Annotated in this window: 48 protein-coding genes and 1 pseudogene; 32 read left to right on the top strand and 17 right to left on the bottom strand. The window is 59.3% G+C overall.

The genetic code is table 11. From position 1 onward, the window contains the following. Positions 1-419 precede the first annotated feature (419 nt). From AC1DV6_RS05980 to AC1DV6_RS05965, 4 genes are all read left to right on the top strand, one after another. Entirely contained in the window at positions 420-1,277 is an 858-nt protein-coding gene (locus AC1DV6_RS05980; protein WP_477976088.1) for a tyrosine-type recombinase/integrase, read from the top strand. A 415-nt stretch (positions 1,278-1,692) separates the two neighbouring features. Next, positions 1,693-3,336, top strand: coding sequence for a site-specific integrase (locus tag AC1DV6_RS05975; protein ID WP_477976086.1), 1,644 nt, complete (start codon positions 1,693-1,695; stop codon positions 3,334-3,336). Continuing rightward, positions 3,324-5,108, top strand: coding sequence for a hypothetical protein (locus AC1DV6_RS05970; protein WP_477976084.1), 1,785 nt, complete (start codon positions 3,324-3,326; stop codon positions 5,106-5,108). The genes AC1DV6_RS05975 and AC1DV6_RS05970 overlap by 13 nt, the downstream gene beginning before the upstream one ends. Before the next feature lie 16 nt (positions 5,109-5,124). Continuing rightward, positions 5,125-5,559, top strand: coding sequence for a hypothetical protein (locus AC1DV6_RS05965; protein WP_477976082.1), 435 nt, complete (start codon positions 5,125-5,127; stop codon positions 5,557-5,559). 93 nt (positions 5,560-5,652) lie between these two features. Here the strand turns inward: AC1DV6_RS05965 and dprA are convergent. Continuing rightward, a pseudogene (gene dprA, locus AC1DV6_RS05960) lies at positions 5,653-6,444 on the bottom strand (DNA-processing protein DprA); the annotation flags it as partial. 37 nt (positions 6,445-6,481) lie between these two features. Continuing rightward, positions 6,482-7,717 carry a LysM peptidoglycan-binding domain-containing protein gene (locus AC1DV6_RS05955; RefSeq protein WP_477976080.1) on the bottom strand — a complete coding sequence of 412 codons (1,236 nt, stop codon included), beginning with the start codon at positions 7,715-7,717 and terminating at the stop codon, positions 6,482-6,484. A gap of 183 nt (positions 7,718-7,900) precedes the next feature. Between AC1DV6_RS05955 and def the strand changes: the two genes are divergently transcribed. The 5 genes from def (at position 7,901) to AC1DV6_RS05930 (ending at position 11,751) form a co-directional block, all read left to right on the top strand. Continuing rightward, positions 7,901-8,410 (top strand): peptide deformylase, encoded by a 510-nt coding sequence (gene def / locus AC1DV6_RS05950; RefSeq protein ID WP_477976078.1) that lies wholly within the window; start codon positions 7,901-7,903, stop codon positions 8,408-8,410. Positions 8,411-8,434: 24 nt separating this feature from the next. Next, on the top strand, positions 8,435-9,388 hold the full coding sequence (fmt, locus tag AC1DV6_RS05945; RefSeq protein ID WP_477976076.1) for a methionyl-tRNA formyltransferase: 954 nt from the start codon (positions 8,435-8,437) through the stop codon (positions 9,386-9,388). Further along, complete coding sequence (locus AC1DV6_RS05940; RefSeq protein WP_477976073.1) at positions 9,388-10,131, top strand: AzlC family ABC transporter permease; 744 nt, start codon at positions 9,388-9,390, stop codon at positions 10,129-10,131. Before fmt ends, AC1DV6_RS05940 begins: the two co-directional genes overlap by 1 nt. After that, entirely contained in the window at positions 10,128-10,475 is a 348-nt protein-coding gene (locus AC1DV6_RS05935) for an AzlD domain-containing protein (protein WP_477976071.1), read from the top strand. Before AC1DV6_RS05940 ends, AC1DV6_RS05935 begins: the two co-directional genes overlap by 4 nt. An 88-nt stretch (positions 10,476-10,563) precedes the next feature. After that, complete coding sequence (locus tag AC1DV6_RS05930; protein ID WP_477976069.1) at positions 10,564-11,751, top strand: phosphoglycerate kinase; 1,188 nt, start codon at positions 10,564-10,566, stop codon at positions 11,749-11,751. A gap of 2 nt (positions 11,752-11,753) precedes the next feature. Here AC1DV6_RS05930 and AC1DV6_RS05925 read toward each other — a convergent pair whose 3' ends face one another. After that, positions 11,754-12,716, bottom strand: a complete 963-nt coding sequence (locus AC1DV6_RS05925; RefSeq protein ID WP_477976067.1) for a diguanylate cyclase — start codon at positions 12,714-12,716, stop codon at positions 11,754-11,756. A gap of 3 nt (positions 12,717-12,719) precedes the next feature. Further along, a complete protein-coding gene (locus AC1DV6_RS05920; RefSeq protein ID WP_477976065.1) occupies positions 12,720-17,606 on the bottom strand; it encodes a PAS domain S-box protein in 4,887 nt (1,628 codons plus the stop codon). Between the two features lie 169 nt (positions 17,607-17,775). Between AC1DV6_RS05920 and pyk the strand changes: the two genes are divergently transcribed. From pyk to AC1DV6_RS05905, 3 genes are all read left to right on the top strand, one after another. Further along, on the top strand, positions 17,776-19,212 hold the full coding sequence (gene pyk / locus AC1DV6_RS05915) for a pyruvate kinase (protein ID WP_477976063.1): 1,437 nt from the start codon (positions 17,776-17,778) through the stop codon (positions 19,210-19,212). Positions 19,213-19,582: 370 nt separating this feature from the next. Beyond that, positions 19,583-20,647, top strand: a complete 1,065-nt coding sequence (gene fba, locus AC1DV6_RS05910) for a class II fructose-bisphosphate aldolase (protein ID WP_477976061.1) — start codon at positions 19,583-19,585, stop codon at positions 20,645-20,647. Positions 20,648-20,721: 74 nt separating this feature from the next. Then, positions 20,722-21,624: a phosphoribosylaminoimidazolesuccinocarboxamide synthase gene (locus AC1DV6_RS05905; RefSeq protein ID WP_477976059.1), complete on the top strand. Its 903-nt coding sequence runs from the start codon at positions 20,722-20,724 to the stop codon at positions 21,622-21,624. On the opposite strand, the gene AC1DV6_RS05900 is transcribed toward AC1DV6_RS05905, so the two are convergent. Together AC1DV6_RS05900 and AC1DV6_RS05895 are read right to left on the bottom strand one after the other, a co-directional pair. Further along, entirely contained in the window at positions 21,621-22,289 is a 669-nt protein-coding gene (locus AC1DV6_RS05900; protein ID WP_477976057.1) for an OmpW/AlkL family protein, read from the bottom strand. The genes AC1DV6_RS05905 and AC1DV6_RS05900 overlap by 4 nt on opposite strands. A 27-nt stretch (positions 22,290-22,316) precedes the next feature. Further along, positions 22,317-23,465: an SGNH/GDSL hydrolase family protein gene (locus AC1DV6_RS05895; protein WP_477976055.1), complete on the bottom strand. Its 1,149-nt coding sequence runs from the start codon at positions 23,463-23,465 to the stop codon at positions 22,317-22,319. A gap of 176 nt (positions 23,466-23,641) precedes the next feature. On the opposite strand from AC1DV6_RS05895, the gene copM reads away from it, so the two are divergent. Both copM and AC1DV6_RS05885 read left to right on the top strand, forming a co-directional pair. Next, positions 23,642-24,010 carry a CopM family metallochaperone gene (gene copM / locus AC1DV6_RS05890; RefSeq protein WP_477976053.1) on the top strand — a complete coding sequence of 123 codons (369 nt, stop codon included), beginning with the start codon at positions 23,642-23,644 and terminating at the stop codon, positions 24,008-24,010. Positions 24,011-24,276: 266 nt separating this feature from the next. Continuing rightward, complete coding sequence (locus AC1DV6_RS05885; protein ID WP_477976051.1) at positions 24,277-24,666, top strand: hypothetical protein; 390 nt, start codon at positions 24,277-24,279, stop codon at positions 24,664-24,666. A gap of 34 nt (positions 24,667-24,700) precedes the next feature. Here AC1DV6_RS05885 and trxA read toward each other — a convergent pair whose 3' ends face one another. Then, entirely contained in the window at positions 24,701-25,657 is a 957-nt protein-coding gene (gene trxA / locus AC1DV6_RS05880; protein ID WP_477976049.1) for a thioredoxin, read from the bottom strand. A gap of 77 nt (positions 25,658-25,734) precedes the next feature. Here trxA and purE point away from each other — a divergent pair, with 77 nt between their 5' ends. The 3 genes from purE (at position 25,735) to AC1DV6_RS05865 (ending at position 28,522) form a co-directional block, all read left to right on the top strand. Next, positions 25,735-26,238: a 5-(carboxyamino)imidazole ribonucleotide mutase gene (purE, locus tag AC1DV6_RS05875; RefSeq protein WP_477976047.1), complete on the top strand. Its 504-nt coding sequence runs from the start codon at positions 25,735-25,737 to the stop codon at positions 26,236-26,238. Positions 26,239-26,300: 62 nt separating this feature from the next. Beyond that, positions 26,301-27,449 (top strand): 5-(carboxyamino)imidazole ribonucleotide synthase, encoded by a 1,149-nt coding sequence (locus AC1DV6_RS05870; RefSeq protein WP_477976983.1) that lies wholly within the window; start codon positions 26,301-26,303, stop codon positions 27,447-27,449. A 14-nt stretch (positions 27,450-27,463) separates the two neighbouring features. Beyond that, the gene (locus tag AC1DV6_RS05865; RefSeq protein WP_477976045.1) at positions 27,464-28,522 is read left to right on the top strand and encodes an L-threonylcarbamoyladenylate synthase; all 1,059 of its coding nucleotides are present in this window, start codon (positions 27,464-27,466) and stop codon (positions 28,520-28,522) included. Between the two features lie 18 nt (positions 28,523-28,540). On the opposite strand, the gene AC1DV6_RS05860 is transcribed toward AC1DV6_RS05865, so the two are convergent. Continuing rightward, the gene (locus AC1DV6_RS05860; protein WP_477976043.1) at positions 28,541-28,918 is read right to left on the bottom strand and encodes a DUF4406 domain-containing protein; all 378 of its coding nucleotides are present in this window, start codon (positions 28,916-28,918) and stop codon (positions 28,541-28,543) included. A 77-nt stretch (positions 28,919-28,995) separates the two neighbouring features. Here AC1DV6_RS05860 and AC1DV6_RS05855 point away from each other — a divergent pair, with 77 nt between their 5' ends. Beyond that, on the top strand, positions 28,996-29,550 hold the full coding sequence (locus AC1DV6_RS05855; protein WP_477976041.1) for a peroxiredoxin: 555 nt from the start codon (positions 28,996-28,998) through the stop codon (positions 29,548-29,550). Positions 29,551-29,557: 7 nt separating this feature from the next. Here the strand turns inward: AC1DV6_RS05855 and AC1DV6_RS05850 are convergent, their stop codons facing one another. From AC1DV6_RS05850 to dacB, 3 genes are read right to left on the bottom strand one after another with little or no spacing between them, the layout of a single operon-like run. Next, a complete protein-coding gene (locus tag AC1DV6_RS05850) occupies positions 29,558-29,821 on the bottom strand; it encodes a SemiSWEET transporter (protein ID WP_477976039.1) in 264 nt (87 codons plus the stop codon). Position 29,822: 1 nt separating this feature from the next. Beyond that, the gene (locus tag AC1DV6_RS05845) at positions 29,823-30,992 is read right to left on the bottom strand and encodes a sensor domain-containing diguanylate cyclase (protein ID WP_477976037.1); all 1,170 of its coding nucleotides are present in this window, start codon (positions 30,990-30,992) and stop codon (positions 29,823-29,825) included. Positions 30,993-30,996: 4 nt separating this feature from the next. Continuing rightward, on the bottom strand, positions 30,997-32,409 hold the full coding sequence (gene dacB / locus AC1DV6_RS05840; protein WP_477976035.1) for a D-alanyl-D-alanine carboxypeptidase/D-alanyl-D-alanine endopeptidase: 1,413 nt from the start codon (positions 32,407-32,409) through the stop codon (positions 30,997-30,999). A 52-nt stretch (positions 32,410-32,461) separates the two neighbouring features. Here dacB and AC1DV6_RS05835 point away from each other — a divergent pair, with 52 nt between their 5' ends. The 4 genes from AC1DV6_RS05835 to AC1DV6_RS05820 are packed head-to-tail and all read left to right on the top strand — an operon-like array spanning position 32,462 to position 35,566. After that, entirely contained in the window at positions 32,462-33,517 is a 1,056-nt protein-coding gene (locus AC1DV6_RS05835) for a DMT family transporter (RefSeq protein WP_477976033.1), read from the top strand. 28 nt (positions 33,518-33,545) lie between these two features. Next, entirely contained in the window at positions 33,546-34,271 is a 726-nt protein-coding gene (gene tsaB, locus AC1DV6_RS05830; RefSeq protein ID WP_477976031.1) for a tRNA (adenosine(37)-N6)-threonylcarbamoyltransferase complex dimerization subunit type 1 TsaB, read from the top strand. Beyond that, positions 34,268-34,735, top strand: a complete 468-nt coding sequence (gene rimI, locus AC1DV6_RS05825) for a ribosomal protein S18-alanine N-acetyltransferase (RefSeq protein WP_477976029.1) — start codon at positions 34,268-34,270, stop codon at positions 34,733-34,735. The genes tsaB and rimI overlap by 4 nt, the downstream gene beginning before the upstream one ends. Positions 34,736-34,750: 15 nt before the next feature. Next, positions 34,751-35,566, top strand: coding sequence for a uracil-DNA glycosylase (locus AC1DV6_RS05820; protein ID WP_477976027.1), 816 nt, complete (start codon positions 34,751-34,753; stop codon positions 35,564-35,566). Here AC1DV6_RS05820 and AC1DV6_RS05815 read toward each other — a convergent pair. Both AC1DV6_RS05815 and AC1DV6_RS05810 read right to left on the bottom strand, forming a co-directional pair. After that, positions 35,563-36,516, bottom strand: a complete 954-nt coding sequence (locus AC1DV6_RS05815) for a PA2778 family cysteine peptidase (RefSeq protein ID WP_477976025.1) — start codon at positions 36,514-36,516, stop codon at positions 35,563-35,565. The genes AC1DV6_RS05820 and AC1DV6_RS05815 overlap by 4 nt on opposite strands. Then, positions 36,513-36,902, bottom strand: coding sequence for a PA2779 family protein (locus AC1DV6_RS05810; protein WP_477976023.1), 390 nt, complete (start codon positions 36,900-36,902; stop codon positions 36,513-36,515). The genes AC1DV6_RS05815 and AC1DV6_RS05810 overlap by 4 nt, the downstream gene beginning before the upstream one ends. 165 nt (positions 36,903-37,067) lie before the next feature. Here AC1DV6_RS05810 and pyrF point away from each other — a divergent pair, with 165 nt between their 5' ends. The 6 genes from pyrF to AC1DV6_RS05780 all read left to right on the top strand — a co-directional run bounded on the left by pyrF (position 37,068) and on the right by AC1DV6_RS05780 (position 43,278). Next, positions 37,068-37,919, top strand: a complete 852-nt coding sequence (pyrF, locus tag AC1DV6_RS05805; RefSeq protein WP_477976021.1) for an orotidine-5'-phosphate decarboxylase — start codon at positions 37,068-37,070, stop codon at positions 37,917-37,919. A gap of 97 nt (positions 37,920-38,016) precedes the next feature. Further along, positions 38,017-38,355 (top strand): hypothetical protein, encoded by a 339-nt coding sequence (locus AC1DV6_RS05800; protein WP_477976019.1) that lies wholly within the window; start codon positions 38,017-38,019, stop codon positions 38,353-38,355. 95 nt (positions 38,356-38,450) lie between these two features. Next, positions 38,451-39,167, top strand: coding sequence for a glutathione S-transferase family protein (locus tag AC1DV6_RS05795; RefSeq protein WP_477976017.1), 717 nt, complete (start codon positions 38,451-38,453; stop codon positions 39,165-39,167). Next, positions 39,164-39,784 (top strand): glutathione S-transferase family protein, encoded by a 621-nt coding sequence (locus AC1DV6_RS05790; RefSeq protein WP_477976015.1) that lies wholly within the window; start codon positions 39,164-39,166, stop codon positions 39,782-39,784. Before AC1DV6_RS05795 ends, AC1DV6_RS05790 begins: the two co-directional genes overlap by 4 nt. A 118-nt stretch (positions 39,785-39,902) precedes the next feature. Next, positions 39,903-41,783: a DUF1800 domain-containing protein gene (locus AC1DV6_RS05785; RefSeq protein WP_477976013.1), complete on the top strand. Its 1,881-nt coding sequence runs from the start codon at positions 39,903-39,905 to the stop codon at positions 41,781-41,783. Positions 41,784-41,793: 10 nt separating this feature from the next. Beyond that, the gene (locus tag AC1DV6_RS05780; protein WP_477976011.1) at positions 41,794-43,278 is read left to right on the top strand and encodes a DUF1501 domain-containing protein; all 1,485 of its coding nucleotides are present in this window, start codon (positions 41,794-41,796) and stop codon (positions 43,276-43,278) included. A gap of 61 nt (positions 43,279-43,339) precedes the next feature. Here the strand turns inward: AC1DV6_RS05780 and AC1DV6_RS05775 are convergent, their stop codons facing one another. Together AC1DV6_RS05775 and uvrA are read right to left on the bottom strand one after the other, a co-directional pair. Continuing rightward, positions 43,340-44,587, bottom strand: coding sequence for an EAL and HDOD domain-containing protein (locus AC1DV6_RS05775; protein WP_477976009.1), 1,248 nt, complete (start codon positions 44,585-44,587; stop codon positions 43,340-43,342). A 28-nt stretch (positions 44,588-44,615) separates the two neighbouring features. Further along, positions 44,616-47,666, bottom strand: coding sequence for an excinuclease ABC subunit UvrA (gene uvrA, locus AC1DV6_RS05770; RefSeq protein WP_477976007.1), 3,051 nt, complete (start codon positions 47,664-47,666; stop codon positions 44,616-44,618). A gap of 129 nt (positions 47,667-47,795) precedes the next feature. Between uvrA and ssb the strand changes: the two genes are divergently transcribed. Then, a complete protein-coding gene (ssb, locus tag AC1DV6_RS05765) occupies positions 47,796-48,305 on the top strand; it encodes a single-stranded DNA-binding protein (protein WP_477976005.1) in 510 nt (169 codons plus the stop codon). Between the two features lie 60 nt (positions 48,306-48,365). On the opposite strand, the gene AC1DV6_RS05760 is transcribed toward ssb, so the two are convergent. Next, positions 48,366-50,162 carry a TolC family outer membrane protein gene (locus tag AC1DV6_RS05760; RefSeq protein WP_477976003.1) on the bottom strand — a complete coding sequence of 599 codons (1,797 nt, stop codon included), beginning with the start codon at positions 50,160-50,162 and terminating at the stop codon, positions 48,366-48,368. A gap of 212 nt (positions 50,163-50,374) precedes the next feature. Between AC1DV6_RS05760 and AC1DV6_RS05755 the strand changes: the two genes are divergently transcribed. The 3 genes from AC1DV6_RS05755 (at position 50,375) to AC1DV6_RS05745 (ending at position 54,037) form a co-directional block, all read left to right on the top strand. Beyond that, the gene (locus tag AC1DV6_RS05755; protein ID WP_477976001.1) at positions 50,375-51,349 is read left to right on the top strand and encodes a TAXI family TRAP transporter solute-binding subunit; all 975 of its coding nucleotides are present in this window, start codon (positions 50,375-50,377) and stop codon (positions 51,347-51,349) included. Positions 51,350-51,460: 111 nt separating this feature from the next. After that, the gene (locus AC1DV6_RS05750) at positions 51,461-52,090 is read left to right on the top strand and encodes a transglutaminase-like cysteine peptidase (protein ID WP_477975999.1); all 630 of its coding nucleotides are present in this window, start codon (positions 51,461-51,463) and stop codon (positions 52,088-52,090) included. Between the two features lie 24 nt (positions 52,091-52,114). After that, a complete protein-coding gene (locus AC1DV6_RS05745) occupies positions 52,115-54,037 on the top strand; it encodes a bifunctional diguanylate cyclase/phosphodiesterase (protein ID WP_477975997.1) in 1,923 nt (640 codons plus the stop codon). 119 nt (positions 54,038-54,156) lie between these two features. On the opposite strand, the gene AC1DV6_RS05740 is transcribed toward AC1DV6_RS05745, so the two are convergent. Beyond that, positions 54,157-57,671 (bottom strand): beta strand repeat-containing protein (locus AC1DV6_RS05740; protein WP_477975995.1); only part of this gene is annotated, 3,515 nt, incomplete at its 5' end.

The following is a 57,671-nucleotide window of genomic DNA, read 5'->3' as shown; positions in this document are numbered from 1 at the left end:
CGGATGATTTCAAGGGGCGTCCATAACTGTTGTATTTAAGATATCCGATATCGGAAATTGGAATGACGTGTCAGAGCAGATGGAATTTCCGATATCGGGTATTTGGCAAACAAGCGCGTGAACTCGATGGTGCAAGACGATATCCACAAAGAAATCTTGCGCGAAACCGAGAGAAGTGACAAATTTGAGGCGTGGAAACAAATGCTCGAACCGTCGTTGTCGATTTCGCAAAGAGTCGTCTCAAAAGCTTGAGACATTTTGGGAAAATGCGTTTGATCGTTGATTGCCACGGAATTCCAGTAAGACCTGTAAACCAATACTTGCTCGATAGCTGCCTTGTCTGGAGCAGAAATTCAATAAGGACATACACATCTAGTCTCGTGAATTTAACTCGGTGGATGGAGAGGCAGTCATACGACATGTCACGGATCACTCAAGATCAACTCGCACAATATGCACATCACCTCGCGGCGCGAAGGAATCTCAAGCCAACCTCGAGCATCTCAGCACTTACAACCGCGCGCGCCTATTGCGACTGGATAGCGAAAAATGAACCTGGGCTTTCGGGGGCAAACCAGTCAACTCAAAAAGTTAGTGCGCTTCTCCGAAGCGCACTAACGAGATTGGGGATCCTCGACGCGCCAATAAATGTGCCCATCAAATTTGTCCAGAAAGCGGATGCACACAAATTCACCTGTGCAATCTCCTCCACAGAAATCTCTGGTGGCAACGGAAAACGCAATGAGCTCATTGCAAGGCTGATGTTTGAATCTGGGCTCAGAGTGTCGGAAGTCGCGCATTTTCAAATGGAAAGTCTTCCACTGAATGCCTACCATCCAACGAACTCGCTTGCTGCAATCGTTGGAAAGGGTCTAAAGCGCAGATTCATTTCCATCACCCCTGACACATTGCGAGAAATACTTACCTATGTAGATCTGGAGCGAGAACAAATTCTCGAAAAATATCGATCACGTAAATGCCCTAAGGAGGTCTTTATCGGCCGACACGGGGAAGGACTAACTGCTGGGTATATCCAGCAAGTGTTTAGAAAAGTTTCCGCGCGCATTGGAATGCGAGTGGTTCCGCACAGCCTTCGACATACATACGGAACGTATCACTATTTAGAGAATAGAGACTTGGTCAGACTTCAAAAATTGATGGGGCATTCGCACGCAAGAACGACAGTCGGATACGTAGGCATTGCGGTCCTTTCAGATCAGGCCGACAGCTACCACAATTTTCTTAGAGGTTTAGAGCCCGAAAGCTTGCATGAGTGAGGCCTTGGATTTTGCTTGGCTCGACCATCCTGACGCCGTGCCATTGCGATTCTCGCTTACTTGCAAGAACACCCATAAGACCTATACGTATGACTACACAGACTTCGACGAGCAATTCCTACCTATTGCACGTGCATTTGCATGGTCAATAGTAAGAAGGGCGCACGCTGTCGGTCACTTATCCAGAAGCGCAAGTGGGGCATCGCTACGAAAGCTTCAAATATTTGTGAACAGCATTGCCCGGCACTTCCGTCCAAGGAATGCATGTGACATATCGGCTAGCTTTCTGAGGGAGTACGCAGTTTGGTTGAAGGAAAAGTCTGGTCTTAGCTATCGAACAGCATCCACAACGTATCGTCACCTTGTCCCGCTACTTCAACAATGGACTGGTCAGGCATGGGCATCAAATGATCTGATGATTCCGCAATTCATGTTTCCCCACTCAAATGACCGCAATCCCCAAAGCCCGAAAAAAGGATATTCAAAAAAAGAATTGAAGGACATTGCAACTCACGTCATCGCGGACATTCAAGCGAGCAATCGCAAATTGAAGGCGACATATGTCCCACGATACTTAGGAAAACCACCGCCGCTTGAAGATGTCGCTCCGCAGAGAGCGGGCGGCAATCTAGCTGGATCCAAATTTGCGAACGCAGAAGTTCGACGATGGTGGTGGGAGAACAACTGCCAGTGCAAGCTGCTATCGATTGAAGAAATCAAGGGAAAGAAAGGCGCGTACTCTTTCCTATACGGCTACTGGAAATTCGATAAAACAAAACCAACAATTAAGGGTGCTGCGAAACGACTTCAAGCGTTCTACGACGAAATTGGAGCGGGAGCCGGGTACAAGCCGCGGTACATAGGTAAAGACTCCCCCATTAAATACACCACAAAATGGAAAAAACCAGAATATTTAATTTGGGTGTGGGAGAACGAGTGCGGATGCCAAGTACTTGCAGGTTCAGAACTACGCAAGACGCACAATAAACTCTTTGTTGCACTCCGTGAACACCACGATGGCTTTGGAAAGCTCTGGAAAATTCTCGGCATCCAGCGGCGGTTGACGATTCATGACTTGAGCCCATATTACGTTGGACTCCTTCTATCTACTGCGCTCAATCCTGTGGTCATTCAACGCTTGCAAATCGATTGCCTGGTAACTGATCCGTTGGGGGGAGAACGCGAATCCATTCTATGGACAAAGATTCGAGCTAACAAAGCTGGCTTGTCAATTCCTGCGAACGGGCGCACCTTGTTGGCGCCAGCGAATATCGTGCGTGACCTAATCGAAATTACAAAACCGCATCGCAGAGATGGAAACACAAATCTCTTTCTAACCAATGGCAGAAGTAGAAACTCTTTTGCCATTTTCCCAGGCACATTTGCTCGGGCAATCGCGAGATGGTTCAAGTCGAAGGGGCTAGTACGTCATGAAGGTGGCACAGCGGAGCTGCCGCTTCATGCCGCGCCTAACTTTCGCCCAGCGATTGCAAGCGACGAGTATGAACGGACTGGGTCACTTCAGTATGTCCAATCTCTGCTTGGTCACACACGCGCGGAGACCACGGTTGACTACGTTGGAAAGCTGCCAGTGGGGCGTCTTACATTTCACCGCGGCCTTCATATTGAAGCTGCATTCATCGGGGCTATAAGCGGGCAAGCAGCATCAAGAATGTATCTACGCGAGACGCGCGATGGAAAGACTGATCACGGGGAGGCGCTAGTAGAAACAACGAGTGCACATTGCCGAGACATCCGAAACTCCCCATTTCACGGCCAAATAAAGGGAAAGCCCTGTTCGCTGCAGGATGCTTGCTTGCACTGTGCAAATTTGGTGGTGACCACGAGCGATATCACAAGGCACTTCGCAAAGGTGAACTACTACTCAGAGAAGTTGAGATCCGGAGCGATTGCTGGTGCTGAATTCGAACAAATGGTCGGAGAGGCAATGTATATGTATGCAAAGCACATACTCCCGAAATATGACCAGAAGCTTGTCGAAAAGCTAACGCTGGAAGCTTCGAATAATCCGCCCGCGGAATACAGATGCGCGAAGTGAAACCAATAGACCTACCAAGAGCGCCGCCGCACGAGCAAGGCGGCGAAATCGTTACGGTGTCCGCGCTGATTTGGCGGCTCAATCAATTTCAAAGGCAAGGGGTGAGGGTGTCCAAGTCATCACTGTTTGGGGACGACGCATGGGACTTTTCAATGGAAAACCCCACTCGATGCAAGAGAGATGTATGTATCAATTTTTCCATTGAAGTTGAACCTAATGTTCGCCTAACCGACGGCAAATTCCCAGGGCTAGTGGACTCGTTGAAGTGTCTCGCGTATTCCCTGCTCTTTGACCCTCCAAGTTCGAAACTTGGCTTGGGCACCATAGTTAAAGGGCTGAACAGAGGTCACGGGATTGGCAATCTGTACTGGTATCTTGCATTTAACGGCTTTTCAAAGGTTGCCGACATCGACGAAGGGCAGTTTTCAGACATGCTCGACTTCTTTCGGAAGCTGCCAATAAAAGGCCATTCAAATCGACCGATATCCGACAGAACTTTGCGGGCAAGATTGCACGCTATCGAATGGCTTCGCATACAAAATACAAAGCTTGTTGATCGATTGAGCTTCCTCCCGTGGGCGCAGGATGGCGGCTTCGGGCGCTGGGTTCGCAAAAACGCAAAGGTAATAAAACCAAGGGGCGAACTCGCTACCCAACCTTGGTCAGATGAATTGTTGGGTGCGCTCGTACAACAGTCCATGATGGAGGTTGAACGTGCACCTGATCTACTCCGTCGTTACGCTGAAGGAGAATCGCCCCGGGTTTTAAAAGGCGGATATGACCGCCTTCGAAGTAGCGTCGCACTTTTGACTGGATGTTTCACCGGAATGCGTTGCAGTGAACTGCTATCGATTCCCGAGTCTGTGAAGGATTCTTGCAGCGAGCGTATTGAGCGATATCGCGACCACGAAATCCACGGCTATTTCGTCACAGCCACGTTGCGCAAGTGGCAACCCATTCCTAAGGGCGAAGAGTGGCAAACGATTCCAATGGTGCACCATGCGATTGGTAGCTTGGCTTCGATAAACGAGCAAGTTGCTAACAAGGAGTCTCCATTCCTGTTTCGAACAAACTTTTGTCAAAGGCCATCTGCTCAGGGTCGCATGCTAAGTTCTTCAACGTTCGTTGAGGGGCTCAATAAACTTGCAAAGTACTATCGAATTGACTTGTCGGAGGTCGGTGGACGTATAAAGGCAATGGAGATGCGAAGAACCTTTGCCCGAGTGACAACGCGAGGAGGCTTTGGACTACTGGAGTTGCAGTCCCAATTGAAGCACCGAGACCCAGCGCTGGCGATGCAGTATGGCGCACCTGGTATTCGGGAGTATTTGGCTGAGGAAAAGGAAAATTGGAGTCGTGATCAATACGTTGAGCTGCTAGAGAGCGGAGATACGCTAATTGGAGGAGGCGCGATAGAGTTTGACGAAGTGCGCAGGCGATATGTGGGGCTAACTCGAACTGAAAAAGATGTGTTTCTCAAAGCTCTGCCAAGGCGCGCGCTCATAGACCAAGTTGGCCTTGGCCTTTGCCTCTATCGCCCCGACCGAGCCCTGTGTGGAGGCGAAAAGGTCAGCTGTAGACCGGCCGAATGCGGGAACTCGATCCTAAAGGCCCAAGAGGCCGTCAAGACACTGCAATTCATGAGCGGTGAGAATGAGCGCCTCCTTAAGATTTTTGCCAAGCAGCCAGCAAAACGAGCACATTTAAAAACACAGCAACTGACTCTACGCAAGCTGCTCGATCAAGCAGCGGAGGATCCTCAATCAAATTGAGAAGTCCCCCAACTTTATGAATACAAATGGAAGATCGCTACCTCGAGGAAGCATTTCTGGCTTGCGGCAGCGCCAAGAAAGGGCTGTTTCTGAATCTCGCACAGCTCTAGAGTCTGCGTATAAAAAATTAGTCCACGAACGTGGAGATGAGATTTGGACAAAAATTGAGTTTTGTCGTCTTGCTGGTTTAAAAAGTACCGTGCCGCTTCATGCGGCTCGCAACTCCGACTTGCTCTCACTTTTTGAACAGCACAACCGGCTGACTGCTGCGCAACCAAAGGCAGTGGACTCAGCCTCGAACAAGGAAAGTGATCTTGAACGCGTCAGTTCGCTTGCCATCCTCTTAGAAGCAGAAGTGGCCGCCTTGCAAAAGCAAAATACAACACTCAAACGGAGATTGAAGACTCTGGAAATGCAGTTAACGGCAAAACGCATCGGGCTACATAAATAAGCCAATTCGCTGGGAGGCTTAATTTTTCCTAAGCCTGAGATCTCCGCCTATCAGACGGTAAACAGCATAGATAAGCATTTTTAGCAGTGATAATCCTTGTTCGCTGGCCAGTCGCGCTGTGATCAGCGAGCCTGATTTCAGCGCGGCTTCTACGACGAGCGTGCCGCGCGACAGGCCCGAGATGATGCGGTTGCGCTGTGGGAAATTGGGGGACAGCGGCGGTGTGCCCAACGGATATTCGCTAAGGATCAGGCCTTGCGCGCAGATGCGGTGGGCCAGCCTGCGGTGCTGTGCGGGGTACACACGGTCCAGCCCCGTGCCGACGACAGCAATAGTGGCCAATTGCCCTTCGGCCGCACCTTGCAGCGCGCCTTCGTGGGCTGCGCCATCCACGCCCAAGGCGAGTCCGGACACAATGGTCAGGCCGGCCTCGGCCAGTGCCTGGGCAAATTGTTGGGCGTTGGCCAAGCCTTGGGGCGTCGGGTTTCGACTGCCGACAATCGCCAGACCCTGTGTATGGAGGCGCTGCAATACATCGGTGCGCCAAACCGACTCGGCGCCCATGCCATAAAGCAGCAAGGGAGGGTCGTCCATTTCAAGCAAGCTGGCAGGGTATTGGCCGTCGCCTGGCGTCAGGATGCGCCGTTGAAGAAGGTCCGCTTGCAGCCAAGCCCAGGAAGCGTCCAGCAAGGCTGGCAGGGTTTCGGGGATGGTGGAAAGTGCTTCGGCCTGCTTGGTGCTGACGACTTGTTCCAGTGCTTGCGCAGATTGGGTGAACACCGCTTCGGGCAATCCGAACGCCACCAGCAACCTGCGTGCAGTCACATGGCCAATGCCGGGCGTCTGGTCCAGCCTGAGCCAGGCGGCAAGCTCCGTGCGCTCTATCATTCTGCCCGGGTGTTAGGCCGCAAGGCCAGAGACCTTAACGGCGTGGGCTGATCAGGCGGTCGCCCACCTGTACGCCGTCGGTGATTTCCATCACCAGCGCATACGACAGCCGATCAAACGTGCGGAACACCATCAGCAGGCCATTGCGCTCGTTCGGCAGCTTCATCAGGGGGCGTGACGGATCCTGTTTGTCGATGACGCGGGCGCCGTCTTTCTGGATAGCCATCACGTGGCCAGGCTCTATGCCGTCATTTTTCCCGCGGTTGATGGCTACCACTTGGTTTTGTCCGGCGTTAACGACTGCGCTGCCATACACCGACACAATCTGCGCCGTCATCTTGCTGTCGGGTGCGTGGGGCGTATAGGTCTGCATCTGACGAGGCGGCTCAGGCAGCAGTCGGTCACCTTCACGCATTTCCTCTTTGGCAGCCACGATGTCGATAGTTGCGGGAACAACGGCAGTCACCGTCTTGCCGCTGGATTCCTCGACTTCGGCAGTACCTTCGCTGCGAATCATTTTGGCTTTACCCACGTACATGGCTTCGTAGCCCAGTACTTCGCCGGTCACCGGATCTTTCAGCGGGGTAGCGGTACGGAATACGCGGTACATTTTTTCGCGTGCCTGGTCATCCAGCATGGGTGAGCCGCTTGGGCCACGGGCATAGGCGCGGTCACCCCGGGTGAGCAACACGCGGCCCTGCTGCGTTGCAACGATGCGCGCGGCATTTTTGAATTCGCCCTCATCGACGATCACTGGTTCAGCCAAAAAGGCCTCAATCATGCTGGAACGCAAGGTCGGTAACGCGGCGTCGCCCAGTGATTCATAGCGGGTGCGGGGAGAGACACGCACGGTGCCTCCCGGCTCATCGGATCCAGCACCACCAGCGCCTTCCACACGCAGGGTGGCAAGGCCATTCTTGCGTTCCAGGATGAGCACCTGGCCGGGGTAGATCATGTGCGGGTTCTTGATCTCATTGAGATTCATGCCCCACAGCTCAGGCCAGCGCCATGGGCTTTTCAGGTACATCCTGGAAATGGCCCACAGGGTGTCGCCCTTTTTGATGGTGTAACGGTCGGGCGCATTGGCTGCAATCTCGCTCAATGGCACGCCTTTTTGCGCAACTTCATTGGCAACCGCACGGTTTTCAGCAGTGATGGGGAAGTTCTGCGCCCAAGCAGGAGCCACCAGCAGTGTGCCTGCCAGTGCGCTCAGGGTGGCTAAGGCCACGTGGGTTCTTGCCATGAGATGTGTCTTCATATCGTGCCGCATTGCTAAGGAAACTTGATAAGTTACGCGCGATTCTGCGCTCAAGCCCTTGATTCGGCAACGTTTTTACCATTCAAGGCGTGCGAGAAGTGCGAAAAGTGGCGAAAATACCGACATCGTTAAAACTTGTACATGCCCCGACGCTGGCCAGAAGCCCGCGGGGCCTGTATTGCTTCCCCCGTTCTCATGGCTCTACTTCCGATTCTTTGCTATCCCAATCCGCGCCTGCACAAGGTGGCCAAACCGGTCACCGAGGTTGACGCACGCATCCAGACCTTGGCCAATGACATGCTGGAAACCATGTACGAGGCCAAGGGAATTGGTCTGGCCGCCACGCAAGTGGACGTGCACGAGCGCCTCATCGTCATCGATGTGTCCGAGGAGCGTGATGGGGCGCTGGTGCTGATCAACCCGGAACTGGTGTGGACCAGTCCGACCAAGCACCTTAACGAAGAAGGCTGTCTGTCGGTGCCTGGCATTTACGACGGCGTCGAGCGCTTTGACGCAGTGCATGTGTCTGCTCTGGATGAAAACGGCAAGAAGCGCACGGTGGAGGCCGACGGCCTGCTGGCCGTTTGCATCCAGCACGAGATGGACCACCTGATGGGCAAGGTATTTGTTGAATACCTGTCGCCGCTCAAGCGCAACCGCATCAAGACCAAGATGCTCAAGGCGCAGCGCGAGGAAGAGCGCTAGGCGCTTGTACCAGGGGTTTAGCGCTTGAAACTCATTTTTGCCGGTACGCCGGAATTTGCCCGGATTGCGCTGGAGAAGCTGCACGCCGTCGGCCATACGATTGCACTGGTACTGACGCAGCCGGACCGCCCTGCCGGACGCGGCATGAAGCTGCAAGCTTCAGCAGTCAAGCAATTTGCGTTGGCCCATGGCATTCCGGTCGCCCAACCACGCAGTTTGCGCCTGGATGGCAAATACCCCGAAGACGCTGCTGCTGCTGCACAGGCGATTGAAGGTGCCGATGCCGATTTGATGGTGGTCGCGGCTTACGGATTAATCCTGCCGCAGTGGGTGTTGGATGCGCCACATTTGGGGTGTCTGAATATCCACGGATCGCTCTTGCCGCGTTGGCGCGGCGCGGCGCCCATCCATCGCGCCATTGAGGCGGGCGACACCGAGACCGGGGTCACCATCATGCAAATGGACGCGGGACTGGACACGGGGGACATGCTGCTGGAAAGCCGCATTCCGATTGCGGCAGACGACACCACCGGCAGTCTGCACGACAAAGTCGCTGCGCTGGGCGCGGAGCTGATTGTCCAAGCCCTGGAAAGGGCTCAGGCAGGCCGTCTGCAACCTCAAAAGCAGCCAACAGAAGGGGTGACTTACGCCCACAAGATCGAAAAGCACGAAGCCGCTATCGACTGGCAGCAGGATGCGCAATCCATTGTGCGTCGCGTACGCGCGTTCAACCCGTTTCCGATCGCCACCACCACGCTGGATGGTGAAGTATTGAAAGTCTGGGGCGCCCACGCGGGTGCATCGGGCAGTGCTGCAGATTGCGGGCAAATACTGGCTGTAGCGCCCGAGTGCATTGCGGTAGCAGCTTTGAATTCGATAGTGAACCTGACAGAGTTGCAGCGCCCCGGCGGCAAGCGCCTGCCGGTGGCGGAGTTCCTGCGTGGCCATCCGCTGCAGCCGGGACAGGTGTTCGTCTGATGCGCAGTTGGCGGGACTGGTGGCAGCATCCGGAGTTCCGTCGCGGAATCCGTGAAATGGCTGCGGTGTCGCCTGGATTGGCGGCGTGGGGGCTGATGACCGGTGTGGCCATGGTCAATTCGGGCATGAGCGCGTTTGAGGCAGTGGCGATGAGCCTGCTGGTCTTTGCGGGCAGCTCGCAGCTGGCGGCCATGCCGCTGATTGCGGCCGGTGCGCCAGTGTGGGTGATTCTGGCCACAGCTTTTTGCGTCAATCTGCGTTTTGTGGTGTTCAGTGCCCATCTGCGCGCCTATTTGATGCATTTGCCGCTGCGTTGGCGGATCCTGAACGGCTACCTCACCACGGACATGAGTTACGTGCTGTTCACCAAAGCCTTCAAGCATCCAGCCACGGATGACGCGGGCCGCACTGCCGAGCTGGCCTACCTCAATGGCGGCAGCATGTTCAATTGGCTGAGCTGGCAGACCATGAGCCTGTTGGGCATCGCGCTGGCGCACTCCATTCCGGCGAGCTGGGGGCTGGGATTTGCGGGCATTCTGGCGCTGGTGGGTGTGGGCTGTTCATTGGCAACCAGCAACTTGCGCCGGGTGTCTGCGGGCATTGCGGCGATGGCGGCGGTCGCTGCATTCGCGCTGCCATTCAAGCTCAATATTGTGGTGGCGATTGCTGCGGCCGTGGCCCTGTGTCTGGTGCTGGAGCAGTTCAAATCGCCTCCGCCCACGAGTCCTGAGGCACAGCCATGAACCAGACCGACGGCTGGACCTTGGGGGTGATTGTCGGGCTGGCACTGGTGACCGTGCTCACGCGCTGCCTGTTCTTCCTCAGCAGCAAACCCTGGCATTTGCCGCACTGGGCGCAGCGCGGCCTCCAATACGCGCCGATTGCTGCGCTTTCCGCTGTGGTGTTGCCAGAAGTGGTGATGGCGCAAGGGCACCTCATTGCGACCTGGCAGGATGCACGGCTGTTTGCCTTCGTCTCTGGCGCTGGCTACTACTTCGCAACCAAGGGGCGTGGGCAGGCAGTGTTGGGCACTATCGTTGTGGGCATGCTCGTTTATCTGCCGCTGCACCTGGGACTTGGCTGGTAGCGCCATTCATGGCTCGGAACGACGCAGGTACGTAAGTGAAGGTGAACGGCGCTTCTACAATTCGCAGAGTTCCAAACAAGGGTGCCCCATGAACGTGATTCGTTTTTCTGATTTGTGCGCTGCTGGCAAAGTGAGCGGCAAACGTGTTTTCATCCGTGCTGATCTCAACGTTCCGCAGGACGATGCCGGCCGTATCACCGAGGACACCCGGGTTCGCGCCAGTGTGCCGTGCATCCAGATGGCGCTGGACGCAGGTGCTGCGGTGATGGTGACGTCCCACTTGGGCCGTCCTACCGAAGGCGCCTTCACACCTGCAGATTCGCTCGCACCTGTGGCCAAGCGCATGGGTGAGTTGATGGAGCGCGACATTCCCGTGCTGGCCAACTGGACCGAGGGCGTCGATGTGAAGCCCGGCCAGCTGGTCATGCTGGAAAACTGCCGCGTCAACAAAGGCGAAAAGAAAAACGACGAGGCTTTGGCCCGCAAGATGGCAGCGCTGTGCGACATCTTTGTGCACGACGCTTTTGGTACGGCACACCGTGCAGAAGCTTCCACCTACGGCATTGCCCAGTTCGCGCCTGTCGCCTGCGCGGGCCCATTGCTGGCCGCTGAAATGGACGCAATCTCCAAAGCCTTGCTAAGCCCCAAGCGCCCACTGGTAGCCATCGTTGCAGGCTCCAAAGTCTCCACCAAGCTCACCATTCTGAAGAGCCTGGCCGCCAATGTGGACCAATTGATCGTGGGTGGCGGTATCGCCAACACTTTCATGCTGGCCGCCGGCCTGAAGATTGGCAAAAGCCTGGCGGAGCCCGATTTGCTGGCGGAGGCCACGGCCGTGATCGAAGCCATGAAGGCGCGAGGTGCGGCAGTGCCGATTCCCACTGACGTCGTAACCGCGAAGACCTTCGCTGCGGACGCGCCTGCGACGATCAAAGCCGCGACCGAAGTGGCAGACGATGACCTGATTCTGGACATTGGTCCGCAAACCGCGCAGGTATTGGCTGATCAACTAAAGAAGGCTGGCACCATTGTCTGGAACGGCCCGGTCGGCGTGTTTGAATTTGCCGCTTTCGAGAATGGCACCAAGGTGATCGCGCAAGCGATTGCAGACAGCAGCGCATTCAGCATTGCCGGTGGCGGTGACACGCTGGCAGCGATTGCCAAATACGGTATTGAGGACAAAGTGGGTTACATCTCCACGGGCGGCGGCGCTTTTCTGGAGGTTCTGGAAGGAAAGACCTTGCCGGCGTTCGAGATTCTGGCGCGTCGCGCCTAAAGCTAGACGACCGACAGGGGTTCGCCGCAGATGCGGCCACGTCCGGTGTGCTTGGCTTGGTACAGCTGCTCGTCCGCGAGTTTGAGTAGCTGCAGCCCACCATCCTGATGGGGTGCAGTGCCACCGTTGGAGGTCACGCCTATGCTGATGGTGACTATCTTGGCAACGTCGGAGCTCTCATGCGCGATGCCCAGTTTGCGCACCTGTCCCTCCAGTTCGGCCGCCAGTACCATCGCATCGTCGAACGAGGTGTCCGGCAGGATGCAGGCAAACTCTTCCCCGCCATAGCGCGCCACCAGATCGGCGGGACGTTTGAGCGCGGATTTGAGTGTTGCCGCAATCATGCGCAGGCAGTCGTCGCCTGCCTGGTGACCATAGCGGTCATTGAAGTTTTTGAAGAAATCCACATCCAGCAACATGATCGACAGCGGAGAGCCGCTGCGCGCTGAGCGGGCCCACTCGGTGCTCAGTTGCTGGTCGAAATAGCGCCGGTTGAATACGCCAGTCAATCCATCCAGAAACACCAGTTTGCGCAACAGGTCAGACTGGAATTTCAGCGTGAGCTGTGTGTTTACGCGAGCGCGCACTACAGCCGGGTTGATCGGCTTGGCAATGAAATCCACTGCACCCAGACTCAGACCATGCGTTTCCTGGGCCGCATCGGTGTGGGCGGTTACAAAAATGATGGGGATATGGCGCGTGGATTCATGTGCCTTGAGCTGGCGGCAGACTTCGAAGCCGTCGATACCGGGCATTACCACGTCCAGCAGCACCAGATCTGGGGGGTTGTCCCGGCATATAGCCAGCGCCTGTTCGCCACTCGTCGCCATGAACACCTGGTAGTCCCCGGCAAATGCCTGGTACATGACCTGGATGTTGATGGGCTGGTCATCCACCACCAGCAACTTGGGTTTGCCATGGGTGCTGTCCAGCATGGCCGCCGCAGTGGAGTCAGGGGAAATCATCACTTAGCCGTAGGATTGGATCAAGGTGTCGCAGTGCGCGAGCGCCTGCGTAAAGTCGAGCGCCATCATCGCAGATTGCAGGGCAGCCCAGCTAGCGGTGTCCCCGTGCAACGGCTGGTGATGAAGCCGGGCAAAGACCTCCAGCGCATGCAGGTCCGAGTCGCGTAGCAGCAAGCGCAAGGTCCGCAGGCCCTCACGCAACCCGGGTTCGTCGGATGTTGTTGGGAACGGTGGTACGTCCGTTTGCGACTTCAGGACCAGCGAGGATTGCACCGCCCGCAACTCCGCCGCGGTGCTTTCAACCGCCTGCGCCACCAGCGATAGCAGGCCCGGATTGTCAGGCGCGGTTTTCAGGGTTTGCTCTGCCTCTTTGCAGACTTGCGCCAGATATTGCGCACCCAGCGTCAGCGACAGACCTTTGGTTGTGTGCATCAGGCGTGTCGCGCCGATGTAGTCCTGATTCCTGAGTTGCGCATCGAGTTGGGATGGCACCCCCGCAATTTCTACCAGAAAGGCCTGCAGTATTTGCCGGTAGAGCGCAACGTTACCACCCAGGCGCTCCAATGCACCCGCGACATCGTGTGCGCCTGCATCAACAGGCGCATTTGCAGACGCAATTTTTGCTATTGTGGAAGGCCCGCCGCGGCCTGTATACCGCTGCAACATGGCAACCAGTTGGGGCAGGTCAAAGGGCTTGCCGATGTGGTCATCCATGCCGGCCGCGATACAGGCTTCCCGGTCTGATGCCATCGCATTGGCCGTGATAGCGATGATGGGCAAATCGACCAGGCCCAACTCCGAGCGTATCGTGCGCGCCGCGGTGTAGCCGTCCATGACCGGCATTTGCACGTCCATCAACACGACGTCGAAAGGCGGGTCAGCCGCAGCGACTGCATCCACGCCTAGCTGTCCATTGCCTGCCAGCGTGATCAGCGCGCCTTCGCCGCCCAGCAATTCCATGGCAACCTGTTGGTTGATCAGGTTGTCATCCACCACCAGCAAGCGCAGGCCAGCCAGTCGTTGTGGGCCTGCAGCTTTGGGTGGGGCAGCCTTGGATCTGGCACGGCGTTTGCCCGCCGTCGTGTCGGCAGGCTTTGGCGTATGGGGCAAGTCCATGCTGGCGATCTCCGCCTCGCTGGCCAAAGGTAACGTGATATCAAAATAGAACCGGCTACCCTGACCCAGCGCGCTTTCCAGCTTCAGCTCACCGCCCATCAACTCCACCAGGCGGCGGCAAATAGACAAACCCAGACCACTGCCACCAAAGCGGCGTGTAGTAGAAGCTTCAGCCTGCGAAAAACCTGAAAAAATATGCTGCTGATTGGCCGGGTCAATGCCAATGCCACTGTCTTTGACAAGGACGCGCAACTGCACGCTTTGGGCGGTACGCGCCAACTGCTGCAGCGATACCACCACTTCGCCATGCTCCGTGAATTTGATCGCATTGCCGCCCAGGTTGATCAGTATCTGTTGCAGCCGCAACGCGTCGCCCACCAGGATCGCGGGCAAGCGTTCGTCGACATCGAATCGCAATTGGAGGTCGCGCGCTTCGATGTTGGCTGACAGAATGACGGAGAGGTCGTGCAATAGTGCATCGACAGCGAAAGGATGCGGGTCCAGTCGCATCTTGCCGGCTTCGGTCTTCGAATAGTCCAGGATGTCGTTCAGCAGTCCCAGCAACGAGCGGGCTGCGCTTTCGGTCTTGGTTATGTAGTCAAGCTGGCGTTCGTCCAGTTCGGTGTTTTGCAGCAGCTTGAGCATGCCCAGCACCGCATTCATCGGTGTGCGGATTTCATGGCTCATATTGGCCAGGAACTGCCCTTTGGACAGCGCGGCTTGCTCCGCCAGCTCCACGGCCATTAGCAAGGCTTGCTCGTTGTTTTTTTCTTGCGTGATGTCATGGCTAACTGCCAGGTAGCCGGTGCGTTTGCCCGTGCTGTCGGTCATTGCGGTGACCACCAGTGCGGCGCAGAATTGGTGCCCGTCCTTGTGCACATAGTTCCATTCAGTCCGTTTGCCCAAAACACTTACGTGGATCAGTGCATCCAGGCCTGACACCGCGTAGCCCAATTGCGCCGACATGGTCACGCCACGGGTCTTCAGCTCCGCCGGGTCAAAGAAATACAGCAAGGTTTGCTGTCCAACCACGTCCGATGCCGCATGGCCAAACATGCGCTCGGCCCCTTTGTTGAATAGCGTAACGACGGCACCCATGTCTATCGAGATGACGGACACTTCGGATGCTGAATCGAGCACCGATTGCAGCAGCCCGGTACTGCGCTGGATTTCTGCCTCCGCTTTCTTGCGTTCGGAAATGTCGGCATAGGTGGTAATAAAACCGCCACCCGGCATCGGCGCACCGCGCACTTCCAGCGCCTGGCCATTGGGCCGCACACGTTCGAACTGGTGGGGCGTGGTATTTCGCGCGCGTTCGATGATGTACTCGATAGCCTGTTCCACATCGCCAGCGCCGTACTCACCGCGCGATGCGTTGTAGCGGATCAGACTCTCGAAGCTGGTGCTGGCACCCTCAAACAACCATGATGGAAATTCGAGCAACTCGAGAAACTTGTCATTGCGCGCGATCAGTTGCAGATTGCTGTCAAATACGCTGAGCGCCACAGGAATATTGGCCAGAATACTTTGCATGACCTGGTTGTTCTGGTGCAGCTCGAACTGCAGGGTTTTCTGCACAGTGATGTCGAGCTGGATGCCCGATACCCGGCGTGGCTGACCCTGCGCCACCCATGCGCTGACCTTGCCACTGGACAGCACCCATACCCAGTGTCCATCGCGGTGGCGCAGGCGGATTTCGCAAGAGTAGGACTTCAATGTGCCACTGAAATGCTGGTGCAACAACTCCTTGGCCAACAGCAGGTCGTCCGGATGGCACAGCTGTCCCCAGGTGTCCACCGTGACCTTGCCGAGGTCGGCCAGTGTGTAACCCACGATCTCCGCCCAACGGCTGTTGATCGCGATATCGCCGCTGGGAATATCCCACTCCCAGGTGCCGGCATCGGTGCCGAGCAAAATCGCGCTCAGGTGTTCGCGTTCGTTGGCCAGTTCTTCCTGCGCCTGGCGCGCAGCGGTGACATTGAAGCGGATTGAAACGTATTTTTCGATGTTGCCGGCATCGTCAAAAAACGGCGAGACGGCGGAATCTACCCAATAGAGGCTGCCGTCCTTGGCCCGGTTGCATACCGTTGCGCGCCAGGTGTAGCCACTGGAAATAGTCTTCCACATGGCCTCCCAGAACGTGCCATCCTGCTGATCAGACTTGACGATGCGGTGGTTGCTGCCCAGCAGTTCTTCGCGGCTATAGCCACTGGTCTGGCAGAACATGTCATTCACGTACGTGATATTGCCGCGGTAGTCGGCAATCGATACCAGCGAGTGCTGGTCAATCACCGCCATCAGCGCTTCGTTCTCGCGCAATGCGGCGGCGGCCTGGTCGTTGGCCTGGCGTTGGGCGGTGATGTCGGCTGCGATGACGATATAGCCTGTGTAGCCGCCCTGTGGGTCGTGTTCGACCTGCAGGTCCAGATCAAACCAGCGCAGTTCACCGTCGCGTGTGCGCAGTTGCAACTGGGTGCGCAGGCTCTCGCGTTGATCCATTGCCCCGCGCAGCGCCGCCACGATGTTGGGACTGGTGATCTCAAGATCGAACAGCTGGTCGATGCGCCGGCCCGTGGCCTGCTCCGCATCCAGCCCGGTCAGGCGGGTAAAGGCCTCGTTGACCCAGACCATGTCGCGCTCAGCATCCCCCACAAATACCACGTGCGATGTGCCCTTGATGATGCGGGTCAGCCGCGCCAGATCGCGCACCATGGTGTGCGTTTGCCCATACGCTGAATTCTTCTTCTTTAGCAATAGCCAGGCGGCTAGCGCCAGCAACAGACTGAAAGCGAGGCCCGTAGCGCCAATCTGCGTAGTGCTGGATGTGTCCTGCGCGGCCTCGAAAGCGGGCGTGCTTCCCGCCAGCAGGCTGAAACGGTGCCCGGCCACCAGCAGCGTTCTCTGTGCATGGAATGCATGCTTGGAGAAGTCTCGCGCCTGCCATCGGCTGCTGCCCACAGCGCTGGCAGAAGAGAACACCAACGCAGAAGCTCCACCGGCCTGGCTATCCAGCAACTCAAAGTCCATGACCCCCAGCGCAGGCCCCAGTGTGGGAGACAACAGCGTGTCCGTATCCAGTCGCGCAACCCAGACGCCCGCCAGTGCCGCCTCGCGCTCAGACAGTGTGCGAAAGGATGCATTGGCCCGGTACTCCGGCTTGAAGTAGAAGAAATCACTGCCCCATGGCGAATCCGCTGGCGCGATGCTACGTGCCAGCACGGCTTCACCCTGCCCTACCGCCCGGGTCAGTGCTTCCATCAAGGCGGTTTGTCCGCTGGCCTCTTGCACCCACAAAGCAGCGTTGGCAACCCGGGGCTCGATCGTTTTGAGAATGAACAGCGTATCTGCACCACCCTGAATTGAGATCTGAAAATCTGCGCCTTGCTCCACGCGTTCGGCTGCGACAAACTGTGGCAGTGCAGCGCGAGGTACGCGCTCCAACCATCCCAGGCCGCGCACGCCGCGGGCTGTGTGTGGCAAGTCTTGCGCCTGCACCCAAGCCTGCAGCGACTTGGTAGTGGGTTTGCCGTGCGCGGCAAACAAGCCATTCAATCCCAGCAGTACGCTGGTGGGCGCTTCCAGCCGGGCCTGTGCAGTCGCCTCCAGTGCGTCGACCTGTTGGGTGAATTGCAGTTGCGTTGCGTAAGTAAGTGCAGCGCTGTTGCGATTGGAAAGCCAGACCGTCAGCGTGATGCCTGCCGCCAGCAGAAGTGCAGCAACCAGCAGCGCACGGTCTCCGCGCTCCAGCTTGGTTTCAATCGCGGTATGCGGCATTGGATCCTGATGTTAGTAGACCATTGCACTATGCCACCCCGTACGTGTCAAGTCAGCCGCAATGGACGTTGATAGTTTCGGAGTGTCCGCAAGTTGACACTGGCGTGTAACCGCCAGCCAGGGGGTTCCGTGTGAGAATGCGCCACAACCTGTGAGGAGACAAAAAATCATGCCACGTCGCGCCACCAAAATTGTTGCCACCCTAGGCCCCGCTTCGAGCGATCCGGCACTGCTGGAAGAGATGATTCGCGCCGGCGTCAACGTCGTGCGCCTGAACTTCAGCCACGGCAAAGCGCAAGACCATATCGACCGCGCAACGCTGGTCCGTGCAGCCGCCCAGCGCGCCGGGCGCGAGGTCGCCATCATGGCCGACCTGCAAGGCCCAAAGATCCGCGTAGGCAAGTTTGCCGATGGCAAAGTCATGCTGGAGCCAGGCCAGAAATTTGTCCTCGACGCGAGCCGTACCGAGTTGGGCGACATCGACGCCGTAGGCCTCGACTACAAGGCCTTGCCACGCGAAGTGAAAGCCGGCGATGTGCTGTTGCTCAATGATGGCCTGATCGTCATCACTGTCGACGCCGTCAAGGGCGAGCAGGTACACACCACCGTCAAACTGGGCGGTGAGTTGTCCAACAACAAGGGCATCAACAAACAAGGCGGTGGTCTGACTGCGCCCGCGCTGACTGCCAAAGACATGGATGACATCCGCACCGCGATGAGTTTCCAGGCCGACTATGTGGCGGTGAGTTTTCCGAAGAATGCGACCGACATGGAAATGGCACGCCAGCTGTGCAACGTGGCCGCTGCCGAATATGGCAGCCACCGCCCCGGCCTGATCGCCAAGATCGAGCGCGCTGAAGCGATTCCGCTGCTGGTCGAAATTTTGGCGGCCAGCGACGGCATCATGGTGGCGCGCGGCGACCTGGCGGTCGAGGTCGGCAACGCTGCGGTCCCCGCCCTGCAAAAACGCATGATCAAGCTGGCCCGCGAGTACGACAAGGTGGTCATCACGGCCACGCAAATGATGGAGTCAATGATCACCAACCCGGTGCCCACCCGCGCCGAGGTCAGCGACGTGGCCAACGCCGTGTTGGACGGTACCGATGCGGTGATGCTGTCCGCCGAAACGGCTGCCGGCAAGTACCCGCTGGAGACGGTGATCGAGATGGCCAAGATCTGCCTAGCTGCGGAAGGCGGCGAGCATCCCAAGCTGGATGCTGATTTCACCGGCAAGACCTTCAAACGCATCGACCAGTCCATCGCAATGGGCGCGCTGTTCACCGCTTACCACCTGGGTGCGAAAGCGATCGTGGCAATGACCGACAGCGGCTCCACAGCACTGTGGATGAGTCGCCATCTGGTGGATGTGCCGATTTACGCGCTGACACCCAAGATCAGCACGCAGCGCAAGATGACGCTGTACCGCAATGTGCGCCCTTTGTTGATGGATACCAGCGCGGACCGTGATACCGCGCTGATGGACGCTGAGGGCCATTTGAAGAAGCGTGGGATTGTGCAAAAAGGCGATGTGTATGCGATCACCTGTGGCGAGCCTATGGGAGCGCCTGGGGGGACCAATATGCTAAAGATTTGTCAGGTGGAGTAGTACTTCCTCGCTCGCCCGCTGATGTCGCGGGGTATACGTTTTGCTCCGTGTCCCCCGCCCTTCGGGCTCCTCCTTTACCTACGCAAAACGCACACCCCACACCATCCGCTGGAGAAGAAGTGGCGGAAAGTGAATTCAAAGACATTGGTAAACCGACACATCGTTGAGATCAAGTGGGTTGGGTGCTTCCCTGGGCGGAATCAAGGAGGAGGCCGTAGGCCGGGGGACATCCGCTGAGGGGAGTACCCGACCCGCATGATCCAGAAGTAACCTTGCCTTCTGACTTCAGTTAGTCCAAGATGCCGCAGGTTTAAAATCCGCCCCAAGGTACAAGTTACCAAGCGGTTACCAACTTCTCAGAGGATTCCCAATGGCACTCGTTTCCATGCGCGAACTGCTGGACCATGCAGCCGTCAACGGCTACGGCATTCCGGCTTTCAACGTCAACAACCTGGAGCAAGTCCAGGCCGTGATGGAGGCGGCGAAGGAAGTCGGTGCCCCAGTCATCCTTCAAGCTAGCGCCGGTGCGCGTAAGTACGCGGGTGAACCCTTCATCAAGCACCTGATCCAGGCTGCAGTGGAGATGTACCCGCAGATTCCGCTGGTCATGCATCAGGACCATGGCCAAAGCCCCGACGTGTGCCAGGGCGCGATCAACCTGGGCTTTAGCTCGGTGATGATGGACGGCAGTCTGGAAGCCGATGGCAAGACCATCGCCAGCTACGACTACAACGTCGACGTCACGGCCAAGGTTGTGAAGATGGCGCACGCGACCGGCGTCACGGTCGAAGGTGAACTGGGCTGCCTGGGTTCTCTGGAAACCATGAAGGGTGACAAGGAAGACGGCCACGGTACCGATGCGACGATGACGATGGATCAGTTGTTGACTGACCCGGAGCAGGCGGCTGATTTTGTGAAACGCACACAGCTCGATGCGCTGGCGATTGCCATTGGCACCAGTCACGGCGCCTACAAGTTCACGCGCAAGCCCACGGGCGACATCCTGGCGATTGAGCGCATCAAGGAAATCAACCGCCGCTTGCCCAATACCCATCTGGTGATGCATGGCTCTTCCAGCGTGCCCCAGGATTTGCTGGCCATCATCAACCAGTACGGTGGCAAGATGAAAGAGACCTATGGCGTGCCGGTCGAAGAGATTCAGAAGGCCATCCAATTCGGCGTGCGCAAGATCAACATCGACACCGATATCCGCCTGGCGATGACCGCTGCAGTGCGCAAGTTTCTGGCTGAGAATCCCGACAAGTTCGACGCCCGTGAATGGCTCAAACCGGCCCGCGCGGCGGCGCAGGCAATCTGCAAGCAGCGCTATATTGAGTTTGGCTGCGAAGGCCAGGCGTCCAAGATCAAGGGTGACAGCCTGAGCGTGGTTGCGGCGAAATACAGCAAGGGCGAACTGGCCCAGGTCGTCCAGTAAAACCGAACTTGCGATAATCCAAGGCTCGCGCTACCCCGTTGGGTGGCGCGAGCCTTTTTACTGATCGATTTGCTATGACCACTGCTGTGCACACCTCCGCCCTTTCCCTGCCTTTGCTCGCCCGTGGCAAGGTGCGTGACAACTACGCGGTGGGTGATGACCGTATCCTGATGGTGGCTAGCGACCGCCTGAGTGCGTTTGACGTGATCATGGGTGAGCCCATTCCCGGCAAAGGCGTGTTGCTGACGCAAATGGCGCTGTTCTGGTTTGACAAGCTGGCGCAGGCGAATATCTGCCCCAATCACCTGACGGGTGATGCGCCAGAGAGCGTTGTCACCGCTGCCGAGGTGCCGCAGATAGCGGGGCGTTCGATGCTGGTCAAGCGGCTGAAGCCCATCCCCGTCGAAGCCGTCGTACGCGGCTATCTGGCGGGTAGCGGCTGGAAGGAATACCAAGAGAATGGTGCGGTCTGTGGCGTGAAGCTGCCTGCTGGTTTGCAAAATGCGTCCAAGCTGCCCGAGCCGATTTACACCCCTGCCGCCAAGGCAGCAGTCGGTGACCACGATGAGAACATCACGTTCGAGAAAACCGTGGAAATGATTGGCCTGGATCTGGCAACCCGCATCCGCGACATCAGCATCCAGATCTACAAAACCGCTGCCGAGTTCGCGCTGACCAAGGGCATCATCATTGCCGACACCAAGTTCGAATTTGGCTTGGACAAGGATGGCACGCTGGTACTGATGGACGAAGTGCTGACGCCCGACTCCTCACGCTACTGGCCGCAAGAGAGTTACCAGGTTGGCACCAATCCGCCCAGCTACGACAAGCAGTTTGTGCGTGACTGGCTGGAAACGGCCTTGGTGGACGGTAAGCCCTGGAACAAGACCCCGCCGGCACCGCGGGTGCCTAACGAGGTCATCGCCAAAACCGCCGCGAAGTACCAGGAGGCACTTACGCGGCTGACAGCAGGTTAGAACTTGTAGCCTACGGTCAGGCCGTAGGCGTTCGGATCCAGGGCCACGTCGACGGTTTGGCCGGTCGACAGTTTGGTCGTCGTGCTCAGATTGGTTTTGCTGTAGAACACATCCACAAACCATTTGTCGTTAACCGCGAGACTGACACCGATTTGCGGTGTCAGTGCCCACTTGGAGTCAACTTTCAACCCGGTAGGCGAGCCGCCAGGATTGGTCAATGCTGTCAACGCGGCGCTACCGCTCGGGTTGAAGAAGTAGGCATACGTCAGACCCAGACCCACGTAAGGCCGGAATGCCGACTTGGCCTCCATGAAGCGGTACTGCGCAAAGGCGGTCATGGGCAATGCCTGTACTTCACCGATTTGCCCCAGTCCGGACAGCGCGCCAGCGCCATACAGCTTGTGCTTGAAGGGCAGCGACAGCGGAACATCAAACGAGATGTTGTCGGTGTACATATAGGTGATGCCACCGGACAGCGCGGTTGCTGAGCCAACATCGGTCTTGGAGTTGGCAAAGCTCGGAGCACTGAGGTTGCCGCTGTTGACCTGTGGCGAAATGGTGGTTGCGCCGATGCGTGCCATCCAGGTGCCAGCAGTCTGGGCCATGGCGCAATGAGCAGACAACATAGCGGCGGTAATCGCCAGAAACTTCAATTGGGTTTTCATGGTGTTTTCTCCTTGAAGTTCTAGGTGTTAAAGCCAGCCGACCACGACCAATTGCTTGGTCACTAACTGCGCCAGAAGTTGGTAACCAAAGGGCGTGGGGTGAAAGCCGTCCGAGAAGGCATAGGTCTTCCACCAGTCCGCACCACCGGTTGCGCCTGCAGGCGGCGTCATCGCAGACAGCGCGGTGTCGGTACAGGTCATGAAGTTGTAAGTAGGCAAGCCGTCTGAACCGACGCCAGTGATCGGGCAGGCCGGTGTCTTCACGTTGGTCAGGCCATACTGCGCCGGGTTGGCAATTTCATCGTCAAACGAGGTCGCGAAATCCACCAGAACGACCGAGCTGTTGCCGGCGACGCGGGTTGCCAGCTGGGTGTTGAAGGTCGCTACCCATGAGCGGAACAGGGCTTCGCTCTGCGTGCGGGCAGCAGCTCCGGCGGCTGCGCCAATGCTGTCCAGCACCATCTGGAAGCGCGGCGTGTTGGTGACCGATGGCATGTTGATCACGGCCACGTGGGTTGCGCCCTTGTCCAGCGCATTGGCCTTGATGGCATCAAAGAAGGTATTGGCCAGCACGGTCATATATGCGTTGGCAGCCGCAGGAAAGCCTGCTGCGCTGGTGGGAGGGGCTACGCCGCCCAATGAAGTGACCAGACCGACAAAGGATGCGCCACCGTCCTTTTGGGCCGCCAGGTAGGCGCCTACCAGATCGGCTGCGTCGTTGCCACCGCCATCGATCAACAGCAAATCAGACGCGGTGTAAGTCGTGCTCACAGCAGCCGCGTCGCGCATCTGTTTGATGATGGAAAACGGTGCGGCAATGCCGCCAGCGCCGGTGTAGTTGATGCGTCCACCGCCTACGCCGTAGCTGGTGCAGCCTGCGGTCGGGTTGGGAACGAACGTGGCGCCGGTGAACTTGTAGAAATTGCACAGATTCGAGACGCCGAAGGCGCCTGCTACCCGCTCCGTCCAGTTTTGTGCACCGCCGCCATTGACGGAGTAGATGCGCACGGTGTTGATGCCGGCAAACGTTCCACTGTCAGACAGGCTGTCGCCCATGACTTTGACGGACGAGATTTTGACTTTGGTGGATTGATCACCATCCCCGCCGCCGCCGCATGCCGCGACCAGAAGCGCGGCAGCCATCGCGGCAGGCCATAGAGCAGAAAATTTACGCATCGGAGTGTCTCCAGTTGGGTGTTGAGGCCCAAAGAATAAAAAAGCACGGTCGTGCTACTTTGGGCGCACCATCGTACTGCGCAAGAGGGGAAAATCCACCGAGGGTAAGTACGGATGACGTGGATATGCTTGGTGTCTGAGCGTGTAAAGAATTGCTAACTTGAAAAGGAAATACGATGAAACAGTTCTCTTTGATGGTCGTCAGCCTATGTGTCGCTGGTGCCGCGCTGGCGCAAAGCACCGACCCGCATGCGGGCCACAAGATGCCCGCTGCCAATGCTGCCGCTTCGGCGTCAGCGTCTACGGCTGCTTATGAGGCCGCCAACGCGAAGATGCACAAGGACATGGGCGTGGCGCTAACCGGCGACGCGGACCGCGACTTTCTGGCCGGCATGATCCCGCACCACCAAGGCGCGATTGATATGGCCGAAGTGGTGTTGAAGTACGGCAAGGACCCCAAGGTGAAGAAACTCGCTCAGGGCATCATCAAGGCACAGAAGCACGAGATCGCGATGATGCAAGCTTGGCTTGCCGCCAAGAAGTAGCCGGGGATGCCTTTGGGCGCCTATTGCTTGTGACAAACGGTAGAAATATCGATAAGGTGATGAGATGAAGAGTCATTGCTCGCAAGATCTGTTGGTTCTCAAAGCGACCATGAGGGTCCGGCGTTCGGTTGCACGCTGGTTCATCCTTGCGGGCCTCGTGTTTCAAGCGGTTCCCTCGGCGTCCGCCACCGGCAACTGTGAACCTGTAGGCCCGTCATCCTTCGAGTTTCTGAAGCAACCCCCCCTATGTGAAATCGGGTTGGTCTGTGAACACCGAAGGCATCAAAGATACATGTCAGGTTGAGGCCGTCAAAGCCAGCTTATTTCGGATTCTGAGAATTTCCATACAACGAAGCCTAGGCCCGCCGTTTGATGAGTGGTTTTTGCGCGAGGGCTATATTTCATCCGCGGCGCATGCACAAATGAACAGCGACGACTCTGTAGCTATTCCACTGCGTGAACACAGCGAAAGGTACTCTATAAGAAGCAAGAGAGTCAGCTACTCAAGGATATTGAGGTGGGAGTTCGTGAGCCTTGACGAAATCGTGGTTGATGTGGCTTATCGGGATGTTCCGACACAGCCTTTTTTTGTGGAAAGGGTTCGCTATAAAACCCAGGACGGAAAGAAATGGTATCTGGACGAAATTGTTAAATAGCGGCGCGGTGAGGCCATGACTTGTGGGCGTCTCTCTAGTTCAGCGCCATGCTGAGCTTGCGCCGGTAGGTGGCGACCAGCTGGGCCTGTGGGTCTTGCTCTGCAACGCCCTTGCCCAATATTTCTATGCTGCCTGCCGTTTTCCCGATATCTCCAGGATTGGGCTTGGGTTTGGGCGGGGTCAGCAGTTCCAGAATCGCGACAAAGGTCTTGCGCGCAACCGCGTTGTTCCAGGTCTTGTCACGCATAACGATTTCCAGCAACTCGTCCATCGCGCCGGTCCAGTCGCCGCCCACCATCAGCACGCGGGCTTTTGCCAAGCGCGTGTCAAAGTCGCGTTTGTTAGTCGCGATAATTTCATCAAATTGGGCTGGAGCCCAGGTGCCGCGCGCGTCAGCAGTTACAAAATTGATAGCGTCCAAGAATTGACCCAGCGCTTCAAAGCGCAGCTGGCGCGGGATTTCTGCCAATGCGGGCGCCAGCGCGGCCGCCGCATCTTCCAGCATGTCGTTCTCGATCAACAGCTTGACGTAGTCGTAGCGGGCGTCGTCGTTGCCGGGGTTGATGGTGAGTGCCGAATGTAGCTTGTGCAGCGCTGCATTCGGGTCGCCCGCTTCGGCCAGCGCCTGCGCGTCTTCGGCATCGGCCTGCGCTTCCAGCACGTCTTCGGAGGGCACATGCTTGTCCAGAAACTCCTTGAGCTTGCTCTCGGGCAGTGCGCCCATGAAGCCATCTGCGGGCTTGCCACCGATCATCAGCACGCAGGTGGGGATACTGCGGATGCCAAAGGCCTGGCTGAGCTGTTGCTCCTGGTCGGAGTCGATCTTCACCAGCTTGAAGCGGCCGCCGTAGTCCTCCTCCAGCTTTTCCAAAATAGGGCCAATGACCTTGCACGGGCCACACCAGGGGGCCCAAAAGTCCACCAAAACGGGCACTTCGTGGGACGCAGCAATGACTTCGGCTTCGAAGTTTTCCAGGGTGACATTCATCATGGCAGGGGTATCAACTTAAAATGGTGGGGTCAGAGCAAACGCTCAAGCGAGCGGTCTGGCCCTCAAAAACTAAATTTATGAAAACAATCCAAATTGGCGTCGTCATGGGTTCCAACTCCGACTGGGAGACCATGCAACACGCAGTCGATATTCTCCAGCAGTTTGGTATCGGCTTCGAGGCCAAGGTGGTTTCGGCGCACCGCATGCCGGACGACATGTTCGTTTATGCTGAAATGGCCGCCGAGCGCGGGCTCAAGGCCATCATCGCCGGTGCCGGGGGCGCTGCCCACCTGCCGGGCATGATCGCTGCCAAGACGACAGTGCCGGTGCTGGGCGTTCCGGTGCCTAGCAAACACCTCAGTGGGGTCGATTCGCTGCACAGCATCGTGCAAATGCCCAAGGGCATTCCGGTAGCTACTTTCGCTATTGGCGCCGCTGGTGCGGCCAATGCGGCCCTGTTTGCGGTGGCAATGCTGGCCCATCTGAACTCTGATTTGCGACTGGAGCTGGATGCCTACCGCCGTGACCAGACGCAAAAAGCGCGCGATATGGTGCTGCCGATCACCGGAAGCGCTGTTTGATGACGCAACAGATGCCTGGTTTGGGCGGTTCCAAGGAAGTGACTCTCGGCGGAAGCCAGGAGATGACGCTGGGCGGGCCAAAGGAAATCACACTGGGTGTGATGGGCGGCGGCCAGCTGGGCCGCATGTTCGTGCACGCAGCGCAGCGCATTGGCTTCTTCACTGCCGTGCTGGACCCGGACCCAACCAGCCCCGCCGGCCGCGTAAGCCACCACCACATCCAGACCGCCTATACCGACCCGGAAGGCCTCGCGCGCCTGGCGCAAGTGTCCTTTGCGATCACCACCGAATTTGAAAACGTTCCCGCGGATGTGTTGAACCAGTTGGCCGTCAGCCGCCCGGTTGCGCCCGCAGGCAGCGCAGTGGCGATTGCGCAAGACCGCGCGGCGGAGAAGGCGCACTTCGTCAAATGCGGCGTGCCGTGCGCGCCGTATGCGGTGATCGAGACGCCGGAACAACTTGCAGCAGTCACAGATGACTTGCTCCCAGGCATCCTGAAAACCGCCCGCATGGGCTACGACGGCAAGGGCCAGGTGCGTGTGTCCACCCGCGCCGAGTTGGCCGCAGCATGGGCCGGGTTGAAGAACGTGGCTTGCGTGCTGGAGAAGATGCTGCCGCTGCAACTGGAGTGCTCCGTCATCGTTGCGCGCGGTGCAGATGGCGCCTGCGTGAATCTGCCGGTGCAACGCAACCTGCACCGCGATGGCATTCTCGCTGTTACTGAGGTTTTTGAAGGAAATTTGCCGCCAGCGCTTATAGAGCGTGCGGTAGTTGCTGCAAAATCAATAGCAGGCGGTGTGCAATACGTCGGCGTGTTGTGCGTCGAATTCTTTATGTTGCAGGACGGCAGCTTGGTCGTCAACGAGATGGCGCCGCGCCCGCACAACAGCGGCCACTACAGCATGGACGCCTGTGATGTGTCGCAGTTCGAGCTGCAGGTGCGCACGCTGGCGGGCCTGCCGCTAACGCAGCCGCGCCAGCACAGCCCATCCATCATGCTGAACCTGCTGGGCGATATCTGGCCGGAAGGTGGTGTGCCCGATTGGGCCGCCGTGCTGGCTCTGCCCGGCACGCATCTGCATTTGTACGGCAAGCTCAAAGCCAGCAAGGGCCGCAAGATGGGTCATCTGAACATTACCGGCGCCACGGTTGCGCAGGCGCGCGAGACGGCTCTGCAGGCCGCGCGCATCCTCGGCATTGAAGCGTTTTAAGACTGCGGCTTGCCATGATCCTGTCTGCGCTCGACCCTGCGGTTGCTCCTGAATCCATAGCTGCTTGCGCACGCACCATCAGCGCTGGTGGCCTGATCGGCTTGCCAACCGAGACGGTCTATGGCTTGGGTGCGGATGCCGACAACGCCACTGCTGTTGCCTCAATCTTCACGGCCAAGGGCCGCCCGGCAGACCATCCGCTGATCGTGCATGTGGCGGCATTCGATGGCGGCATGTCGGGCGTCGCGCACTACTGCGCGCAGGTGCCGCCCTTTGCCCAGCAACTGATGTCGGCTTTCTGGCCAGGCCCGCTGACCTTGATATTGCCGCGTCGCGACGGCGTGGGCGCAGCAGCGGCTGGAGGGCAGAACTCGATCGGCGTGCGCTGCCCGTCGCATACTGTGGCGCAAGCCCTGCTGGGCGCATTGCGCAAGCCGGCCGACGGCCAACCGGTGGTGTGGGGCATTGCTGCCCCCAGCGCCAATAAATTTGGCCGCGTGAGCCCCACGACGGCGGCCCATGTGCAGAGCGAGATGGGTGATGGCTTGCTGATTCTGGACGGCGGCCCGTGCTACGTTGGCATCGAGTCCACCATCATCGACTGCACCCGCGGCGCACCCGTGCTCTTGCGCCCGGGCAGCATCACCAGCGCGCAGGTGGAGGCCGCGTGCGGTCAGAGGATGCTATCGAAAGAGGAGCTGGCTACGCTTTCCGCAAGCGCGCCGCGGGCCTCTGGGACACTGGAATCCCACTACGCCCCCAACGCCAAGGTGCGATTGATGGACGCCAAGGCCTTGCAAACGGCGCTGGATTTTCTGGGTCCGGATCTGGACAAGTCGATGCATGCCCATCCCTCCATCGCCGTCTACGCCCGCACAGTGCTGAAGTCCCCGGCGCAAAAAATCCTGATGCGCCGCATGCCCACGGATGCAGCTGTTACTGCGCACGAGCTGTTTTCCGTGTTGCGCGAACTCGATGCGCAGCAGGTCAAGCTGATCTGGGTGGAAACACCGCCAGAAAGCCTGGCCTGGGATGGCGTGCGCGACCGCTTGCAGCGTGCGAGCGCGGAATGAGCGCCTAGCGCTCACTCCTCACGACTCTTCGGAAACCCGCGGTATCTGGTCCAGTTCGGTAAACACGGGCAGGCCCATTTCCCTGGCCTTTGCCACTTCGAGGTCTGCACCGTTGGACACGCCGGGAATGCGAAACACCGCATCACATCGGCCCAGCAGCCTGTGCGCAACCGGGTATTGGTAGGCTTTGAAAACCGCATCGTTGTGGCTGAGCCCACCCGCAGCGCGTATCACCGGCCAGGCCAGCCACTCCCCGACGAGCGCCAGATGGCCACGTTCGAAAATGGGCAGCGCCATTTTTTCCATCGCAGCCAGGTTGTCGGCCACCTTATTGGGGTCGCCGTTAGTCCCGGTCAGGTAGGGGCCGGAGATCAGGATCAGCATTCGTTTTGTCATAGCCAACTATAGGCGGGTGGGCAGCATGGAAACCTCTTTCCTGCGATGATTTAACCTCAACTCATCCGGGGAATTGCATGATCTCGAAAAAGCTGGCATCGATTGCCGCAACAGGCCTACTCTGCGCGGCAGCCATGTCGCCATCCTTCGCGGCGCTGAAGGCGGGTGATACCGCTCCCGATTTCTCAACCGAGGCAGCGCTGGCCGGAGTGGCCAGCAAATTTTCGCTGGCGCAGTCGCTCAAGAAAGGGCCCGTGGTCCTGTATTTCTTTCCCAAGGCATTCACCGCAGGCTGCACCATAGAAGCACACAACTTTGCCGAGGCCACGCCGCAGTTCAACGCACTTGGTGCCACGGTGGTCGGCATCTCGAATGACGATATCGAAACGCAAAAGAAGTTCTCCATCGAAGCCTGTCGCAACAAGTTTGCCGTGCTGGCGGATGGCGGCGGCCAGATCACCAAAAAGTACGACGCTGTGCTGGCCGTTCGGCCCGAATTGTCGGACCGCATTTCTTATGTGATTGCCCCGGACGGAAAAGTGATTTACGCCTTCGCCAGCCTGAGCCCGGACGAGCATGTCGCGAACACCTTGCGCGCAGTGGAGCAGTGGAAAGCCGCGCAGCGCAAGTAAAGCGGCACTACTGCACTCGGCCGTAAACCAGCTTCATCGCCAGAATCGCCGCAGTCAGTGTGAGGCTCACGGTATTGGCGATGATGATGGGCCAGGCATTCAACAGCACCCCGTAAGCCAACCAGAGGGCGACCCCGGTGAGCATGGCGCTGTACATGCCCAGTGAAATGCCGCGTACATCGCGGGTTCGAAAGGTGTGCCAGACCTGTGGCACAAAGCTGGCGGTGGTGAGCGTGGCGGCGATGTAGCCAACCCAGTCGGTCAGTGGCATGTCAAATGTTGTCTGAAGAGGTGAGTGGCGCGTGCACACGGCTGAATGCCACCACGCAGTTGCGCCCGCCATCCTTGGCGCGGTACAGCGCCTGGTCGGCGTTGGCGATCAGCATGGCGGGCGCGGTGCCGTCGCCAGGGTAGGTCGCAATGCCTACCGATAGCGCGCACTGGATGTGGAAATCGCCAAACACCAAAGTGGCTGTTGCAAAGTCGGTGCGCCATTGCTCGGCGCGCAGTAGCGCGGTCTCCAATGGCATGTGTGGCAGCAGCATCAAAAACTCTTCGCCGCCATAGCGACACGCCACATCGCCGCTGCGCGCGTGTCGGTTCAGCATGTCGGCCAGTGACTTCAGCACCGCGTCCCCCGCTGGATGGCCATAGGTGTCATTGACCTTCTTGAAATGGTCAATGTCAATCATCATCACGCTGAGTGGCTGGCCTTCGCGCTTGCAGCGGGCGAGTTCGCGTTCCAGCGTGTCGTCCAGGTAGCGGCGGTTGTACAGGCCGGTCAGTGGATCACGGGTCGCCTGCTCGCTCAAGCGCGCCTGCAGCGCATTGATTTCGACCAACTGGTTTTGCAGCGCTTCGTTGGCCAGTTGTAGCGCGTGTTCGCCCTGGCGCAGTTTCTCGCGCGCTTCGTGCAGCTTGTGGTTGCGGCCAAACGCCGTGCTGGTGACAGACAACTGGTACAGCAACAGGCCCAACATGCACAGCACGACGACGGGCCAATCCATATCGGGCGCAAAGCCAAAGCCGAACACGACCACCGATACCAGGGCACCTGCTGCCAGCGCGACCAGCGAGCGCAGAGCACCACTTCGGCCCTGGTAGGCCGCGTGGTTGATCGAGGTGCTCACGCACATCGCAAACGTGATCCAAAGCGGGAAACCAAGGAAGGCGAACCACGCGCCAAACAGCACAGAGTCCAGCGTCATGTGATTGATTTCGGTGTTGCGCGGCTGGGCCGAGGCGCGGGTGCGCCAGTACAGCAGATGCGGGTAGACCAGAAACTGCAGGCCTATCAGCCCCCAGGTCAGCAGCCCAGTGTCCTTGCCCTTCATGTGCAGAGTCAGCACCACAAAGGCCAGAAAGAACCCGGCGGTGCGGTTGCGGTGGTTGATCTCGACCACCCAGTCCGGGTGTGGCGTTGCAAAGAAGGACCAGCGCATGTCCTCAGGGCTCCTTGCTGGTCCAGTCGACCAGCGCTTCGATAGCCGGCCGCGCCGCGTTGGCGTTGGGGTGGTTGATTAGCGCCACCAGAACGTAGCGGCGGCCATTGCTTGCGTCCACATAACCCGCCACGGCCACCACATTGGCCAGACTGCCGGTTTTCAGATGGGCGCTGGCGCCGGTGCGGGATTTCATACGGCGCAGCGTACCGTCCAGTCCGCTGACAGGCAGAGAGCTCATCAGCTCAGACATGACGGGAGACTGGTAAGCGCTTTGCAGCAAGCGCCCCAGCGCCTGCGCCGAAATGCGTTCCTGGCGTGACAGGCCGGAGCCGTTCTCCAATAGCGGGCCGTCGTCGGTGCCAAAGCGGCCTTTCCACCATCGCATCACGTTGCCGCGTGCCACATCAAAGTTGCCGTTGCCCAGTGTCAGAAACACCTGCTGCGCCATCACGTTATTGCTGTATTTGTTGATGTCGCGAATGATTTCGGCCAACGGCGCAGAGCTGGCTTCAAACGCGGGCTTGCCGGCCACTACAGTAGGCGGAACGGCGCCCATGCGTACCGTGCCTGCGAGCTTGCCGCCCATGTCTTGCCACATCCCCTGCACTGCACGCACTGCGTAGCTCTTCGGATCGATATACGCGACGGGCCACACTTTTTCATTGCAACTGGCCGGGTAGCTACCCAGAAAACGGATGCGCGCCGGGTTGGAGAAGTCGGCACGCAATGCACCGCGGTAGTCACCGCAATCGCCCGTGATGAGCGGCACAGTGGCCTGCATCGACACACCGGCCAGCGGCGGATCGTATTGCACCTGCGCCAGACTGGCCGTGCGGTCGGGCGTGAACGTCATCACCACCGATTTGTAGTTGATCAGCAGCGCGTCGGGCGCGGCGTTATAGGGGCGCAGCGGCTCGCCATCAAATTGTCCAGGGTCGACATCCGGCACTTCAAACGCGCTGTTGTCCAGCACGATGTCACCCGCAATGCTCTGGATGCCAATGCCCTGCAGGCGGCGTAACAGCAGCCACAGCCGCTCCAGCACCAGCTTGGGGTCCCCCAGGCCCTTGATGTACAGGTTGCCGTACAGCGTGCCTTCGCGCACCGCGCCCTCTACATAGACCGGCGTGCTCCAAGTGTAGGCCGGGCCAAGCAAGTCCAGTGCAGCAACGGTGGTCACCAGCTTCATCACGGAGGCCGGGTTCATTGAGGCCGTGGCCCGGTGGCTCAGGCGCGCTGCGGTATTTGCGCCGCCGTCTGCATCCACCACCAGCACCGAGATCGCATCGCGCGGCACCTTGGCGCGGGCGAGGGCCGCATCCACCTCGGGCGGCAGTCCCGGCGCGGCGACGCTATGTGCCGCAGGAGCCATCAAGGCGAGCAAGGTCAGGCAGATGGTCCATGGGCGCAGCATGGGTTCATTATCCTGCCCAATGCCACGGTGAGGTGTCGCCGATAATTGGGCCATGCCTGCGACACCTCCCCTGCCTACCCCCCGCTTTTCCGCAAAGACCGTGGGCCTGATGGCGGCGGTGGTCACGGTGCTGATCTGGACCTCATTCATCGTCATCGCCCGCGCCTCGGCCGACCCGGCACGCAACCCAACGCTGGCGCCTTTCGACATTGTTTACGCCCGTCTCTGGGGCGCGGCGATCTTTTTGCTGCCCTGGGGCTGGTGGCTGACGCGGCGTGACCGTGCGCGCCAGCGCGAAGCCGGGCAGGTCGCCAATGCAGGGTCCTTGGGCGGTCTGTCGCCCTTGCCCTTGCGCATCACCGTGCAAGTCGGTTTTTTTGGCAGCTTGCTCTACGCGATGCTGGCCTACAGCGGCTTTGTGTTTGCACCTGCCGCGCATGCCTCGGTGTTGATGCCCGGCAGCCTGCCGTTGTGGACGGCATTGCTTGCGCTGTTGCTGCTGGGGACACCCGTCACCGCAGCGCGCGCCGTGGGCCTGGCCTGCATCGTCGGCGGTGATTTGCTGGTGGGCGGCGCCAGCCTGCTGCATGCACTGGATGGCAGCGGTGTTTGGCGCGGCGACCTGTTTTTCATAGGCGCGTCCATGACCTGGGCCACCTACAGCGTGCTGTCGCGCAAGCATGCGCTGGACGCGGTGCGCGCGACCATTGCAATCACGGCGTTTGGTTTTTTGACCTTTGTGCCGGTCTATACGGTGTTGACTTTGGCCGGTTGGGTGCCAGGGCATATCTGGACCGCGCCGGCGCATGATGTTGTGTTCCAGATGTTTTTCCAGGGCGTGGGCTCGGTGGTGATCTCGGGCATCACGTTCACCAAGATGATCCAGCACTACGGACCGGTGCGCTCCACGATGATCACCGCGCTGGTGCCCGGTTTGTCGGCGCTGGCGGCTGTGGTGTTTCTGGGTGAGCCTCTGTACTGGAACCTGTTGGCAGGGCTCGCGCTGGTGACGGTGGGTATTCTGTTTGGTGTTTACAAGGCGAAGGCCGCGCCGATTGCTCCTGAAAACATAGCTGTTCACGCACGCAATACGGGCGCTGGAGCCTGATTTGGCTGGAAAATAGAGCTGCTTTCCGATGAAATTACTCGCGTTTGATACCAGTACCGAAACCCTGAGCGTGGCCGTCTCACGCGATGACACGGGCGATTTGAAGCTGTGGCAATACAGCGGCACCGGTGGCGCGCGCGCCTCCACCGACTTGATCCCCACCGTGCTCAACCTGATGCAGCAAGCAGGTCTGCAAATGAGCGAGTTGGATGCGATCTGCTTTGGCTGCGGCCCGGGTTCGTTCACCGGTTTGCGCACGGCTTGCGCGGTCGCGCAGGGGCTGGCGTTTGGCGCGGGTGTGCCGGTGCTGCCCGTCGATAGCTTGTTGGCGGTAGCAGAGGAAGCGCGCTTTTCGGCGATGGCCGATGTTGCGCAGGTTGAAGTCGTTGCACTGCTGGATGCGCGCATGGACGAGATGTACACGGCGCGTTTTGCATGGGGCGATGGGCTCTGGACGACGTTGTCGGGCGACGTGCTGGTGCGCCCTGAAGACTTTGCAGCACAGAGCGCCGCGGCAGTAACGTTGGCGGGCAATGTTTTTACGGTGTATGCGCAACGCCTGACGGCTGTGAGCGAGCGGCTGCCTTGCATAACTGCCCTGCCGACAGCCACCGCCATGTTGCGCTTGGCGCCGCAATTGCTGGCGAACGGCAAGGCCGTGCCCGCCGATCAGGCCTTGCCCAGCTATATCCGCGACAAGGTGGCGAAAACCACCGCCGAGCGCATGGCAGAGAAGGCCGCCGCAATATCATGAACGCCCGCATGCAGCCCGCGGAAGTGACGTTCGAGCCCATGCTGGCGCCGTGGCTGGACGCAGTGGTGCGGGTGGAGCTGGAAGCCTATGAGCACCCATGGAACTATACGAACTTCATGGACGCGCTGCACTCGGGTTACCAGGCGCAAATGCTGGTGGCCGATGGCACGCTGATCGGGTATTTTGTTGCGATGAAGGGCGTCGATGAAGTGCATCTGCTCAACATCACCGTGGCGCCAGAGTTTCAGGGTCAGGGCTGGGCCAAGCTGATGTTGGAAGCGTTGACGGTCTGGGCGCGCTCGCAGGCCGCACTGTGGCTGTGGCTGGAGGTGCGGGTGGGCAATGTGCGCGCCCAACGGGTCTACGAGGCGCACGGCTACCGCGTGGTGGGCCAGCGTAAGCAGTATTACCCGGCCTTCCACGGGCTGCGTGAAGATGCGATCGTGATGAGCCTGCGTCTCTGAACGTACACTGACGCCATGAGTCTGGACCTCGACGATCGCCAACGCGCCATGCTGCAGGAAATGCATGTGCCGGTGTGGCTGCCGCGCGCTGATTGGGTAGAGCCCGTTGTAGCCGCTGCGCCAGTGACCGAGCTCGCGTCGGCGCCGCCCGCGGCACGGCCGCTGGCCCAGGTTGTGGCACCCACTTCAACCCCCGTGTCTGCGCGGCAAGCGCCGTTGGGTGACATGCCCGCGCTGGATGGCATTGACTGGCCTGCATTGCGTGAGATCGCAGCTGCCTGCCAAGCTTGCGGTCTGTGTGCCGGACGCAAGAACACCACATTGACAGTGCCCGCCACGCAGCAAGCCGATTGGCTGATCGTCGGCGACCCGCCGGACGAAGACGAAGACCGCAGCGGGCAGCCGTTTGTCGAGCAGGCCGGGCAGTTGCTGGACAACATGCTGAAGGCGGTAGGCGCGCGCCGCACCATAGGCAAAGAGGGTGAAGTGCAAACCGCCTTTGCAACCGATGTCGTCAAATGCCGGCCACCACAGGGACGCAACCCGCAACCGGCGGAGCTTGCGCAATGCGCGCACTTTTTGCAGCGCGAGATTGCTCTGTTGAAGCCCAAAGTGATTCTGGCAATGGGGCGCTTTGCGGTCCAGAGCCTTTTGGCCGAGCAGCCCGAACTGGCCTCACAACCGTTGGGCAAATTACGCGGTACGGTGTACCGCTACCAGGGCGTTCCGGTGGTGGTGACTTACCACCCCAAAGTGCTGCTGCGCGCAAGCAGCGACAAGGCGAAAGCCTGGGCCGACCTGTGTCTGGCGATGGATGTGGTTGAGGCTTAGCCGCCAGCGATCTGCTTTTGCAACGCCTGGTATTGCGGCAAGCGCACGCCGCCCAGGGCGATGGCGTTGCCAATCGCAGTTTGGGCTTCCGCCCGCTTGCCCTGCTGCAGCAACACTTCCGCCAAGTTGTTCCAGGCGTCGGCAAAATCAGGATGCGCCAGCGTAGCCGCACGGTAGGCCGCCTCCGCAGCAACCCATTGTTGCAAGGCATAGGCTGTGTTGCCTGCACCGAGCATCAACGCGCGTTGCGTTGGCCATTGCTGCAACGCAGTACGGTAGGCGGTTTGCGCCGCGCTCGGCTGTACGCGCTCCAGCGCGGCGATGGCTCTGGCCATGTTCTCCGGCTGTGCCGTGGCTGGTAATTGATTGGGCGGTAGCGCCACCATGGCCCAGTAGCCACCGCGCGCCCACGTGCGCTCGAACGCATAGAGCGACATCTCCATCGCTTGCGTGCGGCCCGAATGCAGCAGCATGGTGTTGCTGTCACGGTCATAGCCCATGACCACCGCGAAGTGCCACACCGGGTACACCGGCAATGACAGGTTCTGGAACACCAGCACCGGATGGCCCGCAGCCACTTCGCGCACCACGGCATCCACCTGCGGTTCCAGCACATACCCTGGCAAACCGTGGCGGCGGCTGGCAGCCAGCACTTCGATCTGCAAGGATCCTTTGCGGTTGGGCAGATAGACCTGCTCGACCAATTGCTCGGCAGTCACCGACAGCCCCGCGGATTGCAACACCATAGCCAGCGCTGCCGGCCCGCACTCGTAGTCTTCCTGTGCGATGAAGGGGGTGTTGGACAGCGCGACTTTCGCAGGCAGCTCTGCGGGCCACGTCCGCGAAAGCTGGCTGACCTGCGGCGTGGCGCAGCCGCCAAGCCCCAGCAGGGTACAAACAAAAAACCCCGCCAAGGCGGGGGATGCCAGACGCGCGAGGCGCAGTCTCACCGTACCGAGCGGGTGAACGGGAATACTTTGGTCAGGCCCAGGATGTCGGTCACCAGCAGGATGATGAAGACAGTGAACAGCACGCCCAACACATCGCCACCGGCTGGTGCACGGTCAATGCGCTGCGCCAATTGGTCGACTTCGGCATCCGTCATCGCGTTGACGCGTTCCAGCGTGGCTTGGCTACTCACGCCTTGCGCCTGGATGGCTTTGGCGATGTCTTCGCGTTGCAGGAAGGCTGCGACACGTTCGCGCGCCGGGCTGCCGGAGGGGGCTTGTAATGCGTCTTCGGTAGGAACAATGCTGGCTTGCGCTGTCATGGGCAAACCCAGGCACGTAGTCGATATGATGAGCAGCGAAGCGACGAAGCGTTTGAAAGTTTTCATGGTGTGTACCGTAGTTGTATGGAATAAGTGTAGATTTGAAAGTGCGTTTGGGAAACCGTGTTTACAGGTAGAAACAATACTTGGGGCGGGCGTTCTGCTCTGTGCATTGGCATACATTCGGGCAAAGTCGAAGCAGTTTCTTGGGTGGCTTCTTACAATAGATCCATGACCTTCCTAGAACAGTTGCGCCAGGCCGAGCGCGAAAACGGCTCCCTGTTGTGCGTGGGGCTGGACCCCGAACCTGCCAAATTCCCCGATGCGTACCGCGGTGACGCTTCCAAAATCTACGACTTTTGCGCGGCCATCGTCGATGCAACGGCCGATCTGGCGACGGCCTTCAAGCCGCAAATTGCCTATTTTGCGGCGCACCGCGCTGAGGACCAATTGGAGAATCTGATGGCGCATATGCGCGCAAACGCGCCGCATGTACCCGTTATTCTCGATGCCAAGCGCGGTGACATTGGCAGCACGGCAGAGCAGTATGCGAAGGAAGCCTTCGAGCGCTACGGTGCCGACGCAGTCACGCTGTCACCCTTCATGGGGTTTGACTCCATTCAGCCCTATCTGAAGTACCACGGCAAGGGCGCCTTCCTGCTGTGCCGAACATCCAACCCTGGCGGCGATGATTTCCAGAACCAGCGTTTGGCGTCGGTCGATGGGCAACCGCTGCTGTACGAGCACATTGCGCGACTCGCACAAGGGCCGTGGAATCTCAATGGCCAGTTGGGCCTGGTGGTCGGTGCCACCTACCCGGCGGAGATTGAACGTGTGCGCGCGTTGGCACCCCATGTGCCCTTGCTGATTCCTGGCGTGGGTGCGCAAGGCGGTGACGCTGCGGCAACGGTCAAGGCCGGTTGGCGCGCCAGCAATGGTGAGACCACAGCACCCATCATCGTCAATTCATCGCGCGCCATCCTGTATGCGTCTTCCGGCGCCGACTTTGCACAGGCTGCGCGCGCCGAAGCCACGCGCACACGCGATGCATTGCAGGCAGCTGCAACCGCATCTTTGCAGTAGCAACACTTCATTACAACTCTCCGTCAACGACGCGTTGGGGCATGGGCGTTGTAGTCCCATGGAGTCGTTCCATACTTTAATGAAAACGGAGTTTTGTATGAACATGAAGACCTTGATGGCAGTTCTGGCTTTGTCGGTAGGTGGTTTGGCCATGGCGCAAACCCCGACGGCTCCCGCAACCCCCAAGCTGGACCAGCGCGAAGCCAACCAGCAAGCGCGTATTGACCAGGGCGTGGCCTCCGGCCAGTTGACCGCCAAGGAAACCAACCGCCTGGATAAGCGCGAAGCCAAGCTCAATGCCGATGAAGCCGCAGCCAAGGCCGATGGCAAGCTGACCCGCGCAGAACGTCGCAAACTGCACCGCGAAGCCAATCGCGACAGCAAGGCCATTCACAAGCAAAAGCACGACGCGCAAATCGCAGCGACTGCCAAGTAAGTTGCCGCGCTGATACTGGAGCAGGCCCCGGGGTGGAGACGCCCGGGGCTTTTTTCATGCAGCCATCCATAATGCGACGAAGGATGGATGCAGCCATGATTGATCTCTATACCGCCGCCACACCCAATGGGCACAAGGTCTCCATTGCACTGGAAGAAATGGCCTTGCCTTACACGCTCAAGGTGCTGGACTTGTCCAAGGGCGAGCAAAAACTTCCCGCCTATCTGGCGATCAACCCCAACGGGCGTATTCCGGCGATTGTTGACCGCGACGCGGATGACTTCGCGGTGTTTGAGTCCGGTGCGATCCTGGTTTACCTCGCCGAGAAGACGGGCCTCTTCATGCCCAAGGATGTAAAGGGGCGCTCGCTGGTGATGCAGTGGCTGATGTTCCAGATGGGGGGCATCGGGCCGATGATGGGGCAGGCCAATGTGTTCTACCGCTATTTCCCTGAAAAGATCCAGGCTGCGATTGACCGCTACCAAGGCGAGAGCAAGCGCTTGTTTCGCGTGCTGGATACGCGCCTGCAAGACCACGAATATTTGGCAGGCGATTATTCGATCGCCGACATGGCCAATTTCGCCTGGGTGCGCACGCACCGCTGGTCTGGCGTGGACGTGGATGACTTGCCGCATCTGAGCCGCTGGCTGGAGGCCATCAAGGTGCGCGATGCGGTGCAACGCGGCCTGCATGCACCTCCGTCGACCCTGGAGCTGCGCCGCGATGGCAGTGATGAAGCGAAGAAGTTTTCAGAGGCTGCTCGCACGATGGTGGAAATGGGCCAATCCAAAAACGGCGCGGCCAAACCATGAAGCTCTATACCGCCCACCGTGCACCCAGCCCGCGCCGCGTGCTGATGTTTTTGGTTGAGAAGAACATCACGGGCATTCAGATGGTGGATGTTGATCTGAACCAGGGCGAACACCGCACGCCTGGCTATCTGGACAAAAGTCCATTGGCCAAGGTACCTGCATTGGAGCTGGATGATGGACGCGTGCTGACCGAGACGCGTGCGATCTGCACCTACCTGGAAGGCTTGTACCCGGAGCCCAATTTGATGGGCGTGGACGCGGTGGAGCGCGCCTTTATCGAGATGGCAGACCGGCGCGTGGAGCTGTATCTGATGGGTGGCATTGCGAATGCGATTCGCCATACCCACCCCGGGCTGGCTGTGCTGGAACAACCTCAGTTTCCTGACTTTGGCCGGTCTCAGGGTGAAAAGGTGATGGTGCTGGCGCGCTGGTTCGACCAGTTGCTGCAACAGCAGGAGTGGATGGCCGGTGCGCGGTTCACGATCGCGGACATCACCGCGTTTTGCGCGTTGGAGTTTGCGCGTGGTTTGATGAAGTTCAAGCCGGAGGAGGCAGGGTTGCCGGCGCTAGCGGCCTGGCGCGCACGTGTCAACGTACGCCCTAGCGCAGCCGTTTGAGCCATAGCGTTTAAAACGCGTTACCCGGGAAGTAACACATTGCAAGTTGTCTGTGCGGTAGGCTACATACGGCCTACGATGGCCCCTGGGTCTCTATCTCTCAAATTTGGGGCAAAGCATGGGTATTGAAGTGATGGATCCGCCTGCGGTTGCATTGGATGCTCCCAAGTTCGCGGCAGCGGTTGGCGTGGTGGCGCTGCTCAGTGCCTGCGGTGGAGGCGGAGGAGGCACTTCGGAGAGTGGGCTGCCTGTATCGACCCCAGCTCCTACCCCCTCGCCAACCCCTGCGCCAACACCAACACCTACCCCTGCGCCGACCCCGACCCCCACGCCGACGCCTACACCGGTCCCAACTCCAACCCCAGTGCCGACACCGGCGCCACCCCCCGTGGCGCTCTACGCCTACCCTTCTGCGCGCACCGATGAGGAGGCCGCCCGCTTTCTGTTGCAGGCGCAGTTTTCCGCATCGGATGCAGAGATTGCGTCCGTGCGCTCCCTTGGCTATGCCGCATGGCTGCAACAGCAGATAGCTTCGCCGATGTCGAGCACGGGTTGGGATTGGCTCAATGCCAAGGGCTACGGCGATGTGCTGAACCCTGCGAACTATTACGACAGCAATACGCCGGGCGATTACATGGCCTGGAACCAGCTGATCGCAGCGCCCGATGCGATGCGCAAGCGCGTGGTGCTGGCGCTGTCGGAGTTCTTTGTCGTGTCTGCCTATGGCCTGGACTTCGGCTGGCGCAGCCATGGCGCGGCGGCGTGGTGGGATGTGTTGAATACCCATGCATTTGGCAACCACCGCAGCCTGCTGGAGGCGGTCACGCTCAATGTGGCGATGGGGTTCTATCTGAACACCAAGGGCAACAAGAAAGCCGATGGCAAGGGCAGCCAGCCCGATGAGAACTATGGCCGCGAAGTCATGCAGTTGTTCTCCATCGGCCTGGTGCAACTCAACCAGGACGGCACACCCAAGCTCTCGGGCGGCAACAAGATCGACAGCTACACCGCCGCCGACGTCAGCAACATCGCGCAGGTCTTCACCGGCTACGACCTAGACCAAAGCCAGAACGTGGTGACAGCCATTCCGCAAACGGGTGGTGGCACGCGCAATGTCGGCAATACCGCGTTCGCCAAGCTGCCGATGATTCAGGTTGGCAACAACCACACAACGCTGGCGGCCAACTTCCTAGGGGCCAACGTGCCCGCCGGGGCGTCTGCGAAAGACGCGCTGAAAACGGCACTGGACACGCTGCATAACCATCCCAACGCTGCCCCGTTTTTCTGCAAGCAGATGATCCAGCGGCTGGTCACCAGCAACCCCAGCCCGGCCTATGTCAGTCGTGTCGCGGCCATCTTCATCAACAACGGCAAGGGCGTACGCGGCGATCTGGCCGCGGTGTTTGCTGCGATCCTGCAGGACGACGAAGCGCGTGGCCCGGGTGGTTTGACGCAAACAGAGTTTGGCAAATTGCGCGAGCCCATGGTGCGCTTTGTGCAATGGGCGCGTACCTTCAATGTCACGTCGGCTGCCGACGCCTGGAAGATCGGCGATTTGAGCAATGCGGCAAGCCAGTTGGGCCAAAGCCCGTTGCGTTCGCCATCGGTATTCAACTTTTTCCGCCCCGGCTATGTGCCCCCTGCCACGACGTTGAGTGCGGGTTCTGTGGCGCCGGAGTTCCAGCTGGTCAACGAGACCAGCGTGAGTGGCTACTTGAACTACATGAGTGGTGTGATTAACACTGGCATCAATTCCGGCGATATCAAGGCCGCCTATACCGCGGAGCTTGCGTTGGTGCTGGATACGGCTGCGCTGGTACAGCGTTTGAACAAGCTGATGTGTGCCGGGCAGCTGTCGGCCGCTACGCAAACACTGATTGTCAACGCGCTGAATGCCACTGCCGTGACGGCTACCAGTACGGATGCCGTCAAACGCAACCGGGTCTGTGCTGCTGTGCTTATGGTGATGGCGTCTGCCGAATACCTGGTTCAGAAATAGGAGCGCCGCGATGCATTTTCTCCAGCCCGAGCTCCATACCCGCCGTGCTTTTCTTCGTCGGTCCGGCCAATTGGCAATGACCGGTACTGCGTTGCCGCTGGCACTGAACCTTGCGGCCATGGGCGAAGCCGCCGCCTTCAACGCACCCGGCAACGATTACAAGGCGCTGGTCTGCGTTTTCCTCTATGGCGGAAATGACTACGCGAACACGGTCGTTCCGTATGACAACGCGAGTTACGACAAGTACAGCACCATCCGCGGCGGTGGTGCAGGCCGCACGGCAGGTGGCATTGCGCTGGCGCAGGCCGATCTGGCGGCGACGCTGTTGACCCCTACAGTGGCACCCCAGGACGTGTTGGGGCAGACACGCCAGTTTGCGATGAACCCGGGCATGACCGGTCTGGCGGGATTGTTCAATGCGGGCAAGGCCGCGGTGCAAATGAATGTCGGCCCGTTGGTGGTGCCGTTAACACGGGCGCAGTACAACAGTTCAGACCGAGCTACCTACCCGCGGCCACCGCAACTGTTTTCGCATAACGACCAACAATCGATCTGGCAATCGTCGTCACCGGAAGGCTCCAAGGTCGGCTGGGGCGGCAATATCGGTGATCTGGCCATTGCCAATAACCTGAACACCAGCTCCATCTTCACATGTATGTCGGTCACCGGCAACGCGGTGTTCCTGTCAGGCGACACGGCGCTGCAATACCAGCTCAGCACCAGCGGCGCCATCAAGATTGCGCCGGCTACGTCAGCGGTCTATGGCTCCACCGCGGTGCGCGATGCCATCAGCACGCTGATCCAGCAGCCACGCAGCCAGAAACTGGAAAACGAATACAACACCGTAACCAAGCGCGCGATGGGCGCTGAAAGCGCTGTGACAGCCGCACTCTCCGCGGCTGCGCCTGCGACGGTGTTTCCGACGGATGGGCTGGGGCCACAGATGAAGATGGTCGCGCGGCTGATCAAGGGCCAGGCCGCATTGGGTGCACGCCGCCAGGTGTTTCTGGTCTCCATTGGCGGCTTCGATTTGCACGACAACCTTATCCGTGACCACAGTGGCCTCTTGGGCAAGGTCAGCGCAGCCATGACTGCGTTCTACAACGCGACGGTGGAGATGGGTGTAGCCAATCAGGTGACGACATTCACCGCATCCGATTTTGGCCGCACCTTGGCGTCCAACGGTGATGGTTCAGACCACGGCTGGGGCAGTCACCATTTCGTTGTGGGGGGTGCGGTCAAGGGCAATGCGTTTTACGGCGCGCCACCACCGATCAGCGTGGGCGATACCAAGGACAGCGGTGGCAATTACGCACCGGCAGACCAGTGGCATGTGGGTCAGGGACGTTTGCTGCCCAGCACGGCGGTGGACCAATATGCGGCGACGCTGGCGCGCTGGTTTGGGGTGGCGGATTCAGAGATGGTGGGCATACTGCCCAACATCGGGCACTTTGGCGGCACCGGGTACCCGGTCAATCTCGGTTTTATGGCGTAGCGATTGCTACAATTTTAGTAGCTGTTTACACAATATCTACGGGCGCTACAGCCAATTTTTCCTATAAACCGATAGAGTCGGCCCACACGATTGCATCCATATGCGCCATGTTGATGGTGTGGCTGCTGTAGTTCAGCTCAGTGGCCAGGCTGGCAAAGCTGGCGTCATCGTAGGACTCGGCTGCCTTGGTCAAGGCCAGCATCCGGCCCAGCGTGCCTGTGCCGTTCTCAATGGCTTCGGTAATCGGTGCTGGCAGCGTCAGCAGTTGCAGTGCGTCGGCCATGGGAACGCCCAGCATGTCATCCAACAGCGAGAACAGACCGACCACAAAGGCGCTTTCGCATTCTTCCGGCGACAAGGTTCCCGCACCCAGCAGTTCCATCATCCGCCCCCGCACTACAGCGGTGGTGCCGACCACTGCCGAGGCTTCGTTGGTGCGCGCTGCCGTTAGCAACAGCGCGGTCCAACGCAACAGGCGCTTCATGCCGATCAGCATCACGGCGTGGCGAAATGAAGTCACCTCCTGCGTCAGCCCAAAACCGGCTGAGTTGATCAGGCGCATCAGGTTGAAGCCCAGCATCGCATCGCGTTTGAGCAGGGTTTCGATGTGCTCGATGTCAGCCTGCGTGCGCACCAGGTTGAAGAGCTGCAACACGCTGGCGTGCGCCGGTGTCACCACCTTGGTTTTGATGATTTCGGGGCGATCAATCCAGTAGCCCTGGAACAGTTGCGCACCAAGCGCCATCGCGTCGACAAACTGCGTCTGGGTTTCTATTTTCTCGGCCACCAGTATGGCCTGGGTGCGCGCCTTGATGGCAGCTGCCAAGGGCTTGTGCACGTCGGCTGGTACGCCCTGCATGTCCAGCTTGACGTAATGCGCGAGCAACTGCCAGTCCTTGTACGCGGGCGCCACCACCGTATGGTCAAACGCGAGCTTGAAGCCGCGATCGTGCAACTCGGCCAGCGTCGTGTGCAACTTGGCAATGGCCTCGGGCTCGTGTCCCGCAACCGGCGCGACCTCGATCACAAATTTTTCGGGGGTTGCGATGTCCAGGTGATCGCCCACGAGGCTGTGGTGCGTGCGGTTGATGAACAGCGTCTTGGTCTGCACACCCAGCGCGTTGCTGGTGTCGGCCATCGCATTGAACAGCAGCGAGATGTCACTGCCGGCGTCGTGGGCCTGGGTTTGCGTGGAGCGGTCAAACAGCTCATAGGCCACGATGCTGCGCCGTGCGTCCACGATGGCCTGGCGGGCAATCAGGCTGATAGCTTGCAGCGGCGCGCCGCCCGGGGAGGGTTGATTGCTCATGGCGTTATGGTACTGCGGCAGGTGCCCTTTACAGTAGGCGGGCCAGATAACGCCCGGTGTGGCTGTCGGGATTGGCGGCAATATCCTCCGGCGTGCCCACGCCGACCACGGTGCCACCGCCAGAGCCGCCTTCCGGCCCCATGTCAATCAGCCAGTCGGCGGTTTTGATGACGTCCAGGTTGTGCTCGATGACAACGATGGTGTTGCCCGCGTCGCGCAGCTGGTGAAGCACTTTGAGCAGCAAAGCGATGTCAGCAAAGTGCAGGCCTGTTGTGGGCTCATCCAGGATGTAGAGCGTGCGCCCGGTGTCTTTTTTGGACAGCTCCAGTGCCAGCTTGACGCGTTGCGCTTCACCGCCCGACAGGGTGGTGGCAGCCTGGCCCAAACGGATGTAGGAGAGGCCCACGTCCAAGAGCGTCTGCAGTTTGCGCGCAATGGTGGGCACAGCCTGCAGGAAGGCATAGGCGGCTTCCACCGTCATGTCCAGGATCTGCGCGATGTTCTTGCCCTTGTAGAGCACTTCCAGCGTCTCGCGGTTGTAGCGCTGGCCGGCGCAGACATCGCAGGGCACGTACACATCCGGCAAGAAGTGCATCTCGACCTTGACCATGCCATCGCCCTGGCAGGCCTCGCAGCGGCCACCAGCCACATTGAAAGAAAAACGCCCCGGCCCGTAGCCGCGCTCGCGCGCCACCGGCACCTCGGCCATCAGCTCGCGGATCGGGGTGAACAAGCCGGTGTAGGTGGCAGGGTTGGAGCGTGGCGTGCGACCAATCGGCGATTGGTCGACGTTGATGACTTTGTCGAAATGCTCAATGCCTTCGATGGCTTCATGCGCCGCAGGCTCATCGTGCGCGCGGTAGATCGAGCGGGCTACCGCGGCGTACAACGTGTCGTTGACCAGTGTGGATTTGCCAGAGCCGGATACGCCCGTCACGCAGGTGAAAAGGCCCACCGGAAACTCAACGCTGACGTCCTTCAGATTGTGACCTGATGCCTTGACGACACGCAGTGCCTGCATGTCGCCTTGGGTTGCGAGGTGGTGTGCCTGGCGCTGGCCCCACGCCAGCGCGGCCTTGCTGGGCGCGCCTTTGGAGGCTACCTTCTTCTCTGCGGGCTTGGGGGCTACGGTAGGCAGCCAGGCGGTGCGGCGTTTGGGGACCTCGATCTTCAGCGTGCCCGCCAGGTATTGGCCGGTCAGTGATTCGGTGTTGGCCTTGACCTCGTCAAACGTTCCCTGCGCAATCACGCGCCCGCCATGGATACCCGCGCCCAGGCCCATGTCGATCACATGGTCGGCCGCGCGCATCATGTCTTCGTCGTGCTCCACCACCAGCACGCTGTTGCCAATGTCACGCAGGTGTTTGAGTGTGTCTATCAGTCGGTCGTTGTCGCGCTGGTGCAGTCCGATGCTGGGCTCATCAAGCACATACATCACGCCGGTCAGACCCGAGCCGATTTGCGATGCCAAGCGGATGCGCTGACTCTCTCCACCCGAGAGCGTCTCCGCGCTGCGGTCCAGACTGAGGTAGTTCAGACCCACATCATTGAGGAATTTCAGGCGCAGGCCAATCTCACGCACCACCTTGGAGGCAATCTCGCCCTTGGCGCCGTGCATGATGAGTTGCGTGAAATAGGCATAGCTCTCGCGCAGCGTGCTGTGGCTGATCTCGAAAATCGCGCGGGCTTGATCTCCCTCGCCAATTTTGACGTGGCGTGCCTCACGACGCAGGCGTGAGCCATTGCAATCCGGGCAGGGCTGCGTGCTGCGCATGCGGCCCAGGTCTTCGCGCACCAGCGCCGAATCCGTCTCGCGGTAGCGTCGCTGCATATTGGGGAGGATGCCCTCGAACGGGTGCTTCTTGTTGATCTTCTTGCCAGCGAAGTTGCCCGACTCCATCACATAGCTGAACTTGATTTCTTCCTCGCCCGAGCCATACAGAATGGCCTGGCGCACCGCGTCCGGCAGCGCTTCGAAAGACTGGTCAATGTCGAACTTGTAGTGCTTGGCCAAGCTTTCCAGCAATGAAAAGTAATAGCCGTTGCGCCGGTCCCAGCCCTTGATGGCGCCGCTGGCCAGGCTCAGCGTGGGAAAGGCGACGACCCGCGCCGGATCAAAAAACTCCTGCGCACCCAGGCCGTCGCAGCTGGGACAGGCGCCTACCGGCGAGTTGAACGAGAACAGGCGTGGCTCCAGCTCGGCAATCGAGTAGCTACAGACCGGGCAGGCAAACTTGGCGTTGAATAGGTGCTCTTTCGAGCTGGAAGGCTTATCCGTTGTACGTAAGCCACTATCATTTTCGGAGCGACTGTCGCTCTCCATTTCCAGCGCAATGGCCCGGCCATTGGCCAGCCGCAGTGCCGCTTCGAAGCTTTCGGCCAAACGCTGCTTCATGTCGGCCCGCACCTTGATGCGGTCCACCACCACATCAATGTCGTGCTTCTCGGTTTTCTTCAGCGCGGGCAGTTCGTCAAACGCATAGGCTTGGCCATTGATGCGAAAACGTACATAGCCCTGCGACTGCATGTCAGCAAATACATCCAGGAACTCGCCTTTCTTCTCACGCGCCAGCGGCGCCAGGATCATCAGCCGTGTGTCTTCGGGCAAGGCCAACACCGCGTCCACCATTTGGCTGACGGTCTGGGCCTGCAGTGGCAGGCCGTGGTCCGGGCAATACGGCGTGCCAGCGCGGGCGAACAGCAGGCGCAGGTAGTCGTGGATTTCGGTCACCGTGCCCACGGTCGAGCGCGGGTTGTGGCTGGTGGCTTTTTGCTCGATGGAGATCGCGGGCGACAGGCCTTCGATCATGTCCACATCGGGCTTGTCCATCAGCTGCAGAAACTGGCGCGCGTAGGTAGACAGACTCTCCACATAGCGGCGCTGGCCCTCGGCGTACAGCGTGTCGAACGCCAGGCTGGACTTGCCCGAACCCGAGAGGCCGGTGATCACCACCAGCTGATTGCGCGGGATATCGAGGTCAATGTTCTTCAGGTTGTGGGTGCGCGCACCCCGTACGCTGATGGTTTGCTGCTGCAGGGCGCGGGCCAGGTATTTGCTATCGTCAATAGGAGAGTTCAAGTTCGTGGCCGCCAAAAGAGTAACCTGCCATGATAGTGAAGTTCGCCCCCACGTGTCCAACCCTGGATAAGCGGGCCGGCAGACCGGCTTGCCGGACGGGATAAACTGCAGCATAAATTGGAGAAAACCATGGCATCCGTCAATAAAGTCATCCTCATCGGCAATTGCGGCCGCGACCCCGAAATCCGTTATTTGCCCTCTGGCCAGGCCGTAGCCAACGTCAGCGTCGCTACCAGCAGCCGCCGCAAGGACAAAAACACCGGTGAATCCATCGAAGACACCCAGTGGCACCGCGTCACGTTTTACGACCGCCTCGCCGAGATTGCCGGGGAGTACGTCAAGAAGGGCCGCCCGATTTACGTGGAAGGCCGGCTGAAGTACGGAAAGTACACCGACCAGGCGGGCGTGGAAAAGAACACCGTGGACATCGTTGCCACCGAACTGCAGTTGCTGGGTGGCCGTGAAGGCATGGGTGGTCCTGGCGGTGGTGATGGAGGTGATGAAGGGGGTTATCAGCAACAGGCCCCGCGTCGCCCCGCGCCGCCTGCTGCGCGTGCACCCGCAGCCGCCCCGCGCCAGGCCCCAGCTCCACGCCCGGCCAGTGGCTTTGATGACATGGATGACGATATTCCGTTCTAAAGCCCACGCGCCAACAAAAAAGCGACCCAAGGGTCGCTTTTTTGTTGGGGTTGTCTGCCGTTAGAAAGTGCGGCCCTTGGTTACGGTTTCGCGCACGATCTTCCACTGCTTGCCGACCTGCTCCAGATCCAGTGTTTTCTCAACCGTGTCGCGGTAATCGTCGGAGCCGTAGCTTTGCGAGAAAGAGACTGCGCCGGTCTTGACGTTGCACGACAAGGCTTTGGTACCCGTGATGTCGGCGCGGATGTTGCCCTTCTTGTTCAGGCGTGTCTGGCGCAATTTTTCCCAATCACTTCGGCTCAGTCCTTTGGCGGGTACAAAGTTGCTGCCGTAGGCGGCGAGGTAGCCCGCAAAGTCTTTGCGGTTCCAGGCACCAATCCAGGCATCTACAAAGTTGCTCAATTCGGTTTGGCAGGCCTCGGTGACTTTCGCCGGTGCAGGTGTCGAAGTAGGTGTCGGGGTAGGGGCTGGCAGCGGCTCAGGTTTGACCGGAGGCACTGGAATGCGGTCTTCAAAACGGGTTTCGGCATTGCGGCTGAGCACCAGTGTCGGAATGATGCGGTCACTGCACTGCAGCGCATCGTCACTGGCTTCGCTACCGCCGCTCGCCTCGGGCAGGGAGCTGTTCATCGGTCGCAACTTGAAGACTTCCAGCAGCGTGCCAGAGACGGCCAGTACCCGTACGTCAGACAGACTCAGGTCATAGACTGCATTGGCCAGTGCGCGGCGCGCCTGGTACAGCTCGTTCTCCGTGTCCAGCAAGTCCAGCAAAGAGCGCTGGCCAATGTCAAACTGCTGTTGGTAGGCTTGGCGTGCCTTGGAGGTGGACAGCTCATGTTGGGACAACAACTTGAGCTGGCTGACCAGGCGGATCGAGTCGTTGAAGGCGATCTGGCCGGTCTGAAAAATATCGCGGCAGGCCTTGTCACGCAAATCGAAAGCCGCCTCCAGCTTGGCCTCGCTCTGCCGGGTCCGCGCAGCGTCCGAGCCGCCGCGAAACAGGTTGTAGTTCAGGACCAGCTCAACCGTTGAGTCCTTGTACTGCCCAATCACACCGCTCTCGTTGTTCTGGGTACCGGTGCGTGCACGCAGTTCCAGCGTGGGGTACTTGCTGGCGGCGCGTACATCGCGGTCAGCCCGGTAGGAGCGGATGTTGGCCACTGCGCCCAGGAAATCCGGGTTGGTGCGAGGCGCATCGTTCAGAAAACCAATACCGACCGGCAAGAATTCGCCCAGTGGTTCCAGCGGCGCCAGTACTTCGGCAGGGGTATCCCCGACCAGACGCTGGTAGCGCGCCGACACGTCGTGCAGATTGCTGACCTCGGTCAGCCAGTTGGATTCGGCCAGGGCCATGCGACCGGCGGCCTGTTCCAGATCAACCCGGCGGCCCACGCCGGCGGCGACCTTTTGGGCGATGCGGTCGTGCACTTCCTGGTGGGCGTTGTAATTGCTGCCTGCAAGTTCGACCAGTTCGCGGAACCGCAGCACATCGATATAGGCCCGCCCGACCTCTAGTGCGGTCTGGTTGCTGGCGGACAGCAGCTCGTAGAAGGCGGCTTGCTCAGCGTAGCTCAGGCGGCGCACTTCAGATTTGGTGGCAAAACCGTCAAACAGGGTCTGGCGCAACTGCAGCGACGCACGGTTGCTGGCGTATGTCTGGGTGGTAGGGACACTGGGGCTTTGGTACTGTTCGCGGCCAGAGCCGACTTCCAGATCAACCCGGGGCAGCCAGCCGCCTTGCGCGGCACGGCGGTCGTGTTGGGCCGCCTGCAGGTTGTGATAGCGCAGCTTGACCTCAGGGTTTTGCAGCGCCGCCTGTTCAATCGCTGCCCGGAGGTTGCCCGGTGACTGGGCCATTGCGGCACTACCAACGAAGCACAGGCCTGCAATGAACAGGCAGTTTTTTTGTAGGTGTCTCAAATGAATCACGTTCGAACTTTCCAGTATCTCAGATGCAGCGCGCTAATATGCCTATGCTAGTCTGGAAGACAAGGACTGTTGCCAAGGCCCATACAAGCCCTTCAAGACCAACCGGTTAGTTTAGACGACGACACGAAAGGTGCGATGCGATGACTGTCACGCTTATGCGATTTTTCTTCTGTGCGCTGGCGCTCATCGCCGGCCAGCTGGGTCCGGCCACGGCGCAAACGCAGCCGCAATTGGTGACCATCGCCGCCGGCGGTGTCAACGGTGTCTATTACTCGGTGGCTGGCAGTATTTGCCGACAGCTCAACAAGGACCGCGCGGCCAATACGCGCTGCGCCGTCGAGGTCAGCGAAGGCTCGGTCACTAACGTGACCCTGCTGCGCCGTGGGGTTGCCCCGTTTGCATTGATACAGGCCGACGTGCACTACAACGCCTATTCGGGCAACGGACCCTTCGCTGCCGCAGGCGCACAGAAGAATCTGCGCTCAGTGTTCTCGCTGTACCCGGAAGTGCTGACCATTGTGGCGGGTAAAGACATTGCGGCACGCCAACTCGGAGAGATGAAGGGCTTGCGTTTGAGCCGCGGTCTGCCGGGATCCGGTGGTCGCGTCACCATGGACAGCTTGTTCGCAGCAGTGGGCTGGAGCGCTGCAGACTTCGCCACCGCGCAGGAGCGCCCTATTGAAGAGCAAAGTTATGCCCTCTGTGAGAGAAAGCTCGACGGCTTTGCCTACTTGGTGGGCCACCCCGCGCCCAATGTGATGCGTACGGCCAAGAGTTGCGATGCGCGCGTGCTCTCGTTGGCAGAAGAACAGATTAGCCAGTTCATCGCTGGCAAGCCCTATTTCGAGCGTACCGAGATCGCCGCCAATACCTATCCCGGCCAGACGATGCCGGTGGCGTCGGTCGGCTCACTGGCAACTTTGATGGTGCTGGAGTCGGCTTCCGAAGAGCAGGTCTATGGGCTGGTGCGCGCCGTTTTTGACAACCTGGAAGCGCTCAAACAAAGCAATCCGGTGCTGGCTGGCTTGCAGCCCGCCAGGATGGTGAAAAACGGCCTGAGCGCACCACTGCATCCCGGCGCACTGCGGTACTACCGGGAAAAGGGCTGGCTGTAGGCGCAATCTTCTCGTCGGACATTCCAATTGCTACGCGGTCCCGTTACCTCTGCGTTTGCCAGTGCTTGGCGACGTCATGTTGGGGCATCCGGCCTGACTTGGCTGCTGCTATTGGGTGTCGTAAGCGCCGCACTTTCAGCCTCCAACTTCGACCAATTGCAAGCCCATGCGGTGCAGCGCTGGGGTGCCGGGGTCACTCCCAAATTCACCGCTTGGCGCACGCTGGTCGCCAATCTGGCTGGTGCGACGGACAGCGAGCGGCTCAAACGCGTCAATGACTTTGTCAATCGGCAAACCTTGTTTGGCGAAGACATGGCGATTTGGGGCCAGCTGGACTACTGGGCAACGCCGTTGGAGACCCTGGGCAAAAGCGCGGGTGATTGCGAGGACTTTGCCATCTTCAAGTACTTCTCGCTGCGCGAGGCCGGGGTCGCCCGCGAAAAGCTGCGGCTGATCTATGTGCGGGCCAAGACGGGCAGTGACAGCAGCGCGCCTATGCAGGCGCACATGGTGCTGGCGTATTACGCGCAGCCCGATGCTGAGCCACTGGTGTTGGACAACTTGGTGGGAGATATCAAACCCGCCTCCCGCCGGCCCGATCTGGTGCCGGTGTTCAGTTTTAACAGTGAAGGCGTGTTCAGCGGAGTCTCCGGGCAGGAGACCAAGCCGGCCGCCGGCACCGGGCGCCTGTCACGTTGGGAAGACCTGCTGCAGCGCGCCAAGGCAGAAGGTTTTGAATAAATGACTTATTTACGGAGCTAGACCATGTCCATGTACCGACAACTCTGGTTGGCCATCATTGCCAGCATGTTGCTTGCCTTGAGCGGCGGCCTGCTGGCATCACTTTTGAGTGCGCGCAGTTATCTTGAGTCGCAGCTCACCATCAAAAACACTGACAACGCCACTGCGTTGGCGCTGTCGCTCAGCCAGGGCAATCCGGACCCGGTGATGGCCGACCTGGTGGTGGCTTCGCTGTTTGACAGCGGGCACTACCAGTCGATTCGCATCCTCGATCCCTCAGGCAAGGTGATGGTTGAACGCGTCGCCGACACCGGCGCACTGGACGCACCCCACTGGTTTGTCCAGTTGTTGCCCATCCACGCGACGCCAGGCCAGGCTCAAATCAGCAGTGGCTGGAAGCAGTTCGGCACGGTTTCGCTAGTGAGTCACAGTCGGTTCGCCTACGGCGCGCTTTGGAAGAGTGCCTATGAAATGGTGGCTGCGTTGACGCTGGCCGGTATCGTGGGCGGACTGCTGGGTTCATTGGTGCTGCGGCGCATCCGAGGCCCGTTGCAAACCGTGATCGAACAGGCGCAGGCCATCACGCAGCGGCGCTTTGTCACTGTGGAGTTGCCCAAGGTGCCAGAGTTGAAGCAACTGGCCGTTGCGATGAATGCGACCGTTGGGCGTTTGAAATCGATGTTTGAAGAAGAGGCTTCGCGGCTGGAAGGCGTGCGCAAGGAGGCCAACTTCGACAGCCTGACCGGCTTGGCAAACCGCAGCTATTTCATGGGGCGCCTGCGGCATTTGATTGATGCCGATGACTCAGCCGGTGGCACGCTGATCATGTTGCGTCTGGCCGACCTGGCGGGCATCAACCGCCGTCTGGGACGTGGTGCTACTGACGACTTTCTCAAAGTGGTGGCGCAGGCGGTGCAAACATGCGCCAACAAGGTGGGCCACGGGGTGGCTGCGCGTTTGAATGGCGCCGATTTCGCCGTGTTGCTGCCTGGGGAAAACGTCGCACGTACGCTGGCCAACGATTTGCTGCAGCACCTGATCCAGGTGGCCGCGCCCTTTGTAGAAGACCAAGCCACTGCATGGCTGGGTTTTGGAAAATTCGCGCACGGTACCGATGTGGGCGCGCTGCTGGCGCGCGTCGATCTGGCGCTTGCCGGTGCGGAGGCCGAGCGCGGCAATGGCTTGCAGGAAGCGATGAACGATACCGCCGACGAAATGCCCCGTACCGCTGAACAGTGGCAGGGCATGATCCAGCGCGCGCTGGCACAGGGCTGGGTGCGCCTGATCTCCTTTCCGGTCGTGCAGGTGGACGGCGACTTGTCACATCGCGAGTGCCCGTTGCGTTTGATGTTTGATGAGAAAGGCGAGTGGGTGCCTGCGGGCCGCTTCCTGCCAGTGGCTGAGCGCCTGCGGCTGACTCCGGCGCTGGATCTGGCAGCGGTTGGTTTGGGCCTGAAAGAACTGGAGGCCCAGCCCAAGTTGCCTGGTTTGGCAATCAATTTGTCGGCCAGTTCGGTGGCTGACGCCGACTTCCGCGCTGCGTTGACAGCCAAGTTGCTGGAGCACAAATCATTGGCACCCCGCTTGTGGCTGGAAGTGGCAGAGTCTGGCGCGTTGAAATACATGACGGAGTTCCGCGGGCTTTGTCTGGGCCTCAAGAAAGCCGGCTGCCACGTCGGGCTTGAGCACTTTGGCCATCAGTTCAGCCAGATTGGTGCGTTACACGATTTGGGGCTGGATTATCTGAAAGTGGATTCCAGCTTTGTACGTGGCATCGAGGCCAACGCCGGCAACGCCGCATTTCTCAAAGGCTTGTGCAGCATTGCCCACAACATTGGCCTGCAGGTGCTGGCCGAAGGTGTGACAACCCAGGCCGAGTGGGACACCATCAAAGCGCTAGGCTTTGATGGCGCCACCGGACCTGGCGTAAGAGAACCACAGGTCTAGCGGGGGCAATTCGCCGCCGGGCCGCCCCAAGGTGCTCTGGACCGCTTGGCGGCCAGCGCCGTTAGGCAATTAGCCCCCTTGGGGGGGCAGCGACCCGCGTAGCGGCGGAGCGTGGGGGCTTAATCAACGATCAGGCGCTTGTTATTCAGCAGATCCTGAATGATGGCGTTGTCATTGAGTAGCGTCACGTTGTTGGAGTCCACCGTCAGATTGACGTTCTGCAGCACGATAGTCTGGTTTTCCTTGGTCGCGTCATAGCCCGCGCTGAAACCGCCGCTGGTGCTGATGTGCACCACAGTGTGGCCGTTGGACAGCTCGAAATGCAGGTAGTCGTCCAGGTTGCCCGGGTTCTGGCCCAGATGCGCCTCGCCCTGCAATAAATCACGCAGGTCGAGCGCATCGCCCTCGGTTTTGCTGAAATCCATCACCAGATCGGTCGTGCCGGATATCTTGATCGCGTTGCCGACGCCGTAGGCATTTCCGGCGCCAGCGTTGGCAGTGCCCAGGGTAGCGTTTTGATCCCCAAGCGACCAGGCAAATACGTCCGAGCCCAGATCCCCGCGCAGCACGTCGCTGCCCTTGCCGCCGTCGAGTCGGTCATTGCCGGCGCCGCCGCGCAGGCCGTCAATGCCATCGCCACCGGAGAGGTAGTCATTGCCGGTGCCACCGTACAGCAAGTCCGAACCCGCTTCGCCAAACAGCGCGTCGTTGCCAGTACCACCCCCGACCACATCTGCATTGGCTTCGGAGACCAGCAGGTTGCCACTCGCATTGACCAGATTGCCCGTTGTATCAGCACTGGTCATGAAAGCGTGGGCAGCAACGTTGGCAAAAGTCAGCGTGTTGCTGCTGTCACCCGCATAGACCACGTCATCGCCAGCGCCAGCTTCCACTTTGTCGTTGCCTGCCAGCGCGTTGATCGCATCATTACCTGCGGTACCAGTCAATGTATTGGCAGTGGCAGTGCCGTTGATCGTCGTAACGCCGGTGGTATCGGTGGCGCCGTTGATGGTGATCACCACATTGGCAGTGCTGCTGGCGCCGCTCGGATCGGCCACCGTGTAGCTAAAAGTCTCGGTCAGCGTCTGGCCGCTGTTCAGCGAATTGACCCGGGCATTGGTGTTGTCCAGGTTATAGGTGTAACTTCCGTTGGCATTCAGATGGAAAGTGCCGTAGCTGCCTGCCACATCGACACCAACCCGGTTGCTAAAGCCGGTCACGGATTGCACGGTGAGCGTGTCGCCATCAATATCAACGTCATTGCCACGCACATCACCTGCCAAGTTGTAATTGCCAGAATCCTCGGTCACAGACAAGACGTCATTCGCGGCGACCGGCGCATCATTCACCGCCGCCACATTGATAGGCAGATTGACAGTGGTGACACCCAGTGCACCGGTAGAAGACTCCTTGGCGGTACCTTCCACGGTCAGGGTGTAGGTGCCGTTGAAGTTTGCTGGTGGCTTCAGCGTGATGGTGTTGAGGTTCCAGCCGGTGATGTTGATGGTTGCACCGTTGGCCGCCGCAGTAAAGCTGTTGGTGCCATCGGACAGCACAGTGCCCACCGTGAGGTTTTTGGCAAACAAGCTGACCAGGGCCTCAGAGCCGTCGGTATCGGCCAAAGCAAAGGTAATGGGCGAGATTTTGATCGTGCCGTCTTCCACGCCGCTGTTGCTGGTGGGGTAGTAGCCTTCCCCGTTGCTGCCGACCAGCGGATCGTGCACACCACCCAGGGTTTCGAGTTGGGTCAGCGAGCTGTAAATCTTGAAGTTGGCCGTCGTCAGGTCCAGCGCAGTGCCATTGTTGACGCTCAGGTATGGCTTCAATGCACCTACGCCGTCCCCGTTGTAGACCACCCAGTCCAAGGTGTAGTAACCATCTGCCGTCGCCGTAAAGGTGTTTGCCGTGATATTGCCGAAGCTGTTATATGGTTTGTTGAGAACTTCGACTCCGCCAATCTTCAAGACGGCAGTGTCGTCCATGTAAGAGCTGAAGGTGTAGGACTTACCAGCTTCCATATAAATCAGGCCGGATATCCGGTAGGCCCCGTCGGTGGATATTCCACTTGGTGGGCTGGATGCCGTATAGTTTTGCGGAGTTGTGGATACGGTTGTCGTATCGGGGGTTACGGCATTCAATCGCGACAGAATGGTTTGAACTTCGGCCGTGCTGTCCACGTCTGCGGGGTTAAGCGTAGCCAGGCCGGTATAGAGGCGCGTGGTGAGCCCCTCACTTGCCGGAGGCGTCGAGATCACAGTGGAGCCATCGACAATGCCCACGCCGCCAAATCTCAGTATTGGGTCGTCGGCAATCGGATTTACGTCAATGGTCGCGGTGACCGCAGGGCTCAAGGCGGTACCATCGCCGACCTGGAAGGTGAACGTGGCATAGCTTGCGGCCTTGTTGCCGACTCCGCTGCCACCAAAGACGTCTGCACCCGATTCGTTGAGGTCTGGCGTAAAGCGCAGCTTGCCAGCGCTAATGTCGGCTGCAGTGACGTCGGTATTGGCCGTGCTGACAGTTGTCCAGGCCGTACCGTTGAAGTATTCGATCTTGCCTTCCAGCGGCAGTGTTGCAATGCGAACCGATTGCAGCGTATTGCCGGTGTCGACATCGGTAAAGGCAAAGTCACTGAGCTGGAATACCCGGCTTGTGTCTTCGTTGGTGCTGAGGTTGACGCTGGCGCTGATGGGGGCGTCATTGACTGCGGTCACATTGAAGGTGATGCGGTTTGGGGTCGCGTCGGTATCGATGCCGCCGTTGGCTGTACCACCGTCGTCTTTCACTTGGAACGTGAAGTTGGCATACGCTGCACCATTGGCATTGGCTGCCGGTGTGAAGCGTAGCAATCCGCCATTGATCTGTGCCAGTGTCACTGACGTTGCTGCGCCAATGGTTACGCCGTTCAATGTCAAAGTGCCATTGCTGGGCGCGTTGACGGTAACTGACGCCAGCGCGTTACCGTCCACATCGGTAAAGCCGAAGTCCCCGCTCGCCAGGGTGTAGCTGTTGTCTTCATTGATCGTGACAGTCTTGTCGGCACCGGCCGGGGCTTCGTTGACATTGGTCTCGTTCAACGTAATGTTGGCATTGGTCGAATTGCCGGCCGCGTCACTTGCTGTGATCGAGTAGACGCGGGAGTTTGGCGTCGTCTCAAAATCATTGGCGCCTGATGCCGCACCTGCGGCGGTCAGGGTGACGACGCCAGTGCTGCTGATCTGGTAGTAGCCATCCGCACTGGTGTTGGTGTTGGTGGTTGTGAACTTGTAGCCGGTGACGGCAACGTTGTCCGATGCCACGATGGTGGCAACAGTTGCACCGGATGCACGGTTCTCTAGATAGTTGAAAGTTTGAGCGCTCAAGGTCGGCGCCGTGGTGTCAGCAGCTGCGACCGAGTAGGACTCGGTGTCGGTGGAGCTTGCGGAGTTGCCAGCGGCGTCGGTGGTGGTGATGGAAGCATCGACCACGTGGTCGGTGTCGGCTGCCAGATCGCTGCCTGGGACATTGATGGAGAAGGTCTTGTCAGCGGCGACGGTGCCGGTGAACGTCTTGCCGTTGACCGTGAGGGTGACGGTATCACCGACCTTGGCGTCACCACCGACCACACCGGTGACCGGAATGTTCTGGCCGGTCT

Source organism: Rhodoferax sp. P2_H8_2 (assembly GCF_056403235.1).
Note: the sequence above shows the minus strand (reverse complement) of the source record. Positions and strands in the feature narration are given on the sequence as shown.

Bases quoted from the DNA above. Each gene is read 5' to 3' on its own strand.
- AC1DV6_RS05980 (WP_477976088.1), top strand. From the start codon at position 420: ATGTCACGGATCACTCAAGATCAACTCGCACAATATGCACATCACCTC.
- AC1DV6_RS05810 (WP_477976023.1), bottom strand. From the start codon at position 36,902: ATGAAAACTTTCAAACGCTTCGTCGCTTCGCTGCTCATCATATCGACT.
- AC1DV6_RS05795 (WP_477976017.1), top strand. From the start codon at position 38,451: ATGATTGATCTCTATACCGCCGCCACACCCAATGGGCACAAGGTCTCC.
- AC1DV6_RS05760 (WP_477976003.1), bottom strand. From the start codon at position 50,162: ATGGCCCAGTCACCGGGCAACCTCCGGGCAGCGATTGAACAGGCGGCG.
- AC1DV6_RS05925 (WP_477976067.1), bottom strand. From the start codon at position 12,716: ATGATTTCCCCTGACTCCACTGCGGCGGCCATGCTGGACAGCACCCAT.
- AC1DV6_RS05900 (WP_477976057.1), bottom strand. From the start codon at position 22,289: ATGAAAACCCAATTGAAGTTTCTGGCGATTACCGCCGCTATGTTGTCT.
- AC1DV6_RS05835 (WP_477976033.1), top strand. From the start codon at position 32,462: ATGCCTGCGACACCTCCCCTGCCTACCCCCCGCTTTTCCGCAAAGACC.
- dacB (WP_477976035.1), bottom strand. From the start codon at position 32,409: ATGCTGCGCCCATGGACCATCTGCCTGACCTTGCTCGCCTTGATGGCT.
- AC1DV6_RS05975 (WP_477976086.1), top strand. From the start codon at position 1,693: ATGATTCCGCAATTCATGTTTCCCCACTCAAATGACCGCAATCCCCAA.
- AC1DV6_RS05870 (WP_477976983.1), top strand. From the start codon at position 26,301: ATGACGCTGGGCGGGCCAAAGGAAATCACACTGGGTGTGATGGGCGGC.
- trxA (WP_477976049.1), bottom strand. From the start codon at position 25,657: ATGATGAATGTCACCCTGGAAAACTTCGAAGCCGAAGTCATTGCTGCG.
- tsaB (WP_477976031.1), top strand. From the start codon at position 33,546: ATGAAATTACTCGCGTTTGATACCAGTACCGAAACCCTGAGCGTGGCC.
- AC1DV6_RS05905 (WP_477976059.1), top strand. From the start codon at position 20,722: ATGACCACTGCTGTGCACACCTCCGCCCTTTCCCTGCCTTTGCTCGCC.
- AC1DV6_RS05820 (WP_477976027.1), top strand. From the start codon at position 34,751: ATGAGTCTGGACCTCGACGATCGCCAACGCGCCATGCTGCAGGAAATG.
- AC1DV6_RS05920 (WP_477976065.1), bottom strand. From the start codon at position 17,606: ATGCCGCATACCGCGATTGAAACCAAGCTGGAGCGCGGAGACCGTGCG.
- AC1DV6_RS05845 (WP_477976037.1), bottom strand. From the start codon at position 30,992: ATGCGCTGGTCCTTCTTTGCAACGCCACACCCGGACTGGGTGGTCGAG.
- purE (WP_477976047.1), top strand. From the start codon at position 25,735: ATGAAAACAATCCAAATTGGCGTCGTCATGGGTTCCAACTCCGACTGG.
- AC1DV6_RS05965 (WP_477976082.1), top strand. From the start codon at position 5,125: ATGAATACAAATGGAAGATCGCTACCTCGAGGAAGCATTTCTGGCTTG.
- AC1DV6_RS05865 (WP_477976045.1), top strand. From the start codon at position 27,464: ATGATCCTGTCTGCGCTCGACCCTGCGGTTGCTCCTGAATCCATAGCT.
- AC1DV6_RS05930 (WP_477976069.1), top strand. From the start codon at position 10,564: ATGAACGTGATTCGTTTTTCTGATTTGTGCGCTGCTGGCAAAGTGAGC.
- AC1DV6_RS05785 (WP_477976013.1), top strand. From the start codon at position 39,903: ATGGGTATTGAAGTGATGGATCCGCCTGCGGTTGCATTGGATGCTCCC.
- AC1DV6_RS05800 (WP_477976019.1), top strand. From the start codon at position 38,017: ATGAACATGAAGACCTTGATGGCAGTTCTGGCTTTGTCGGTAGGTGGT.
- AC1DV6_RS05775 (WP_477976009.1), bottom strand. From the start codon at position 44,587: ATGAGCAATCAACCCTCCCCGGGCGGCGCGCCGCTGCAAGCTATCAGC.
- AC1DV6_RS05940 (WP_477976073.1), top strand. From the start codon at position 9,388: ATGCGCAGTTGGCGGGACTGGTGGCAGCATCCGGAGTTCCGTCGCGGA.
- AC1DV6_RS05850 (WP_477976039.1), bottom strand. From the start codon at position 29,821: ATGCCACTGACCGACTGGGTTGGCTACATCGCCGCCACGCTCACCACC.
- copM (WP_477976053.1), top strand. From the start codon at position 23,642: ATGAAACAGTTCTCTTTGATGGTCGTCAGCCTATGTGTCGCTGGTGCC.
- AC1DV6_RS05790 (WP_477976015.1), top strand. From the start codon at position 39,164: ATGAAGCTCTATACCGCCCACCGTGCACCCAGCCCGCGCCGCGTGCTG.
- AC1DV6_RS05780 (WP_477976011.1), top strand. From the start codon at position 41,794: ATGCATTTTCTCCAGCCCGAGCTCCATACCCGCCGTGCTTTTCTTCGT.
- rimI (WP_477976029.1), top strand. From the start codon at position 34,268: ATGAACGCCCGCATGCAGCCCGCGGAAGTGACGTTCGAGCCCATGCTG.
- AC1DV6_RS05955 (WP_477976080.1), bottom strand. From the start codon at position 7,717: ATGCGGCACGATATGAAGACACATCTCATGGCAAGAACCCACGTGGCC.
- ssb (WP_477976005.1), top strand. From the start codon at position 47,796: ATGGCATCCGTCAATAAAGTCATCCTCATCGGCAATTGCGGCCGCGAC.
- AC1DV6_RS05860 (WP_477976043.1), bottom strand. From the start codon at position 28,918: ATGACAAAACGAATGCTGATCCTGATCTCCGGCCCCTACCTGACCGGG.
- AC1DV6_RS05855 (WP_477976041.1), top strand. From the start codon at position 28,996: ATGATCTCGAAAAAGCTGGCATCGATTGCCGCAACAGGCCTACTCTGC.
- AC1DV6_RS05970 (WP_477976084.1), top strand. From the start codon at position 3,324: ATGCGCGAAGTGAAACCAATAGACCTACCAAGAGCGCCGCCGCACGAG.
- AC1DV6_RS05935 (WP_477976071.1), top strand. From the start codon at position 10,128: ATGAACCAGACCGACGGCTGGACCTTGGGGGTGATTGTCGGGCTGGCA.
- AC1DV6_RS05745 (WP_477975997.1), top strand. From the start codon at position 52,115: ATGTCCATGTACCGACAACTCTGGTTGGCCATCATTGCCAGCATGTTG.
- AC1DV6_RS05895 (WP_477976055.1), bottom strand. From the start codon at position 23,465: ATGCGTAAATTTTCTGCTCTATGGCCTGCCGCGATGGCTGCCGCGCTT.
- pyrF (WP_477976021.1), top strand. From the start codon at position 37,068: ATGACCTTCCTAGAACAGTTGCGCCAGGCCGAGCGCGAAAACGGCTCC.
- AC1DV6_RS05755 (WP_477976001.1), top strand. From the start codon at position 50,375: ATGACTGTCACGCTTATGCGATTTTTCTTCTGTGCGCTGGCGCTCATC.
- pyk (WP_477976063.1), top strand. From the start codon at position 17,776: ATGCCACGTCGCGCCACCAAAATTGTTGCCACCCTAGGCCCCGCTTCG.
- fba (WP_477976061.1), top strand. From the start codon at position 19,583: ATGGCACTCGTTTCCATGCGCGAACTGCTGGACCATGCAGCCGTCAAC.
- def (WP_477976078.1), top strand. From the start codon at position 7,901: ATGGCTCTACTTCCGATTCTTTGCTATCCCAATCCGCGCCTGCACAAG.